The organism is Microbacterium sp. MYb72, assembly GCF_002979415.1.
In the GTDB taxonomy this organism is placed as follows: Bacteria; Actinomycetota; Actinomycetes; order Actinomycetales; family Microbacteriaceae; genus Microbacterium; species Microbacterium natoriense.
Window position 1 is genome coordinate 1 of sequence record NZ_PCOT01000024.1, and the last position, 56,498, is coordinate 56,498.

A 56,498-nucleotide genomic window follows, 5' to 3' on the forward strand; every position below is an offset into this window, starting at 1 on the left:
GGGGCGAGCGGGCCGGACGACCGTGATCTCGACGTCGGGGGCCCCGGCGGGGCCGGGGATGATGCGGTCTTCCCAGGAGACGGCGCGGCCGGCGGCCTGCACGCTCATGGGCGGGATGATCGTGGCGAAGTGGTCGCGGTTCGCGTGGATGGTGTCCGCGCGCAGCGGGATGATCTCGACGAGGTCGACGAACGCGTCGAGTCCGGCGACGAGCTCGGGGTCGTAGGGGACGGGGATGCTCATCGGGCGGCCCCCCACGTGCGGCGGAGCCACGACGACCGGGCCGACAGAGCCGCCCTGGTGATCTCGGCATCCGGCATGTACATGTCGAAGCCGTGCGCTCCGCCGCCCCACACGTGCAGCTCGGCCTGGCCGCCGGTCGCCCAGATGCGCAGCGCGTACTCGGTGTCCTCGTCGCGGAAGGCCTCGGCCTCGCCGACCTCGATGAACGCGGGAGGGAGGCCTGTGAGATCGGCGGCGCGGGACGGAGCGGCGTAGGCGGGGGCGTCCGCGCTGAAGGCGAGCTCGTCGCCCAGCACGCACGACCACGCGAGCAGGTTCATCTCGCGCTGCCACGTGCCGATGCCGTCGTACTGCCGGCTCGCCACCGTGGTGTTCGTGTTGTCGATCATGGGGCACAGCAGCAGCTGCCCCGCCATGACGGGGCCACCGCGGTCGCGGGCCATGAGCGCCACGGCGGCCGTGAGTCCGCCGCCGGCGCTGCCGCCGCCGACGATGATGCGCGCGGGGTCGATGCCGAGCTCCTCGGCTCTGGCGTGCGTCCACACGAACGCGGCGTAGCAGTCCTCGACGCCCGCGGGGAACGGATCCTCCGGAGCCAGGCGGTACTCGACGTTGACGGCGACGACCCTGTGCCCCTCGACGATGTCGACGACGCGCGCGGTCTCCCACGAGCGATGCCCCACGATCATGCCGCCGCCGTGGATGTTCACGAATCCGGGCAGCACCTCGCCCTCGCTGCCCCGTGGGCGGAAGACGGTGATCTCGATGTCGGGGGCGCCGGCGGGGCCGGGGATGATCCTGTCCTCCCAGACGATCGCACGTCCGGCGATCACCGCGTCGGGGCCGGGGAACATCCGATCGGTGTCCGTCCGGGGCAGGGTGTCGCGGGTCAGCGGAGGCTGAGGGTTCTTCGCGAGCTCGTCGAGCACGGCCTGCACCTCGGGGTCGAAGGGCACGGGGGCGACGGTCGGGCGTCCGGCGGCGGTGGCGGTCATTCTCTCTCCTGGGGTCGTTGGGGATGGGCGTTTCGTCTCGTCGCTAGCGCTCCTCGCTCAACGACCGAGAGCTCCTGCCCCGGTCGTCGAGCGAGCGCAGCGAGACGAAACGATGCGGCGCGCACGGCATCGGCTACGGGCCCTCGGGGTCGACGACGCCGCGATCGGCCCAGAACGGCTCGACCAGGCGACGCAGCTCGGCAGCGCCCACGCGCTCGACGAGATCGGCGGCGTCGAGGTTGGCGCGCAGCTGCTCGACGCTCGACGCGCCGAACAGGGTCGTGGTGAGCGCCGGGTGGGTGAGCGTGAACCCGATGCCCAGCTGCGCCGGCGTGACGCCGAGCGACGAGGCGACCTCGGTGAACGCGGGCACGTCGGCGATGATGCGCGCCCGGATGTCGCCGGGGTCGCGGCCGATCTGGCGACCGCCGTCGACCTTCCCGGCGAGCACGCCGCCCTCCAGGCAGTCCGACGCCTGCAGGGTCAGACCCTGCTCCCACAGGCGTGCGAACGGTTCGCCGTCGGGGATCGAGCGCCGTGACACGCTGTACTTCAGCTGCGCGATCCGGGGGCCGGCGACCCCCTCGGCGGCCGCGATGTCGATCAGGGTCTGGATGCTCGTCGCCGACCAGTTGTTCACACCCCAGGCCCGGATGAGCCCGGCATCCGTCAGCCGCGCCAGGTCGAGCACGAGGTCGCGCAGCTCCAGGTCGTCGCGGCGGAGGTCGCCGAGGATCACGAGGTCGGCGTGCTCCACCCCGACCCGCATGAGCGCGTTCTCGAGCTGCGGACGGAACCCGTCGGCGCCGAAGGCCTCGAGCCACAGCTTCGACGACAGCAGCCACTCGTCGCGGCGGAGGCCGGCCGCGCGCACCATGCCGGCGAAGATCACGTCGGTGAACACCGGGGGCGAGCCGGGTGCGGAGTACACGCCAACGTCGAACAGGTTCACGCCGCGATCCACCGCTTCGCGCAGCATGCCGACGGCATCCGCGAAGTCCATGCGGTCGTAGGTGTGCCAGGAGCCGAGCGAGAACAGGGAGGAGCGGATGCCGCTGCGTCCGATCTCGCGGAGGGGGAGCGTCGTGGTCATGGGGTCCTCACCGTCTCGGATCGATGACGGCCTTGACCTCATCGAGCTGGTGCATGTGCGCGATCTTGTCCGAGGCCTTGGCGAGGCCGACCGGTGGGCTGAACAGGTCGTCCCACGGGTAGCGGTCGGCGAAGGACTCGAAGAAGCCGATCGCACGGGAGTAGTCGGAGATGTCGCCGTTGAGCGAGCCGACCAGGGTGAGCTCCTTGCCCATGACGGTGCTGAGCGCGAAGCCGTCGCCGGCGGGGCCGGTGGATCCGACGATCACGACGGTGCCGCGCTGGGCGGCCATCCCGACGGCGTCCGGCCCGACGCTCGGCGCCCCGGCGACGTCGAAGACGACGTCGGCCCCGCGGCCATCGGTGAGCTCGAGGACCTGTTCGACCACGGGGCCGTCGCGGAAGTCGACCACCGCATCCGCTCCGAACCGTGCCGCGAGCTCGAGGCGCGACGCCGGGGCGCCCACCGTGATCACGCGACCCGCTCCGGCGATCTTCGCGACCGCCGTGGCGAAGATGCCCAGCGCACCAGAGCCCTGCACGACGACCGTCGAGCCGGGGCGGATCCGCCCTGCGCGCTCGAACGCCCGCAGCACGGTCTTCGCCGCGCAGCCGGCCATCGACGCCCAGGTGTCCTTCACGGATGCCGGGAGCAGCAGTTTCGCAGCCCCCGGGGTGACGTAGGCGTACTCGGAGAGGCCGGCCGTGGCGAACGGGTGCACGTCGGCGCGTTGGAGGAAGCCGTAGCCGCGGCGCGAGCAGGCGACGGGTTCGCGCAGCACGACGCAGCCGTAGCACTCGCCGCACGTCGACTCCGACCAGCCGATGCGGTCGCCGGGGGAGAGGGGGCGCCCGAGAGCGTCCTTCGTGTCTGGGCCGGTGGCGACGACCTCGCCCACCATCTCGTGCCCGAGCACCATCGGGAGCATGCCGGGGAACGTCATCCGGCCCTCCCAGATCTCGATGTCGGTGCCGCACAGGGTCGTGCAGGAGATGCGCACGAGGGCGGCCCCCGGCTCGACGTCCTGGGGGAGGGGCAGGTCCTGCAGCGTGAGCGGCTCGCCGTGTGCGGTGAGCACGGCGGCGCGGGTCGTGGTGGGGAGCGTCATGGAGTGTCCTCTCAGACCAGGAGCTGTCCGCCGTCGACGGCGACGGAGACCCCGGTGATGTGGCTGGCGGCGTCGCTCGCGAGGAACAGCACGAGCGGCGTGATCTGGTCGACCTCGGCGATCGTGCCGAGCGGGATGCGCGACTCCCAGGCCTCACGGGCCTGCGGGTCGGAGGCGAAGGCGGCCGTGAGCGGCGTGAGCACGGGGCCCGGGGCGACCGCGTTGACGCGCACCCCGGACGGGGCCAGCTCGATCGCGGCCGTGCGGGTGAGGGCGTCGACCGCGGCCTTGGTCGCCTCGTAGTGTCCGAGACCGGGGGTGGGCTGGCGTGCCCCGATCGACGAGATGTTCACGATCGTGCCGTGGCCGGCCTCGGCGAGCAGCGCTCCGAAGACCCGGAGCATGAGGAACGTCCCGCGGACGTTCACGCGCAGGGCGGCGTCGACCACGTCGACGGGAACCTCCTGCAGCGTGCCCCCTCCCGCCACGATCCCGGCGTTGTTCACGAGCACGTCGAGGCCCCCGGTCGTGCCGATCCTCTCGGCAGCGGCGCGCACGGACGCCTCGTCGCCGATGTCGAGGGCGAGCGCGGTCGCTCCGATCTCCGCGGCGACGGCGGAGGCGGCCTCCGCGTTCACATCGCCGATGAAGACGTCGGCGCCCTCCGCGCGGAAGGCGGCGGCGATGCCGCGGCCGAGACCGGAGGCGCCTCCGGTGACCAGGACTCTGCGGGCGGTGGATTCGGTCATGCTCGTCCTCACTGACGCTTCTCTGACGGGGGTGTCTCCGTTATATTCTACAAACATAGAAAAACACAACCCCGAGTCGTGCACGCCGAAGGAGCCTTCATGCCCATTCCGACATATCCCCGCATGCCGCTGCAGCGCGGGGGGGCGCCGGTGCCCCCGCTCGCCCTCGGATCGTGGAACACCTGGGACAGGATGCCGCAGGCCGAGGCGGTCGAGCTGATCGGCCGAGCCGTCGAGCTCGACGCTGGCCTCTTCGACGTCGCGTACTACAACATGGGTCCGCACGCGGAGAACTCGACGACCGACGTCCTCTTCGGGCGGGCGCTGCGGGAGAGCGGCGTGGATCGCTCCGACATCGTGCTGTGCGGAAAGCTGTGGCTGTGGGACTGGCCGCACCAGGGCTTCCGCGCGCAGCTCGCCGAGTCGCTCGACAGGGCGGGTCTCGACCGCTTCGACACCCTCGTGGTGGGGGATTACCTGGACGCCCCCGACGTCCCGCGCCTCGTCGCCGACGTGAACGAGCTCATCGATCAGGGGCTCGTCGGCTCATGGGGCATCAACAACTGGCGCATCGAGCACACGCGCCAGGCCCTCGCCGACGCCGCGGCCCGGGGGCTCGCCGGGCCCGTGTTCGCACAGCTCAAGTACGGCATCGCGCGTCGGGCGATGGCCGAGGGCGGCGCCTACGGGCCGCTCTTCGCCGACGGCACGCTCACGCTGCAGGCGTCCGACGTGTTCGAGGGCGGGATCCTCGCCACCGGTCGCACTCCGCAGCGCAAGATCGGCGCCGACGTCGGCGGCATCCGTGAGCGGATCGCCGCCGTCTATCCCGAGGTCGCGCGGGTCGCGGCGGACTTCGGGGTCACCCCGGCCTCCCTCGGCATCGCGTTCTGCCTGTCGAACCCCGCGACCGCGAACGTGCTCTTCGGCGCCTCGCGCGTCGAGCAGCTCGAGCAGAACCACGCGGCTCTCGCCCTCGCGCGCGACCACGGACCCGAGGTGCGTGCGGCGCTCGCGGACTGCTGGGTCGATCGCGAGGTGCGCGCAGACGGGGCCTGGTGAGAGGGGGCTACGCCTCGCGCTTGTGGGCGAGGGCGAGTGCGCGCTCGAAGGTGGAGGTGAGGACGCGCAGCCTGTCGACCCGGTAGTCCTCGTCGGGATCCAGTTCGTCGATGTACTCGTCCCAGACGCGCAGGTAGCGGTCGCGCCAGGTCTCGATCGTTGTGCTGGCGGGGAACGTGGCCCCCACGCGTCCGGCGGAGCCCAGGTCCGTCAGGAGCTCGAGCCAGGCGGGCACCATGCTCCCTCCCCACTCGTCCGGCTCCAGTGCGGTGTCATCGTCCTCATCAGCGAACTGCTCCGAGATCTTCGCGATGAGGTCGTCGGTGATCTCGCCCAGTCCATCGGCGGCCGTGTCGTCTTCGAAGTTCCCTGGTCCCCACGTGCCCACGTCGTGGCTCCTCTCCTGCCGGTTGCGATCAGGTTCATTCAATCAGGAGACCGCAGGAATCGCCCTCCGAGACGTCAGTGTCCTCCGCCGAACTCGATCAGCCCCACGCCGATCGCGATCAGGGCGACGCCGATTCCCATCAGGAGCGAGAAGTGGTCCTTGAAGATCACGCGGCCGAGGACGGCGGTGACGGCGACCCCCGCAGCGGCCCATACGCCGTAGGCGACGCCGACGGGCATGCCCATCGCGAGGATCGCGCCGAGGAGGCTGAACGCGGCGAGGTATCCGACGACGATCACGGGGATCCAGCGCTTGCGCCGCAGGCCCTCCGAGGCGCGGAGGCTCAGGGTCGCGGTGACCTCGCTGGCGATCGCGAGCGCGAGCAGCACCCAGGTCACGACGAGACCTCCGCGGTGTGACCGGCGCGAGAGCCGAGCTCCACGAGCAGCACCCCGGCCACGATCACGCCGACGCCGACGATCTGCACGGGGCCGAGCAGTTCGCCGAACAGAACGGCGCCCAGGATGGCGGTCAGCACGACGCCGATCGCCGACCAGATGCCGTAGGCGACGCCGACCGGCATCCCTCGGTCGAGGACGACCGACAGCAGCCAGAGCGACCCGGAGTATCCGATGACGACCAGGATCAGCCACAGAGGGTGCGCGAACCCCTCGGCGGCGCGCAGCGAGAGCGTCGCCGTCACCTCGAGGGCGATCGCGAGGAGGAGCGGCGGCCAGGCCGACGGTCGGGGGCGGTCTGTCATCGAGTGCCTTTCGTGGAGGGTTCGTGGGGAGGAACGCGGGGGATGCTCGCACGATTCCCTGTCCGGCAGATGAACTCCTGCGCTCCTGGGCAAGCCTGGCGCGCCCGGCGACATGTCAGGGCGCCCGCGTCGCGAAATCGCCCCTTGCGCTCTTTTTCCACGCATGTAGACTAACCAGCACGACACATCGAAGTGGCGTCGGATCCGGCTCCCCGGCTAGAGGCCCTTCGTACCTTCTTCACCACTCCCTGCACCCGAGAGAAGGAACCATGAAACGACTGCCCCTCGCGCTCGCCGCGGCCGTGGCCGCGACCCTCGCGCTCACCAGCTGCAGCGGCGGAACCTCACCCGCACCGTCCGGCGACAGCGGCGCCGCCGGACCAGACGCGCTGAACATCGGGAACTTCCTCGATGTCACCTCGTGGGATCCGTCGCTGGCCGACATCGGCTTCGACGGCCCCTACCTGTCCGCCGTCTACGACGCCCTCATCGCCCTCGACGCCGACGGGAACCCGATCCCGTCGCTCGCCACCGACTGGACCGTCGCCGACGACGACATGAGCATCGACCTCGACATCCGCACGGACGCGACGTTCAGCGACGGCACCCCGGTGGACGTGGAAGCCGTCATCAAGAGCCTCGACTACCTCAAGGCGGGCGCGAGATCGGGGGAGGCCTACGTCAACGTCGCCTCCTTCGAGAAGGTCGACGACGACACCCTCACCATCAACCTCACCCAGCGCGACGACACGATCCTCTACTTCATGGGGCTCGGGCGGAGCTACGTGGCATCGCCGGCCGCGATCGACGCCGGCACGCTGGGCAAGGAGCCCGTCGGATCGGGACCGTACACGCTCGACAGCACGACGAGCGTCGCCGGGGCCGAGTACCACTTCACGAAGGTGGCCGACCACTGGGACGCCAAGACCTACCCGTTCTCCGAGCTCGCGATCTTCCCGATCATGGACGCCACCGCTCGTCACAACGCGATGCTGAGCGGTCAGATCAACGTGCAGTACGGCGACGTCGCGAACCAGGCGCAGGCCGACGAGCAGGGCTGGAACACGGCATCCCGCGTGTCCGGCTGGGCCGGCCTCGTGATCACCGATCACACCGGCGCCAAGAGCGAGCCCCTCGGCAAGCTCGAGGTCCGCCAGGCGCTCAACTACGCGTTCGACGGCGCTGCGATCCTCGGAGCCGTCGGCAGCGGTGCCGGGGTCGCGACGAACCAGGTGTTCCCCGACGGCGGAGACATCAACGACCCCGCGCTCAACGACACCTACGAGTACAACATGGACAAGGCGAAGGCCCTCCTCGCCGACGCGGGCTACCCCGACGGCTTCTCGATCTCGATGCCGATGTCGCCGATCTTCGAGCAGTGGAAGCCTGCGGCGGAGCAGGCTCTCACCGAGCTCGGCGTGAAGGTCACGTGGGACAACATGCAGATGCCGGATTACCAGCTGAACGCCCCGAACTACCCGATGTTCATCTCGTTCCTCGCGATGGACGGCAACCAGCTCGCCACCGTGGCCCGCCAGGTGACCAGCGTGCAGTGGTTCAACCCCGCACCGGACTACGCCGACAACGAGGTGCTCGCGCCCCTCGTGGAGAAGGTGCAGACGGAGCGCGGCGACGCCCAGACCGCCGCGGTCAAGGAGCTGAACAAGGGCCTGGTCGACCAGGCGTGGTGGTCGGTCTGGTACCAGGCGAACAACACGTACTACAGCGCCCCCGGCATCACGCTCCAGCCGGTCGTCGGGATGATGTTCCCGACGCTGCGGTACATCACCAAGGGCTGACGCCCTCATGCCCGGTCGTTGAGCGATCGAGGGCGAGCAGCGTTTCGTCTCCTCGCTGCGCTCGTCGCTCAACGACCGGATGCCGATCGATCCCCCTCCGACCCCCGAGAGGTCCCCATGCTCCTGTTCACGGCGAAGCGCGTGCTGTCAGGCATCCTGCTGCTGGTCGCGGTGTCGATCGGCACGTTCTTCCTCGCCCACCTGGCGATCAGCGATCCCACCGCCGCCCTGCTCGGCACCACGGCGAGCCCGGCGCAGCAGGAGGCGCTGGCGCAGAAGATCGGCCTGGACCGGCCCCTGCTCGTGCAGTTCTGGGACTGGCTGTCGCACGCGGTGCTGCTCGACTTCGGCACCTCCTGGCGCAACTTCCAGCCGGTCGGCGCGCAGCTGGCCATCAAGGTCCCGGTGACCCTGTCGGTCGTGACCTTCGCGACCCTGATCACCGCGGTCGTCGGCGTCGTGTTCGGCATGATCACGGGTCTCCGCCCTGGCACCTGGTTCGACCGGGTCATCAAGGGCGTCTCGGTCGTCCTCTTCGCCCTCCCCGGATTCTGGATCAGCCTCGTGCTGGTGATGTGGTTCGCCGTGCAGCTGAAGTGGTTCCCTGCCGTGGGCTACGTGACGCCGACCCAGTCGGTCGACGGGTGGCTGCGGTCCATCACGCTCCCCGCGATCTCGCTCGCCCTGGGCGGCATCGTCGCGGTGTCCGAGCAGCTGCGCAACGCGGTGATCGCCCAGACCCGCCAGGACTGGGTGCGCACGCTCCGCAGCCGCGGACTCTCGCCGGCGCGGGTGAACCTGCACATCCTGCGCAACGCCTCTCCGTCGGCGCTCACCGTCATCGCGCTCATGTTCGTCGGCCTGCTCTCGGGGGCGATCGTCGTCGAGCAGATCTTCAGCCTTCCCGGACTCGGTCAGCTCACCAACCAGTCCTCGCAGAACGGCGACATCCCGATGCTCCTCGGCATCACGGTCATCTCGATCGTCTTCGTCATCCTGATCAACCTCCTGCTCGACCTCGTGCTCGGCTGGATCAACCCGAAGGTGCGCGTCGCATGACAACGACCGACATCCGCGTAGCGTTCGACCGCGCCGCCCAGAAGCGCCGGTCGAGTCTGTTCCGCCGCTTCCTGAGGCATCCGGGCGGCTACATCCCGCTCGCGATCTTCCTCCTCATCGTGCTCGTCGGCGTGTTCGCGCCGCTGCTCGCGCCGATGGACCCGAACCTCGTCGACCTCGCCGCGGCCAAGGCGCCCCCCGGGCCGGAGCACCTGCTCGGCGGGGACTCCACCGGACGCGACATCCTGAGCCGGTTGATCTACGGAACCCGCACCACGATCTGGGGTGCGCTCATCACGATCGTCGTCGCCCTCGTGATCGGCGTGCCGTCGGGCGTCGCCGCCGGCTACTTCGGCGGCGTGCTCGACCGGGTGGCGACGTGGATCAGCGATGCTCTGCAGTCGATCCCGGGCATGATCATCCTCCTCGTCGTGGCCGCGGGCAGCCGCAACAACTTCGAGGTCCTGATGGCGACGGTCGGCGTCTTCATGGTGCCCGGCTACTTCCGCATCTCGCGGTCGCAGACCCTCGCCGTGCGCGGGGAGACCTACATCGACGCGGCCAGAGTCTCCGGCCTCTCCGACGGGCGCATCATCTTCCGCCACGTGATCAAGGCCGTGTACCCGCCCGTCATCATCCAGACCGCCCTGACCGCGGGCATCGCGATGGGCATGCAGGCCGGCCTGCAGTTCCTCGGCATCGGCGACTCGAACGTCCCCAGCTGGGGAGCCATGATGCTCGAGGGCTTCCGTCTCATGCTCACCTATCCGCTCATGCTGCTGTGGCCGTCGACGGCGCTCGGCGTGACGATCGCGGTGCTCGCGATCATGGGATCGACGCTCGCCGAGCTCGTGCAGGTCCGCACCCCCCGGGTGGCGAGGCGCAGAGCGGATGCCGCGGCGCGCCCCTCCACGCCGGCCACCGGAACCGCACGTCACCAGGCGGCCGAATCCGCGCTGCGCGTCGAGAACCTGCGCGTCGTGCACGCGACGCCGACCGGCGAGACCGAGGTCGTGCACGGCGTGACGCTCGACGTCGCCCCCGGCGAGGTCGTCGGGATCGTCGGCGAGTCCGGCTCGGGCAAGTCGCAGACGGTGTTCTCCGTGCTGGACCTGCTGCCGTCGACCGGTCGGGCGGAGGCCGATGCGATCTGGATCGGCGGCGAGGACGTCAGCCATGCGACGGCGACACAGCGTCAGGCGCTGCTCGGCCGCGAGATCGGCTACGTGCCGCAGGAGCCGATGAGCAACCTCGACCCCTCGTACACGATCGGCCACCAGCTCGTCGAGCCGCTGCGCCGCACCCACGGCCTGAGCAGGGCGGCGGCGAAGGAGCGGGCCACGGCCATGCTCATCAGGGTCGGCCTCACCGATCCCGACCGGGTCATGCGCAGCTATCCGCATCAGGTCTCCGGTGGCATGGCGCAGCGCGTGCTCATCGCCGGCGCGATCGCAGGCAAGCCCTCGCTCCTCGTGGCCGACGAGCCGACCACCGCGCTCGACGTGACGGTGCAGGCAGAGGTGCTCGAGCTGCTGCGCGAACTGCAGGCCGAGTACGGCATGGCGCTGCTGATCGTGACCCACAACTTCGGTGTCGTCGCCGACATCTGCGATCGGGTGATCGTGATGCGCGGGGGTGACATCGTCGAGTCCGGTCAGGTCGACGATCTGTTCGCGCATCCGGCCGAGGAGTACACGCGGGAGCTGATCGCCGCATCCCTCGACGACGCGGAGGGGCGCGCGGCGCTCGACGCCGCACGCATCACGGAGGTGTCCGCATGACTCCGCAGCATCCGTCCTCCGGAATTCGGACGCTCGCGCGTTTCTCGGAGAGTTCGGCCGGGATCGTCCGAGATTCCCGCATGCGTCCGAAATTCGGATCCCCGGAGGTGTCCGCATGAGCGCTCTGCTCGAAGTGAACGATCTCGTCGTCGAGTACGGCCGAGGGCGCAGCGCCTTCCGCGCCCTGCACGGCGTATCCCTCGACATCGCTCCGGGGGAGTGCCTGGGGCTCGTGGGGGAGTCCGGATCGGGCAAGTCCACGCTCGGCAAGGCGATCCTGGGGCTCGCCCCGGTGACCTCGGGGAGCATCCGCTTCGACGGCCGCGAGATCGGCGGACTCGGAGGGCGCGGTCGCCGCGCGCTGGCCGACGACATCCAGGTCGTCTTCCAGGACCCGTACGGCTCGCTCAACCCGGCGATGACGATCGGCGACATCCTCGCCGAGCCCCTGCTCACGACCGGGATCGGCGCGAGCGGGGCGGCGGCGAAGGTGCGCGAGATGCTCGACCGCGTGCGGCTGCCGAGCACGGCGATGGAACGCTACCCGAGCGAGTTCTCCGGCGGGCAGCGGCAGCGCGTCGCGATCGCCAGGGCGCTCGTGCGCGGCCCGCGGCTGATCGTGTGCGATGAGCCGGTGAGCGCGCTCGACCTCACCACCCAGGCGACGATCCTCGACCTGTTCATCGAACTGCAGCGCGACACGGGCGTCGCCTACCTCTTCGTGTCGCACGACCTCGGCGTGGTGCGTCGCGTCTGTCACCGCGTCGCCGTGATGTACCGCGGCGAGCTCGTGGAGATCGGCGAGGGCGAGCAGGTCACGCGTCACCCGCAGCATCCGTACTCCGAGCGTCTGCGGCTGGCGTCGCCGGTCGCCGACCCCGCCGCGCAGCGCGAACGGCGTGCCCGATGGCTGGCTCTCCGGGAGGTGCGCGATGCGGCTGTACGGTAGCACCAGGCTGAAAGGACGCCATGCCGAAGATCATCGATCACGACCAGCGTCGGCGGGACATCGTCGAGGTGGCGAAGAGCATCATTCTCAAGGGGGGCTTCGAGGCTGCCACCATGCGCAGCATCGCCGCGGAGGCGGGCTTCGCGAATGGGGCGCTGAAGCACTACTTCCCCGGCAAGGAGAGCATCGTCGCGGCGACGTTCGAGACGATCCTGCAGCAGATGGCCGAGGGAGTGGCCGCAGACACCGCGGAGTCGGCGTCGGCGGAGGACGCGCTGCGCGGGTGGCTGGAGGCGACGATCCCTCGGGATGCGGAGCAGATCGCGGCCGGTCGGGTGCTGCTCGCGCTGTGGGAGTACGCGATGTCGAACGAGTCGCTGGCGGAGCTGTACCGCAGCCACCTCGCGAACTGGCGCACCTCGTTGATCGCCCGCATGGAGGCGGCGCGCGACGAGGGGGCGATCCGGGAGCAGGACTACACGGCCGCGGCGAACGAGTACATCTCCGTCGCCGTCGGCGCGACCGTCATCAACCTCATGTACCCCGACGGCGACCGGGTCGCCGACTACCAGGCCTACATCGACCAGTTCCTGGCGCGGTTGCGCTAGTCGGAGCGCACGCCGTTCCGACGGCGGCGACGCGCCTGATCCGAGAGGACGGCGCGCCGTGACTCCTTCCCTTTCCGTTCACCGCCGCACCGGCTCTGGGCGCCCTGTGGTGTTCCTGCACGGACTCGCGTCGTCCGGAGCCCTGGACTGGCCGGATGCCGAGTGGCAGGGCGTGCTCGGCGACCGATCGGCCCTCGTCGTCGATCTGCCGGCGCACGGCTCCAGCCCGGCGTCGGGGACGGCATCGACGTCACGGGTGCTCGACGCCATCGCGTCCGCGGTGGGCGAGGAGGAGGTCGATCTCGTCGGTTACTCGCTCGGGGCACGGCTGGCGTGGGATCTCGCGCGGCATCCGTCCGTGCGGGTCCGACGGCTCGTGCTCGGCGGACTCGCCGCTGGCGAGCCCTTCGCGCTGGTGGATCTCGCGGCCGCGCGCTCGGCCCTCGACGGGGGAGCGTCTCCGGCGGATCCGCTGACCGGGATGATCCTGCACATGGTCTCCCTGCCCGGCAATCGCGCCGGCGAACTGCTCGATCTGATCGAGGGGCTGGCCGCCGAGCCGTTCACCCCCGCGAGCGGGGGCCCGACGCAGCCCGTCCTGCTGATCGGCGGCGCCGAGGACGGCATGGCCGCGGGCATCGACGACCTCGCCGCGCTGCTGCCGGATGCCGGTGCGGTCCGGGTGCCCGGCGACCATCTCGCCGCACTGCACGCGCCGGAGTTCCGCGCCGCCGTGCGCGATTTCCTCGCGGACTGACGCGTGCGGATCGCGTTCGGGGCTCTCCCCATCCTCAAATTCCTACAACTGTAGACACTCCTTGCACCTGAGCGCATCCTGCGCATCCTCACGAAAGGCACTCACCATGACGAACACCCCCGACGCCGCACGGATCCTGGACATCGCGACGGGCTACATGGCCTCGAAGCAGCTCTTCGAGGCGAGCCGCATCGGACTCTTCGCCGCCGTCGCTGACGGCGCCGACACGGTCTCCGCGATCGCAGAGCGCTGCGGCGTGAGCGAGCGCATCGCCCGCATCCTCGCGGACGCGATGGCTGCGAAGGGGCTGCTCACGCGCGCCGACGGGGTCTACGGCGTGGCGCCGGATGCCGCGGCCTACCTCACCGGGGCGGACTCGGCGATCGACCTGGCGCCCTTCCTCACGTTCCTCGGCGAGATCAGCTACCCGCACTGGCTGCAGTTCTCGCACACGGTCGACACGACCGAGCCGGGCGACCTGCAGATGGACGATGCGCGCTGGGCGACGTTCATGGCCGGCGTGATGACCTACAACGCCCTGCACGCGCAGGAGTTCGGCCGCCTGGTCGACCTCGCGGGAGCCGCGAAGGCCCTCGACTTCGGCGGCCTCTCCGCCGGCTTCGCGCTCGCGGTCATGGCGCAGAACCCTGAGCTCCACACGACGTTCGTCTACGCTCCCGGATTCGAGGGCGGCATCGCCGAGGCGATCGAAGAGGCAGGGGTCGCCGACCGGGCCGTGGTCGAGGTCGGCGACACGGCGACCTCGACGCCGCAGGGCGAGTACGACGCGGTGTTCGCGAACCACGTGATCCACCGCTTCAGCGCCGAGGAGAACGCGCAGATCTTCCGCAACCTGCGTGCCGCCGCGCGGACGGGGGCGACGTTGACGGTGCTGGACTTCTTCCTCGACGACGACGCCGAGCAGCGGGGCATCGACGCGCTGCACGCGGGCGAGTACCTCGTGATCGACGGCACGGTCGTCTACCCCGAGTCCGAGGTGCGCGGATGGCTGACGGATGCCGGATGGCAGGTGCGCGAGAAGATCGCGCTCCCCGCCAGCCCGCGCGTGCTCGTCGCCACCGCGGTGTGAGTCTTCCCCGAGAGGGGAGCTGAGCTGGTCCGAGGGGGATCAGAGAGGCGGGCGGCACGCGAGAGCGTGTCGCCCGCCGTTTTCCTGGGGCGGGTGTCGTCGTCGCTGGCGCGTCGTCTCGTCGCTGCGCTCCTCGCTCAACGGCCGGGTCTCCTTCCGGGGTCGTTGAGCGAGCGGAGCGAGTCGAAACGCGGTGAAGGGTGCGCGGCCTCAGTCGCGGACGAAGACCGTGCGTCCTTCGACGATGGTCCTGGCGACTCCGATCGATGCGAAGGCGCGGCCGGGCTCGAGGGGATCCTCGTCGAGGACGGTGAGGTCGGCGACCATTCCCGGTTCGAGTGAGCCCTTCCACTCGGCGGCGCCGTCCTGTCGCGCGGCATCCGTCGTCATCCGGCGCAGCAGCGCCGTGCGGGTCGCGATGTCGTCCGAGCCGAGCAGATCGAGTGCGGCGTCGAGGCCGAGGCGCCAGTCGGGGGAGGCGATGGGCGCGTCGCTGGTGATCGTCGTGAGCACGCCCGACGACAGCATCTCGGCGAGCGGCCACGCCGCGGCGAGGCGCTCGGGGCCCAGCTGCGCTCCCGCCCAGGAGCGCGTGTGCGCGGCGATCATCGGCTGCACGGCGAAGCCAGCGCCCACGGCGCGCAGCCGCGCGATCTGATCGTGCGTCGCGAGGTCGCCGTGCACGACGTAGTGCGGCGCCCTCGGCGGGGCGGGCAGCTCCTCGAGGACGCGCAGGAACTCCTCGATCGACCGGTCGCCCGTGGCGTGCACGGCGACCTGCAGGCCGTCGCCAGCCGCGAGCTCGATCATGCGTCGGAAGGCCGCGAGCGGATCGTCGCCGCGGGTGAGGAGGTGGCCCGTCGATCCGTCGGCGTAGGGTTCGCACACCCACGCGGTGGCCATCGGGGGGATGCCGTCGGCGAAGATCTTGACTCCGGGGATCGAGAGCCATCGCGCGTCGGTCTCCGGCGCGGGGGAGCGGATGCCGCGTTCGAAGTCCGCGAGCGTGCTCTCGCCGTCGATCGTGCCGAAGAGCCGCAGCAGGGTGACCCGTGAGGTCTGCGCGCCCTCGCGGTGCAGGGCGACGTAGGCGTCGAGCATGTCGGTGCCGAAGCATCCGGTCTCGCCGTCGTCCTCGCCGGGGCCGATGCCCGGTTCGGTGTAGCTGGTGATGCCGAGTTCGGCGAGGAGGCTCCACGCGTGCCGCAGCGCGGCGCGGCGCTCGGCGGCGGTCGACACGAGGGCGCCGGACGGCTGATGCTCCGGCGGCGTGTCGGAGAAGAAGAGGTGCGGCCAGCGGGCTCCGAGCCAGGCGGCGTGCAGGTGGGCGTCGTTGATGCCGGGGACGACGGTGCGGCCGTCGAGCTCGACGGTCGAGGGGGCTCGCAGGGCCTCGGCATCCGCGTCGAGCGCGACGATGCGTCCCCCGCGGACGGCCAGGGCGGATGCCGTCGTGCCCGCGGCGTCGAAGGTGCGGATGCGTCCACCGCGGATGATCAGATCGGCGTCGTCGCCGGCGACTGTCGTACTCATTATTCCACCAGCGTAGACGAAAAGATTCCGCAGCGCGAGAGGATTCGCGAGGGTGTGTCGGCGGCGCGTACCCTGGTATCACCCCCGAAGCTCACCCGGCAATTCCGCGCGCCGGCGACCCCTCGGCGCGCCCACACAGATGCAAGGATGCAGATGACCGACGCACAGCGCGACGACTGGACCGCCCGAGAAGAACTCGCCGAGCGGATGATCCCCCTCATCGGCGCGCTCAAGCGCGAGCACGACGTGATCACGTCTCTGCACGGGCACCGCCTGCTCGGGCTCTCGGCCACGGGCATCGTCGAGGTGCACGACCGCGTCGAGCGGCTCGGCCACGCCCCGCTCGCCCTCGACGACACGCTCGCCGTGCTGGAGGCCGTGCACGCGCTGACCCCCGGCGCTTCCTCCCTCGACGTCGCCCGTCTCGCCGAGGGGCACGCGGACAGCGGCCAGGAGCTCAGCGCCTACCTCGAAGAGGTGCTCGCCCCCGCGGTCGGCGCCGTCGCCGCAGAGCCCACCGATGTCGTGCTGTACGGCTTCGGCCGCATCGGACGCCTGCTCGCGCGCATCCTCATCGCCCACACCGGCGGCGGCAGCGGGCTCCGCCTGCGCGCCATCGTCGTGCGCCGCGGTTCGGAGAACGACCTCGTCAAGCGCGCCTCGCTGCTCCTGCACGACTCGGTGCACGGACGGTTCGCGGGCTCCGTCACGGTGGACGAGGAGGCCGAGCAGATCATCGCCAACGGCACCCGCATCCAGGTGATCTACTCCGACGACCCCGGCGCCATCGACTACACGGCGTACGGCATCCACGACGCGATCGTCGTCGACAACACCGGACGCTGGCGCGACGAGGCCGGTCTCTCGCAGCACCTGAACTCCACGGGCGTGGCACGCGTGCTGCTCACCGCACCGGGGAAGAGCCCGCTCAAGAACATCGTGCACGGCATCAACGACGGCGTCATCGACGACGCGGACCGCATCCTGTCCGCCGCATCCTGCACCACCAACGCGATCACGCCGGTGCTCGCCGCGATCGACGAGGCCTACGGCGTGGTCAAGGGGCACGTCGAGACGGTCCACTCGTTCACGAACGATCAGAACCTCATCGACAACTTCCACAAGGGCGACCGTCGAGGTCGCTCCGCCGTGCTCAACATGGTCATCACGGAGACCGGGGCCGCGAAGGCCGTCGCCAAGGCGCTGCCGCAGCTGGAGGGCAAGCTCACGGGCAGCTCCATCCGCGTTCCCACCCCCGACGTGTCGCTCGCGGTGCTCCACCTCACGATCGCGCGCCCCGCCACGAAGGACCAGGTCAACGACTACCTCCGACGCGTCTCCCTGCACTCGCGCCTGCGCCAGCAGATCGACTACGTGGAGTCGCCAGAGGTGGTCTCGACCGACTTCGTGGGCTCGCACCGCGCCGGGATCGTCGACGGCCTCGCCACGATCGCCGACGAGGACACGCTGATCCTCTACGTCTGGTACGACAACGAGTTCGGATACTCCTGCCAGGTGATCCGCGTGCTGGAGACGATGGCGGGGTCGCACCCCGTCGTGCTGCCGGCGCGCCGCACGGTGACGCTCGAGGGCTGAGCGGGCGGATGTCGGCGCCGCACGGCAGTATGGGGGCATGACGCCCAGCGCCCTGCTGTCCGAACGGCTCCGCTCCCACAGGCTCACTGCGCCCGCGCGCACCGTGACGGATGCCGCCTCGCACATGCTCGCGGTGCAGGGTCAGGAGTTCCTCGCCGGTCGGTGGGCCCTCGGCATCCGCACGAGCGGGGCGCCCGCGCTCTCCGCGGTCGACAGGGCCTTCGCGCGCGGCGAGCTCGTGCGGTCGTGGACGATGCGGGGGACGCTGCACATCATCCCCGCCGCCGACCTGCGCTGGGTGCTCTCGGTCACCGGCGAGCGGCAGCGCAAGCAGGTCGCGGGCAGGCACCGGGAGCTCGGCATCGACGGGGAGATGCTCACCCGCGTCGGAGGGGCGCTTCGAGAGCGCCTCGCCGACGGCGGCAGAACGCGGGCGCAGCTGCTCGACGACATCGCGGCGCTGGGCATCGACCCGTCGGCGCAGCGCGGAGTGCACCTCATCGGCGCGCTGTGCGTCGACGGCGTCCTCGTGCAGGGGCCGGTCGTCGCGCGCGACGGAGCGGTCGGACGTGAGCAGCTGTTCGTGCTGGCCGACGAGCACCTGCCAGATGCCGCCGCGCCGGACGACCCGCTGGCGGAGTTCTTCGTGCGGTACATCGACGGCCACGGCCCCGCGGGCGCCGCGGACTTCGCGTGGTGGTCGGGGCTGACCCTCGGCGCGGCTCGCGAGGCGGTCGAGCGCGCCCGGCATCGTGTCACCGAGGTCGAGGAGGGGCTCTTCGTCTCCGCCGTGCGGCCGCGCCGTGGTCGCGGGGTCGATGACGCCGAGCTGCGTGCACTGCCGATGTTCGACGAGTACTACATCTCCTACGCAGACCGCACCCCTGTCGCCGATGCCGACGCCATGGCCCGCATCGGCCCAGGCAAGAACGGGATGGTGAGGGCGAGCCTGCTCGCGGGCGGGCGCATCGCCGGAGCATGGACCCACTCCGCCGCCGTGGGGCGGCACCGCGATGCGCCGATCGCCGAGCCCTTCGACGCCGCGCTCGATCCGGATGCCGTCGCCGCGGCGCTCACCCGGTACGGCGACTTCGTCGCCCGCTGACCTCTTCGCGTCGACGCGTCGTCAGGGCTCACTCGTCGGCGTGCCGCCCGAGGAAGTTGTAGACCTCGTTGTCGTCGACACCGGGGAAGGCGCCGCGGGGGAGCGGCGAGAACATGTGCGTGTGCACGCGGGCGCTCGGCCACGCCTTGCCGCTCCAGCGCTCAGCGAGGTCGGACGGGGGCCGGCGGCAGCACGCCTCGTCGGGGCAGGTCGAGACGGCGCGGTCTGCGGTCTCCCGCCCGCGCCACCAGCGCGCGTCGTCGAAAGGCACGCCGACCGTCACCGAGAACTCGCCGTCGGTCGCTGAGCCGGTCTGCGTGGAGCACCAGAACGTCCCGGAGGGGGTGTCGGTGTACTGGTGGTGCTCCGTGGTGCGGTTCTGCTGCGTGAACGCACCGCGCGCCTGGAACTTGCGGCACACGCGCTGCCCCTCGACGGCGCCGGTGACGTCCATGGGCAGCGGCAGGTCGTCGTTCTCGTAGACGCGGGTGATCGCGCCGTTCGCCGCGACGCGCAGGAAGTGCAGCGGCATCCCCAGGTGCTGCGTGAGCAGGTTCGTCATCCGCATGCCCGCCGCCTCGTGCGTGACGCCGAACGCGTCGCGGAAGTCCTCGACCGCGAGGTTGCGGTCCTTCTTCGCCTGCTGCAGGAAGGCGACGGATGCCGTCTCCGGCATGAGGCAGCATGCCGCGAAGTAGTTGATCTCCAGGCGCTGCTGCAGGAAGTCCGCGTAGTCCGTGGGGGGCGTGTGGCCGAGCAGTCGGTGGGCCATCGCCTGCAGGGCCATCGACCGCAGGCCGTGACCGCCGGGGATGGACGCAGGGGGCAGGTAGATCCGTCCGTTCTCGAGGTCGGTGACCGACCTCGTCGAGTGGGGGAGATCGGTCACGTAGATGAGCTCGAACCCGAGCTTCTCGGCCATGATGCTCACCGTGCGGTGGGTGAGCGCGCCCTGCACGTGCCCTGCGGCCCGCAGATGCTTCTCGGCGAGCTTCTCGATGTCGGCGAGGTAGTTGTGCTGGGCGCGCATGCGCAGGCGCAGCTCGGTGTTCGCCCTGCGCGCCTCCTCGGGGGTCGCGATGGCCTCGCGCTCGCGGCGCTGCAGCTCGCGGTGCAGCCCCAGCAGTGACTCGATCGTCTCGTCGCTCATGCCCTTCGTGACGCGGACGGGTGCGATGCCCAGCTGGCGGAACACCGGGCTCTCCTGCGCGCGCTCGAGCTCGATCTCCAGGGCGGCGCGGCGGTTCGGCGGCTCTCCCGAGATGAGGTCGGTGACCTCGGTGCGGGTGGCCTGCGCGATCGCCTGCAGCAGGGAGAGCTTCGGCTCGCGCTTGCCGTTCTCGATGAGGCTCAGCTGGGAGCCGGCGACGCCGACCAGGGCGCCGAGCTCATCGAGGGTGTAGCCGTTCTCCAGCCGGTGGTGACGGATGCGGTGGCCGAGGGTCGTGAGGTGGATGCCGGAGGTCGCCATTCCTTGATCCTATCGAAAGAATTGAGATTCTTATCGCCCGATTCGTCAGAAAATCGCCCTCAACCCAGAAGAAGATGGATGCAACGCCCCCCACTCAAAGGAGCAGCAGTCATGGCCATCGCCGAAGTCTTCACCCCTCGAGCAGCATCCGTCGCCCCCGCGCGCACGTTCGGGACGGCGCCGACCTACGACACCCCCGCGATGGCGGAGCTGACCGCCTGGGTCGACGAGATCGCCGCTCTCACGCAGCCCGACAGCATCCACTGGGTCGACGGCTCGCGCGCCGAGAACGACCGGCTGCTGCGCGGACTGGTCGACGAGGGCAAGATCATCAAGCTCAACCCCGAGTGGCGCCCCGGCTCCTACCTCGCCCGCTCGCACCCCAGCGACGTCGCCCGCACCGAGGGCCGCACGTTCATCTCCTCCGAGCGCGAAGAGGATGCCGGCCCCACGAACAACTGGGCCGCCCCCGCCGAGATGCGCGAGAAGATGACCGAGATCTTCGAGGGATCGATGCGCGGTCGCACCATGTACGTCGTGCCGTTCTCGATGGGCCCGGTCGGCGGCCCGCTGTCGCACATCGGCGTCCAGGTCACCGACAGCGCCTACGCCGTCGCCTCGATCGGCATCATGACGCGCGTCGGCGACGCCGTCACCCGCCAGATCGCCGAGGGCGCGCCGTGGGTCAAGACGGTCCACTCCGTCGGAGCCCCGCTCGAGCCTGGACAGGCCGACGTCGAGTGGCCGTGCAACGAGGAGAAGTACATCGTGCACTTCCCCGACACACTCGAGGTCTACTCGTTCGGCTCGGGCTACGGCGGCAACGCGATCCTCGCGAAGAAGTGCTTCGCCCTGCGCATCGCCTCGGTGATCGCCCGCGACGAGGGCTGGCTCGCCGAGCACATGCTGCTCATCCGCGTGATCGACCCCGCGGGCACGGCGTACCACGTGGCCGCGGCGTTCCCCTCCGCCTGCGGCAAGACGAACCTCGCGATGCTCCGCCCGACGATCCCCGGCTGGAAGGTGGAGACCCTCGGCGACGACATCGCGTGGATCCGCCCGGGTGAGGACGGCCGCATGTGGGCCATCAACCCCGAGGCCGGCTTCTTCGGCGTCGCACCCGGAACCGGCGAGTCGACCAACGTCACCGCGGTCGAGACCCTCTGGGGCAACACGATCTTCACGAACGTGGCGCTCCGCCCCGACGGCGACGTCTGGTGGGAGGGTCTGACCGACGAGGCGCCGGCGAACCTCATCGACTGGGAGGGCAACGAGTGGACGCCCGACTCCGGACGCCCCGCCGCGCACCCGAACTCGCGCTTCACGGTGTCGGCCGCGCAGTGCCCGCAGATCTCGGAGGACTGGGAGGCGGCGGTGCCGCTCGACGTCATCCTCTTCGGCGGACGCCGCGCGAGCAACGTCCCGCTCGTCGTCGAGGCGACCGACTGGACGCACGGCGTGTTCCTCGGATCGAACATCTCGTCCGAGCGCACGGCCGCCGCCGAGGGCACGGTGGGCGAGCTGCGCCGCGACCCGTTCGCGATGCTCCCGTTCTGCGGATACAACATGGCCGACTACTTCGGGCACTGGCTGAAGGTCGGACGCACGCTCCGCTTCGACCGCGCGCCGCGGATCTTCCAGGTCAACTGGTTCCGCCGCGGCTCCGACGGCCGGTTCCTGTGGCCCGGATTCGGCGACAACTCGCGCGTCATCGACTGGATCATCCGCCGCATCTCCGGTGAGGTCACCGCGGTGGACAGCCCCATCGGCCGCCTGCCCCGCACGGAGGACCTCAACCTCGACGGACTCGACGTCCCCGAGGCCGACCTCGAGGAGCTGTTCTCGGTCGACGCCGAGGCGTGGAAGACCGAGGCCGACCTCACGGAGGCGTTCTACGACACCTTCGGCGACAAGCTGCCCGCTGCGCTGCGCGCCGAGCTGGCATCGCTGCGCTACAGGCTGTCGAACGCCTGACACAGACGGGGCGCCGCCATCGGGGGATACGGCGCCCTCCTTTGCGCCAAGGCGGGATGCTCGAGACGAACCCATGGCTGAGTGGTCTCCGGCATCCCGCCTTCGCGCATGCGGAATCCCCGGACCGGGGAGTTCACGGCGATAGGGTCGTGATATCCGCGGTCCGCGCGGTGCTGCCGGGGGAAGTGCGATGCGTCGAGGTCTGATCGGGGGCGGCGTCCTCGCCGTCCTGTGGTTCTTCTGCGGCTGGCTGCCGTACGTCTTGTCCGGGGCGGGCGGGAGCCTGGCGACGCTCGGGCAGCTGCTCCCGTCGCCGATGCGATGGGGCATGTTCGGGAGCCCCGTGGGCTGGGCGATCGTCGAGCACGTGCTCACGCTCGTCGTGCTCGTCGGCGGGTTCGCGCTGCTCGCGTCCTGGTTCTCGACGAGCAGGGAGTCGACGGCGACGGGACGCACCGCTTTCGCGGCCGCCTGGCTCGCCGCGGTGCTGACGGCCTTCGCGATCGGCGCCGCCCTGGATCTGGGCAGCGTCGCGTCGGCGATCAGCTGGTCGGGTATCAGGGGCGCCGCGGGGAGCACGGGGTTCACGATGTCGACCACCTGGTGGGCGGCGCTGGTCGGCTGGCTCCCCGCTCTGATCTTCCTCAAGGCAGGGCGGGGGCGGGAGGCGGATGCCACCCCTGCCGAACGTCTCCGGTCGCGGAGCGTGGTGCTGGCGGCCGTCGTCGCGGTCGCGCTGGTCGCGCTGCCCGTCGCGGCCGAGGCCGGGAGCAACGCGGCGCAGGAGCAGCTGAGACAGGACCAGGCCGCGGCCGAGGTCGAGGCTCAGGAGCTGGCCGATCCCGACGGCGCCGCTCCGCGAGACCCCGATGCGCCGGGCGAGCCGGTGCCGGCAGCAGCCCCGGCCGAGGGGGCGGCCCCCGACGGCGCGTGCACAGCGGAGGACACGTTCTTGACCGCCCCGGGGACCGACGCCGCGACCGGGCATCGCGGTCAGTGGATCCAGCTCGTGAACGTCTCCGAGGAGCCGTGCGTCGTCGAGGGCTATCCCGATGTCGCGTACGGCGACCAGAACGGGCATCTGCTCGACGTGATCGTCGAGCACGGGGGCGCGTTCATGGCGCAGGACCCTGGACCCGCACCCGTCACCCTCCAGCCCGGCGAGGCGGCCTCCGCCGTCATCGGCTGGGACGCGAACTCGGTGAACGGTCAGCTCGCCGCCCGCAGCGTGTGGATCGCCGTGCGTCCGGGGGAGCTGCGGTCCGCCACGGACATCTCACTCGACATCATCCCCGGTGCGACCGTGCACGTGACGGCCTGGCAGATCGCCGCTCCTTCCGGGAGCTGAGCCGACCGGCCGAGCTGTCCGGCTGGGCACCGACCGACGCGGCAGTCCGCGTTCGGCGGCGTGCGCCGGCCGGACTCAGGCCAGCAGCTGGTGACGGGCGAGGTCGCGGTACAGGGGAGTCGACTCGACCAGCTCGGCGTGCGTGCCGGTGCCGGCGACCACGCCGTCCTGCAGCACGATGATCTGGTCGCTGTCGACGACGGTCGACAGTCGGTGCGCGATCACGACCAGGGTGCGGTCCGTCGAGACCGCGTCGATGGCCTCGCGCATGCGCTGCTCGTTCACGCCATCGAGCGACGAGGTCGACTCGTCGAGGAGCAGGATCGGCGCGTCGGTGAGCAGCGCCCGCGCGATGGCGAGACGCTGGCGCTCGCCGCCGGAGAGCATCACGCCGTCCTCGCCGACGGGGGCGTCGAGACCGAGGGGATCGCGCTCCAGCACTTCGCCGAGGTTGACCGCGCGCAGCACACGCTCGCAGTCGGCGTCGGATGCCGTCGGGGCCGCGAGGCGCAGGTTGTCAGCCAGCGTTCCGGCGAGGGTCGGGGCGTCCTGCTCGACGTAGCCGAACTGCGCGCGCAGCTCGTCGCGCGGATAGGTGCGGGCGTCGTGTCCGTGGAGTCGGATCGACCCTCCGGTGGGGTCGTAGAAGCGCTCCAGCAGCGAGAGGATTGTGCTCTTGCCGGCGCCGCTCGGGCCCACGAGAGCCACGCGGGCGCCGCGGGGCACCGTGAAGGACACGCCGCGGAGGACCTCGCGGGAAGGTGAGGGCGCCGGGTCGTCCGCCGACTCCAGGTGCGCGTCGGCGAGCAGGGTCCGCGCCTCGCGCGCGGCCTTCTCCCGAGCGGCGACGACGTTCTCCGGGTAGCGAAAGCGCACGTCGCGGAACTCGACGGCGGGCGCGGCGGCATCCGTCTCTTCGCGGGGGACGGATGCCGCGATGGCCTCGTCGTCCTGCGTCTCGGTCGGCAGGTCGAGGACCTCCTGGATGCGTCCGAGCGCGCCCAGCGCCTGGTTCACCGACGTGATCGCGCCGAACGTGGTGGCGAGAGGCATGACCAGCATGAAGAGGAACATGATGAAGGTGATCAGCGAGGCGATCGTGATCGTGCCCGCCGCGACACGGAAGCCGCCGACTCCCAGGACCACGAGCAGCGAAAGCTGCAGGGCGATGCCGGCGATCGGCACGACGAGCGAGGAGATCTTCGCGATCCGCACGCCGATGCCGTACGCGTCGGCGGCGAGTGCGGACACGTTCTCGGTCTCGCGCTCGGTGGCGCCGGAGGCGCGCACGGTGCGGATCGACCCCACCGCACGCTCGACGCCGGAGGCGAGCTCGCCCACCTTGACCTGCTGCGCGGTGGACGCGGTGCGGATCCGTCCGCTCAGGGCCACGACGACGATGACGGACACGCCGATCACGATCACGATGAGCAGCAGGAGCAGGGGGTCGATCAGCAGCATCGCGATCAGGGCGCCGACGAACAGGATCGCGCTCCCGACGGCATCCGCGAGTCCCTGCGTCAGCACGGCGTAGAGGAGCGTGGTGTCGGTGCCGACGCGCGAGACGAGATCGCCGGTGCGGCGGGCGTCGAACTCGCTGATCGGCAGGTGCAGGATGCGGGCGATGAGCTTGCGGCGGCTCGAGTGGACGACCGCGGTGCCCGTGCGCTGGAGGAGGTAGTGCTGGTAGCCCGAGATGATCGAGGAGACGACGACGAATCCGATGAGCAGCCAGATCAGGATGCCGAGGCCCCTGTTCGACTGCACGGCCTCGATGACCTGGCCGACGAGGAGCGGCTGGACGAGCGAGGTCGCGGCGCCGAAGACGCTGAGCACGGCGACGACGATCAGCGTGCGCTTGTGCTCGAAGAGGAAGGGGAGGAGCTGGCGGAACGTGGCGCGGGGACCGTCGTGCGGCGCGCCGCGTCCGCGTCGGCGTGTCGTCGCCGTGCTGGACATGCGGAACCTCGATCTGAGAGGGGTGGGTACTTCGACCGTACTTCGTGTCGATGCGGTTTCTGTGGATGGGCTGTGTGGCCGGTTCAGCTGCGGCCGAAGCGGCGGTGCGCGGCCTGCTTCGTGACGCCCAGCGCGCTCGCGATCGCCTGCCAGGAGTAGCCGAGATTGCGGGCCTTGCGCACCTGCGCCTCCTCGGTGCGCGCGATGTCGAGGCGGAGCCCCGCCAGGCGGTGCAGCTCGGCCAGAGGTTCTGCCCCGTCTTCGGAGACGGTGGATGCCTTCACCATGATCCACGACCTTTCCGTCAACGATCATTGACGTTCATCCTGATCGAAGAGACGAAGAATGTCAACATGAATTGACGACAGGTCCGTCCCCTCCGACAGAGCGGCCGGGCACCGGGCGCCGAGCCTTCGCCTCGATAGGATGAGGCATCCGGAAGCCGCGTGAACCCGCACGGAACGGCGACCGGCCACCACCCGCCGATGGAGTCCCCGTGGCCACGATCGACCCCCGACGTCTGCTCGTCCTGCGCGCCTTCGTGCTCTCGGACTCCGTCACCGCCACGGCGGCCGCACTGCACCTCACGGCATCCGCCGTCTCCCAGCAGCTCGCCGCGCTCGAACGGGAGGTCGGTCAGCAGCTCATGGTGCGCACGGGACGCAAGCTCGCGCTGACGCCCGCCGGACGCATCCTCGCCGAGCACGCGGAGGAGATCAACTCCCGCCTCAAGATCGCCGAGGCGGAGCTCGCCGCGCACTCCGGCGGCCTCCTCGGGCAGCTGCGCATCGGCGCGTTCCCGACCGCGATCAGCTGGGTCGTCGCCCCCGCGATCGTGGAGCTGCGCCGCAACGCCCCTGGCATCGACGTCAAGGTCGTCGACGCCGAGGCGCACATGAGCCACCGCATGCTCATGCGCGGAGACATCGACGCCACCGTCAGCCTGGAGTACGAGTCCGACCCCGAGCGCGATTCCCCCGACATCGTGAAGTTCCCGCTCTACATCGAGCGGTTCAAGGCGGCGGTCCCGCACAGCCACCCGCTCGCCTCATCCGACGGCGTGGAGCTGACGCAGCTCATCGAGGACGGCTGGATCATGCCCTCTCCCGGAAACCCCTCGCGCACCATGGTGCTGCAGGCGTGCGCGGAGCTGGGGTTCCACCCCACGATCACGCACGTGTCTGACGACTACCGCGCCGCGGTCTCGCTCGTCGCCGCCGAGGCGGGGGTGTGCCTGGTGCCGGAGTCCGCACTGTCCGCGCGGGACGCAGAGTGGGTGACGATCCTTCCCACGCAGGGGATCGCCCCGCTGCGCAAGGTCATCATGACCACACGTCGCGACAACCAGGGGCACCCGGTGGTGCGCGCGGGCCTCGACGCGATGCGGACCGTGCTCGCCGAGCCCGACTCGGAGATCCACGGTCCGCTCGCGCGTTCCGACACGTTCAGCGTGGAGTGACCGACCCCGTCGACGGAGCGTTCTCGCGGAGGAACGCGTCGACGTGCCGGTGGTACTCGACCGGCTTGTCGCGGCGCACGCAGTGGTGCGCCCCGTCGATCACGACGATGTCGAATCCGGGAGCGACCGCGGTGAGGCGCTCACGGGAGTGCTTGTCGACGATCACGTCGCCGGTCCCGGTGACCAGCAGCGCGGGCACCCCGGTCGGTCCGACGGTGATCTGGCGGGCCGTGGGGGTCCAGATCCGGCGCTTCTCGTGCACGCGCTGCTCCATGTAGGCGATGTCGACCGCCTTCATGGCCTCGGCGAGGGGCCGCAGCTCCTCCTCGGGCCAGTGCGGCTTCTGGGCGCGCTGCATCTCGACGAGCTCGTCGACGGTCGCGGTGTCGGCGAAGTCGAACGGGTCCTTCTCGGTCTGCTCCACGCTGAGCCACGGGTTGGGGCCGGCCTCCGGCACCCACCACGGCGGATCCTCCAGCACCACCCCGGCCACCAGATGAGGCGCGTCGGCCGCGACGAAGGCGGCGATGCGCGCGCCCATCGAGTGCCCGACGATCAGCGTCCGCCGTCCCGTCTCCTCGAGGATGTCCTCCAGGATGTCGATCGCGTCCTGCACCATCACGTCGGTCGACGGCACGCCCTCGTGCTCGGGGAGGCGTCCGGGCGAGCGGCCGTGACCCCGCGCATCGGGGGCGACGATGTGGAAGTCGTCCCCCCAACGGTGCACCGCATCCCCGTAGCAGGCGCCGGACTCGACGGCGCCGTGCAGGATCAGGATGACGGGAGCCTCTTCGGCATCCCGTCCGAACTCTCGGACGAACAGGTCAGTACCCACGTGTCCTCTTTCTGTCTCGTGCCGGGCCGGCTTCTGGCCGAACCACGGCGTCGTGGTCATTCGGTGAGTCATGGTCACGATCGTCGCACGTGCGCCCGATCGTGCGCACGGGGGCGTCGTCATGAGTCGGGAGCTCCGCCTCCGGCGTCGCGTCGACGAGGGACTGCGTGTACGGATGCTGCGGCGAGCGGAAGATCTCGTCCGACGGCCCCGTCTCGACGATCCGCCCGCGGTTCATGACCGCGACGCGATCGCTGTAGAGGCGGATCACGGCGAGGTCGTGGCTGACGTGCAGGAACGAGATCCCCTGATCGCGCTGCAGGTCGGCGAGCAGGTTGAGGATCTGCGCGCGCACCGAGACGTCGAGCGCCGAGGTCGGCTCGTCCGCGATGATCAGGGCGGGCTTGAGCGCGAGCGCCCTGGCGACCGCGACGCGCTGCAGCTGTCCGCCCGAGGCCTCGTGCGGGTAGCGCTCGAGGTAGTCGGAGCCCAGCCCCACCGAGGCGAGCAGGTCGATCAGCTCCGCCGTCGAGGTCGTCTCGCCGTGCGCGCGGAACACGTTCTCGAGCGTCTGCCGCACGGTCTGCCGCGGATTCAACGAGGCCAGCGGATCCTGGAACACCATCGCGACGTTGCGCCGCAGGCCGCGGAGGCCCTTCGCGCTGAGCTGCGCGATGTCCTGCCCGTCGGTGACGACGGAGCCGGAAGTCGGAGCGATCAGTCCGTTCGCCATCCGCGCCAGGGTCGACTTGCCCGACCCCGACTCGCCCACCAGCCCCAGCGCCTCGCCGCGGCCGACGTGCAGGGTGACGCCGTCGACCGCGAGCACGGTCTTGCGGTTCCTGGCGAACACGCCGCCCGTGCGGTAGCGCTTGGTGACGTCCGTCATCACGAGGATCGGTTCGCTCATCGGGCGGCCTCCTGCAGGTCGGGGAGACGATCGAGGTGGCACGCGGCGCGGTGCAGGCCGTCGGTGCGCGCGCCCCGCACGGTCGGCGCCGGCAGTTCGGTCTCGCAGCGTCCGTCGAGCCGCGCGGCGAAGGCGCAACGGGGAGCGAAGGCGCACCCGGCCCCTGCGTCCCGCAGCGACGTGGGGACCCCGGGGATCGCGCGGAGCCGCGCCCGCTCGCCCTCGGCGTCGAGACGCGGGGTCGCGGCCCTGAGCCCCGCGGTGTACGGATGGGCCGGCCGTTCGAAGATGTCGCGCAGGGTCCCGTACTCGGCCTCGCGCCCTGCGTAGAGCACGAGCACATCGTCGGCGGCGCTCGCGACGACCCCGAAGTCGTGGCTGATCAGCAGCATCGCCATGCCGTACTCGTCCTGCAGGCCGCGCAGCAGCGCGAGGATCTGCGCCTGCACGGTGACGTCGAGGGCCGTGGTCGGCTCGTCGGCGATCAGCAGGGCGGGGCGGTTCACCAGCGCCATCGCGATCACCGCGCGCTGGCGCATGCCGCCGGAGAACTCGTGCGGATAGCGTCGGGCGCTGTCGGCGGGGTTCGGGATGCCGACGCGGTCCAGCATCTCCACGGCGCGAGCGAGCGCGGCGCGGCGGGAGACGGAGGAGTCGTGGAGCCGCACCGCCTGCACGATCTGCGCCCCGATACTGAGGTAGGGGCTCAGCGCCGAGAGCGAGTCCTGGAAGACCATCGCGACGTCGGCTCCGCGGATCCGGCGCAGCGCCCTCTCATCGGCGGTGAGCATCTCGCGACCCGCGACGCGGATGCTGCCGCGCGCGCTCGCCGCCGGAGGCAGGAGCCGCATGATCGAGCGGCCCGTGATGGTCTTGCCCGAGCCGGACTCGCCCACCACGGCGAGCGTGCGGCCCTTCTCGACCGAGACAGAGAGGCCGCGGACGACGTCGACGTCGGCGCCGCCCAGGGCGAAGGAGATGGAGAGGTCGTCGATCTGGAGCACGGGTTCAGGCACGGCGGATCCTCGGGTCGAGAAGCGGCATGAGCATGTCGGCGAGGAGGTTGCCGATGATGATGAGGAAGGCGGAGAACAGGGTGACCCCGACCACCAGGCTGAGATCCGACTCGTTCACCCCCGCGAGCAGGAGGTCGCCGAGGCCGTGCAGGCTGAACACCTTCTCGGCGATCACCGAGCCGCCCAGCAGCGCGGCGACGTCGAGGGCGAACATCGCCACGATCGGGATCATCACGCCGCGGACGGCGTGCGCGTTCACACGGCGGGGCGATGCGCCCCGCGCGGTCATCGCGACCAGGTGGTCGGAGGACAGCTCGCCGAGCAGCTGGGTGCGCGTCACCCTGATGTAGCCGGCCGCCAGGATGATCGACAGCACCATCCACGGGCCGATCAGATGCCAGGCCCACTCCCACGGCGACTCCGAGATCGGGACGAACCCCGAGTAGGGGAGCGCGTTCAGCATGAACCCGAACACCTGCACCACGAGCAGGCCCACGAGGAACGTCGGCACGGCGAGGCCGAACATCGCGAAGCCGGCGGAGAACCTGTCGATGAGGCCGCCCTTGCGGATGGCGGATGCCGCGCCGAGGCCGACGCCGACGAGGAGGCAGAGCACCGCGGCGCCGAACGTCAGCGACAGCGTCACGGGAAGGCGCTCGACGATGAGCGTCGTCACGTCGCTCTGGTTGGGGAACGAGTACCCGAAGCAGGGGGCGGCGCAGTGCACCTGCTGCGAACCGGAGCCGTAGGTGCGGCCGACGAACAGCCCCTTCACGAACTCGACGTACTGCCAGAGGACTCCCTTGTCGGTCTGCATGTAGGCGCTGACCTTGGCGAGGGTGTCGGCGGGGCAGGGCTTGCCGCACATGGCGCGAGCGGGGTCGCGCGAGGCGCCGAAGAAGAGGGCGATCGTCACGAAGGCGATCGCGAGGAGCATGAACACCGCGGTGAACAGGCGGCGGGAGATGTAGCCGATCATGATGCGTCCTCCGTGCGCACATCGAGGACGTCGCGGAGCGCGTCTCCGGCGAGAGTGGCCCCGAACACGATGCAGAACACCACAGCGCCGGGGAAGACCATGTACCAGACGTCGGCGCCGCTGTAGATCCAGGGGAGGGAGTCGGACAGCAGCTTGCCGAGGTCGGGGACGTCGCCGCGCAGGCCGACGCCGAGGAAGGAGAGACCGGCGACCATGCTGACGTTCGCCGGGAGGGACATCGCGAACAGCACGACGACGAGTCCGAGGAGGTGGGGGAGCATCTCCCGGCGGATGATCTGCCAGGGCGGCGCACCGGTGGAGCGTGCGGCCTCGACGAACGCGCGCGCGTTCACGGCTCCGGCCTGGGCCCCGATGATCCGGGCCGGCACCGTCCAGCCGAAGAACGCGAGCACGAACACGAGCACCAGCTCCCGGGGGAACTCCGGGGGGACGATCACCATCACGGCGATCACGAACATCAGCCCGGGGAAGCCGAACATGAAGTCGATCACCCGTCCGGCGACCGCGTTGAGCCAGCCGCCGAAGTAGCCCATCGCGGTGCCGAGTGCGGCCGCGAAGACGATCGAGATGATGCTGGCCGCGAAGGCGATGAACAGCGAGGAGCGGATGCCGTAGACGATCTGCGCGAACAGGTCGATGCCGGTCACCGGGGCGACGCCGAGCCAGTGCTCGGCGCTCACGCCGCCGAGGGGGCCGAGCGGCCGACCGCCGTTCGGGTCGAGGAGATCCGTGTGGAACGAGTACGGGTCCTGCCCCTCGAGCGCGACGAGAACCGGCGCGAGCAGCCCGGCGAGGAGCGGGATCGCGAGCATCACGAGTCCGATCACCGCCGAGCGCTTCCGGGTGAAGCGGCGGAGGACCGACGGGCGTCGGCCCTCCGCGCGCTTCGTGTCGACCAGGGTCATGGTGCTCACTCGGAGATGCCGACGACCAGCTCGTTCGCGAACGGCGGGTAGGCGGGGATGAAGTAGTTCACGATGTTCGATCCGGCGAGAGCCTGGGTGCGCTGCACCAGGATCGGGACGATCGGAGCGTCCTCCATGATCTGCCTGTCGATCGCGGCCCACATCTCTCCGGCCTTGTCGAGGTCGGGCTCGGAGATCGCGGCGTCGATCGCGGCGTCGACATCGGGGTTCGAGTAGTTCGAGGCGTTCCCGCCGCCGTTCCCGATCTCGCTGGATGCGAACAGCGGCTGGATCGTGCTCATGCCGCTCGGGAAGTCGGCTCCCCATCCGCTCGTCGTCATGTCGTAGTCGCCGCCCCCGGAGGAGACGAGCTCGTACCAGGTGTCGGAGTCGAGGCCGTTCAGCTCGACCGTGATCCCGGCCTTCTCGAGGGAGTTCTTGATGCTGAGGGCCTCCTTCTCCTCGATCGCGCTCACATCGGTCGGGTAGGTGAGGCTCAGCGTGAGATCGGTGACGCCGGCATCCGCCAGGAGCTTCTTGGCCTTGTCGACGTCGCCCTTGTCGCCGCCGTCGTAGAGGTCGAACTCCTCGTAACCCGGCATGCCGGGCGTCATGATCGTGGAGCTGATCTGCCCGCCGAACTTCGGTCCTCCGTAGACGCTCTGCACCTCGGCCTTGTTGAGGGCGAAGTTGATCGCCTGGCGGACGCGCACATCCGCCAGCTCGGGGCTCTTCATGTTCAGTGCGAGGTAGCGGAAGTACCCGGAGGGGCCGTTGGCGAGGCGGTCAGAGATCGAGGGGTCGGACTCGATGCGCTGGAACTGGGACGGCGAGATCAGGGCGTTGCTGATCGCGTCCTTGTCATCGCCCTTGTCGTCGATGAGGCGCTGCACGATCGTGTCGTTGTTCAGACCCATGTCGACGACGATCTTGTCGGGGCCCGCGAAGCGCACGTCGTCGGTCTTCTCGTCCCAGTGCGGGTTGCGCTCCAGCACGGCCTGCGAGCCCTTCGAGTACTCGGTGATCATGTACGGGCCGCTGGCGACGGGGTGCTCGCCGTAGGTCTCCGGCTCCGTGTCGGCGGCGGCCGGCACCGGCGCGAACGCGGGCATGCTCACGATCCACGGCCAGTTGCCGAACGGGCGGTTGAGGTGGAACACGATCGTCTGGTCGTCGACGACCTCGATCGAGTCCAGCTCCTCGCCGTCGTAGGGGCCCTCGTAGTCCTCGGCGCCGACGAGCAGGGTCTTGTGGTAGCCGAGGCCGCCCTGGAACATCGGGGCGAACGACCGCTCGACGCCGTACTTGACGTCCGCGGCGGTGATCGGGGTGCCGTCGGAGAAGAGGAGATCGTCCTTGAGCGTGAAGGTCCAGGTCTTCCCGCCGTCGTCGGTGGTGCCGGTGTCCGTCGCCAGGTCGGGGGTGAGGATCGTCTCCTTGTCGGGGAACGTCTGCCACGAGGTGAGTCCGCGGTGGACCCAGCGCAGGCGGCTCGTGGGCACCATCTGCGCGTTCGCGGTCTCCCACGACTCGTTCGCACGACGGGAGAGGTAGTGCAGGGTGCCGCCGGTGGGGACGGACTCCATCGCCGTCGCCGTGCCGTCGGACGTGGACTCCGTGGGTCCGGAGTTCGCATTGCACCCGGTCACCACGAGGGCGACGACGAGCGCGAGCCCTCCGAACAGCACTTTCCGAGATCGATTCACCATTGATCGCGCTTCCTGTGAGGCGGTCCCCCATCGGGTCGGGGGCGAGAGTGGTCTCTCAGGAATGCAGTCTGTCGGCGCGTCTGCGACGGCGTCCATCGAGCAGTTCTGCACGTGATCTGTAAGAAGAACTTAACGATCGCAGGCGTTCGCCGAGATGACTCGAGGCGGGCACGGACAGTGCGACGTGGCTCGGGTCCAAGAATAGTCGATCAGGCCGTTCTTGGCCAGAAGAAGCCCGCCGGAGTGCGGAGGCGGCCGTGCTGAGACAGACTGGGCGGATGCTGTCCGCTCCGAAGCTCACGTCCGGCGACAGGGTCGCCGTGCTGTCCCCGGCCTTCGCCGCGCCCGCGGTCGCGCCCGCCCTGCACGAGCAGGCGATGAGCCGTCTCGCGACCCTCACCGGGCTCGTCCCGGTGGAGTATCCGACGACGAGGCTCCTCGACGCGACGCCCGAGGCGAGGGCCGCCGACGTCAACGCGGCGTTCGCCGACCCGAGCATCCGCGCGATCCTCGCGACGATCGGCGGAGACGATCAGATTCTGGTGGTGCCGCACCTCGACGCCGCGCTCGCGACGGCGGATCCGAAGCCGTTCGTCGGATACAGCGACAACACGAACATCCTGAACTGGCTGTGGACCCACGGCGTCCGCGGATTCTACGGCGGCTCGACCGCGGTGCACCTCGGCCCCGGTCCCGCCGTCGACGACGTGCACCTGCGTGCGCTGCGCGCCCTGCTCCTCGACGGCGGGACGCTCGAGATCACCGAGCCGGGGGAGTCGGAGGACGTGGGGCGGCGCTGGGCCGATCCGCGCGCGCTCACCGAGTACGGAGATCGCGTGCCCACCGAACCGTGGACCTGGGCGGGCCCCGCCGCGCGGGTGGTGGGGCGGACCTGGGGCGGCTGCCTGGAGTCGATCGACGGTCTGGCGTTCCTCGGGCGTCTGCCGCAGCCGCACGAGCTCGAGGGCGCGATCCTGCTGCTGGAGACGAGCGAGGAGCGCCCGCCGGCCGGCTGGGTGGCGCGCTGGCTGCGCTACCTCGGCGAGCTCGGCATCCTCGGCACCGCCGCGGGCGTGGTCATGGCGCGCCCTCCCGTGAGCGACTTCGAGTTCCGGCCGACGCCCGGTGAGGCGAAGGCGCTGCGCGACGCTCAGCGCGACGTCGTGATCGACGTTGTCGGACGATACAACCCCGATGCCGTCGTCTGCGTCGGCGTCCCGTTCGGCCACACCCGTCCGCAGTGGATCCTGCCCTACGGCGGGACGATGGTGCTCGACGGCGCCGCGCGGACGATCACTGCGGACTACTGAGACGGACGACGGAGGGCGGCGCACCCGTGCGGTGCGCCGCCCTCTCTTCGCCCCCCTGCTCAGGGCTGGGCGACGACGCCCAGATCGGCGTCGTAGTCGTGATCCTTGGTCTCGGGGGAGAGGATCAGGGCGATGAACGTCAGCACGCCCATTGCGGAGAGGTACAGGCCGACGAGCCACGGCGCGCCGCCCGCCCACTCCCAGAGTTTGAGCGCGATCAGCGGCGCCACCGCGGCGCCCAGGATCGACGACACGTTGTACGAGATCGCGGAACCCGTGTAGCGGACGTTCGTGGGGAACAGCTCGGGAAGGAGAGCGCCCATCGGGCCGAAGGTCGCCCCCATGAGCATGAAGCCGAACACGAGGAAGGCCTGGGTCAGCGCGCCGGTGAACTTCGGATCGAGAGCGGGCAGCAGGAAGGCGTTGAACGTGAGGCCGAAGACGATGATGACACCGGTGACCCAGAGCAGCAGCTTGCGGCGCCCGACGGCATCGGCGATCGGCCCCGACAGCAGCGTGAAGATGCCGAAGAACACGACGCCGATGATCTGCATCAGCACGAAGTCCGTGTATCCGAAGCCCAGGCCGGGGTAGAACTGCGCGGCGAACGCGGTGGCGTCGAACGGCTTGCCCGTCGCCTCCGCTGCGGCCTGCGCGGCCGCGGATGCCGTCTCCAGATCAGCCGCCTTGGTGCCGTAGGCGAGGGTGAAGTTCGTCATCAGGTAGAACAGCACGTACGTCGCCAGCATGATGAACGTGCCGAGGATGAGCTGCTTCCAGTGGTGGCGGAATACGGTCGCGAGCGGGAGCTTGCGGATCGCGCCCTTCTTCTCGGCCTTCTTGAAGGTGTCCGACTCGACGAGCTTCAGGCGCACCCACAGGCCGATGATGACCATGACGGCCGAGAACAGGAACGGGATGCGCCAGCCCCAGGAGAGGAACGCCTCGGATTTCAGCGCCGGGTTCTCGGAGTGCGGCAGCATCCAGTTGATGCCGAGGAACAGGAAGTTGGCGATGATGAAGCCCAGCGGGGCGCCCAGCTGCGGGAACGTGCCGTACCAGGCGCGCTTGCCCGCCGGGGCGTTCTCGGTCGCGACCAGTGCGGCTCCCGACCACTCGCCGCCGAGTGCGAAGCCCTGCGCGAGACGCAGGAGGAGCAGCAGGAGCGCCGCCCACCAGCCGATCTGCTGGAACGTGGGGAGCAGCCCGATCACGAACGTCGCGATGCCCATCGTGAGGAGCGAGGCCACGAGCGTCGCCTTGCGGCCGAACTTGTCGCCGAAATGACCGAACACGACCGCGCCGATGGGGCGGGCGACCATGGCCGCGCCGAATACCGCGAAGGAGGACAGCAGGGAGGTCGTGTCGTTCCCGGTCGGGAAGAACAGCACGGGGAACACGAGCACGGCGGCCGTCGCATAGGCGTAGAAGTCGTAGAACTCGATGGTCGTTCCGACGAGGCTCGCGGTGATGACCCGTGAGCGCGGGTTCGCCGGCGCGGTGGATGTGCTCAAGATGTTCCTCCGATCATCGCCCCATGCGGAGCACGTCGGAGTATACGCTTTCCTGAGCGTCGGCTGGGTGACCGGCCGCTCACTCCTCGGTGACGCCGAGCGAGAGGCCGGGCAGGAAGTCGGCGGTGGGGGAGAGCAGCTGCTCCAGCTCGAGCACGACGAGTCGGTTCTCCCCGGAGCGTGTCGCGGGCGACGGCGCATAGAGCGTCCGCTGCGGGCCGTTGCGCCAGTACCGCCCGAGGAAGAATCCGTTGAGGAACGCGTATCCCTTGCTCCACGCCGCAGTGTCGACGAAGAGGTCGGCCGGCTCATCGAGGTCGAACGCCGCGGTCCACGCCGAAGGTCCGGCCGTGCTCGTGCTCGTGGTCAGGGGCAGGTGCGCGGCGATCTGCGCCACGTCCAGCGGCGTGGACGCCCAGCCGACGAGGGGCGACCCCTCCAGCGTCACGGCGCCGATGAGGCCCTTCCGCTCGCCGAGGCGGTGGTCGTAGTTCACCCGACCCTGATCCTCGACGAGGATGCTGAGCACGCGTCCGTCGGGGATCGCGATGGTCTGGTCGTGACGGGTGCGGGCGAGCGTTCCGACGGGCACGCCGTCGACGTTCACCCAGGCGAGGTCGCGCACGTCGTCGAGGCGGAGCACGCCGCCGCGCCCCTCGGGGAGGTCGACGTCGTACCGGACGAGCGCGCTGAGGTGCGAGAGCTCCTCGAAGGACGCGGGGGCGTCGGTGCGGACGGCGGATGCCGGAGCATCCGTCCAGGAGCCGGCGGGGTCGAGGGCGACGGAGAACGTCGGAGCGTCGCGGCGCGCCGCGGGCAGCTCGTCGGGCACCGGCGCGTGCTTCGCGATGACGTCACGGAAGGCGAAGAACTTCGCGGTGGGCTGTCCGGCCTCGTCGAGCGGCGCGTCGTAGTCGTAGGAGGTGACGAGGGGAAGGTAGCGCCCCTTGTCGTTGGCCCCGTTCGTGAGGCCGAAGTTCGTGCCGCCGTGGAACATGTAGATGTTCACGGACGCCCCGGCCGCGAGGAGCGCATCGAGGTCGGATGCGGCGGCCTCCGTGCTCGTCACGTGGTGCACGCCGCCCCACCAGTCGAACCAGCCGTCCCAGAACTCGGAGCACATGAGCGGTCCGGTCGGCTGATGCCGACGGAGGGTGGCGAGCCGCTCGACGCTGCGCGAGCCGAACGACGCGGTCTTGTGCAGCCCGGGCAGGCTGCCGTCCTCCAGCATCTGGGCCGTGGGCTGATCGACGGTCGTCAGCGGGACGGTGATCCCGGCATCCCTCGTGACCTCGACGAGAGCGCGGAGGTACTCCTTGTCCGAGCCGTAGGCGCCGTACTCGTTCTCGATCTGGACGAGCACGACGGGTCCGCCGCGGTCGATCTGCCGGGGAGAGACGATCTCGTACACGCGGCGCAGGTACGCGCTCACATCGGCGAGGTAGGCCGGGTCGGACGACCGCAGCGCGGTGCCGTCGGCGGTGAGCCAGACGGGGAGTCCGCCGTTGTGCCACTCGGCGCAGATGTAGGGGCCGGGGCGGACGATGGCGTCCAGGCCCTCAGCGTGCACGAGGTCGAGGAATCCGCCGAGATCGTTCCAGCCCGTCGCGTCCCAGTCGCCGCGCCGCGGCTCGTGGGCGTTCCAGGCGACGTAGGTCTCGATCGTGTTCAGCCCCATCAGCCGCGCCTTGCGGATGCGGTCCTGCCACTGGTCCGGGTGCACGCGGAAGTAGTGGATGGCGCCGGAGATCACCTGGTGCGGGCGGCCGTCGCGGAGGAAGTGGTCGTCGCCGATGGAGAAGCTGGTCACGATGAAGTGCTTTCGATGAGAGGGCGGGCGCGCCGTGCGGCGCGCCCGCCCCGGGTGTTACTTGTTGACGGAGAAGCCCTGGGCGTTGCCGTACTCGACCAGCGCGTCCTGCCAGGCGGTGAGGCCCTCGTTCAGGTCGGTGCCGTTCTGGTACGACTGGCCGACGGTGTCGCCGAAGATGCTGTTCGCGTAGACCTGGTAGGGCAGGTAGTGCCATCCCTTGACGACGCTCTTCGCGGCATCCGCGAGCACCTCGTTGATCTTCTGGCCGCCGAAGTACTCCGGCGCCTCGCTGAGGAACTCGTCGCTGGAGAGCTCGGCGTTGGTCGACGGGAACCCGCCGGACTCGAGGAAGATCTTGATGCTGTCCTCGGAGTTGTTCAGCCACCACAGGAAGCCCGCGGCGAGGGCCGGGTTCTTGCTCTGGGTGGTGACGGCCTGACCGCCGCCGCCGTTCTCCGCGCTGGCGGCGGAGCCGTCGTAGGTCGGCATCGGGGCGACGCGCCAGTCTCCCGAGCCGTCAGGGGCGCCGGAGATGAGGTTGCCCGGCATCCAGGCGCCGATGATGAGGGTCGCGATGCTGCCGTCGCCCAGGCCGCGGAACCACTCGTCGCTCCAGCTGGAGGTGGGGGCGACGAGGCCCTCGGAGACGAGGCGGTTCCAGTTCTCGGTCCACTTCTTCGACCCGGCGTCCTGGAGGTCGATCGTGACATCGGTGCCCTCTGTCTGGAACGGCGTGCCGCCGGCCTGCCAGATCATCGAGGTCGCGAAGCCGGCGTCGCCGGTGTCGTTGGTGATGTACGCGTTCGGGTTCGCCGCGTGGATCGCCTTGGCGGCCTCGTAGTACTCGTCCCACGTGGTGGGGACGGCGATGCCGGCGGCGTCGAAGACGGACTTGTTGTAGAACAGGGCCATGGGGCCGGAGTCCTGCGGGAGGCCGTAGATCGCCTTGTCGCTGGTCACGGAGCCCCAGGTGGATGCCGTGTAGTCGTCCTCGAAGTCGGCGAAGCCGTACTGCGCGAGGTCGACGAACGAGTCCGTCAGCGAGAACTGCGGGAACGCCTGGTACTCGATCTGCACGACGTCGGGGGCGCCGGATCCGGCCTTGATGGCGTTCTGCAGCTTGGTGTACTCGTCGTTGTTCGTTCCGGCGTTGACCAGGTTGACCTTGACGTTGGGGTAGGCCTTCTCGAACGCCTCGACCTGGGCCTCGGCGGAGGGCGTCCACGACCAGTAGGTGATCTCGCCGCCCTTCTCGAGTGCGGCCTTGACGGAGTCGAACGTGCCGTCGCCTGCGGCGCTGCCGCCGCCGTCGGAGGCGCCGCCGGCGGAGCAGCCGGCGAGGGCGATGGCGGCGACGGTGCCGGCCGCGAGCACGGCGAGGGCGCGCCGCACCGCGGGTGAGGGAAGGTGCTTCATTGCTGTGTCCTTTCGGGAGGTGGTCCAGCTCTGGACCGGGTGTTGCAGGGAGGGGGACGGGAGGCTACTGCTTGACGCTTCCCGCGGTGAGACCTGACTGCCAGAAACGCTGCAGCAGCAGGAAGGCGATGACGATCGGGACGATCGTGAGCAGGGAGCCCATGATCACGAGGTTGTAGATGGGCTGGGAGCCCGCGCCGATCGCCTGGGAGCTCCACTGGTTGAGGCCGACGGTGAGCGGATACCAGGCGGGGTCGGAGAGCATGATCAGGGGCAGGAAGTAGTTGTTCCAGGTCGCGACGACCGTGAACAGCGCGACCGTCACGATGCCCGGCGCCAGCAGGCGCAGCGAGATCGTGAAGAAGGTGCGGAACTCCCCGGCGCCGTCGATGCGCGCCGCCTCCAGCAGTTCGGTCGGCACCGACTCCGAGGCGAAGACCCAGATGAGGTAGAGGCCGAACGGGCTGATCAGGGAGGGGATGATCACGGCCCACGGCGTGTTCGTGAGCCCGAGCTCGCTGAACAGCAGGAAGGTCGGCACCGCGAGGGCCGTGCCGGGAACGGCGACCGCGCCGAGCACGACGGCGAACACGGCACGGCGGCCGGGGAAGCGGTACTTGGCGAGACCGTATCCCGCCATCGTCGCGAGCAGCGTCGCGCCGCCCGCCCCCACCACGACGTACAGCAGCGTGTTGCCGAGCCAGCGCAGGAAGATGCCGTCGCGGTACGTGAAGGTCGCCGCCAGGTTGTCGAAGAAGGCGAAGTCGTCGGCGAACCACAGCCCGAAGGAGCTGAAGAGGCCCGACTGGGTCTTGGTGGAGCTGAAGAGCAGCCAGACCAGGGGGATGATCGTGTACAGGCCGTACACGATCATCACGATGAGGAGCGTGTTGGACTTGCGCGGGTTCAGGGGGTCGTTCCGACGAGTCCGCGGGCGGGCGAGGGGGAGAGCCATGTCAGCGCACCTCCGACTTCGAGCCGCGCAGTTGCACGACGTAGGCGATGACGGCGGTGATGACGCCCATGATGATGGCGATCGTCGCCGCGTAGTTGAACTGCTGCCCGGCGAAGGACAGGTTGTACGCGTACATGTTGGGCGTGTAGTACGTGGTGATCACGTTCGGCGCGAGCGGCCGCAGGATGTTGGGCTCATTGAAGAGCTGGAAGCTGCCGATGATCGAGAAGATCGTCGCGATGACGACCGCCCCGCGCACGGAGGGGATCTTGATGGAGAAGATCGTGCGCCAGGCGCCGGCCCCGTCGAGGGAGGCGGCCTCGTACATGTCGGTGGGGATGGTCTTCAGCGAGGAGTAGAAGATCAGCATGTTGTAGCCCACGAACTCCCAGGTCACGATGTTGCCGATCGAGGCCAGCATCCACTCCTTCGCGAACGGCGTGAGCGCATCGAATCCGAGGAGGTCGTTGACGTTGCCGGCGAGGCCGAACTGGTCGCCGTAGATGTAGCCCCACATGAGGACGGCGACGACGGCGGGCACGGCGTAAGGCAGGAAGATCAGGATGCGGAAGAAGGATGCTCCCCGCAGTCGCGCGCTGTCGAGGGCGAGCGCCGCGCCGAGCGCCAGCGCGAGCATGATCGGCACCTGCACAACGAGGAACAGCAGGACACGGCCGAACGCCTCCCAGAACTGCGGGTCAGTGAGCGCTCGCACGTAGTTGTCCAGGCCGACGAAGGCCGTGCCGCCGATGAGCTTCTCCTGGAAGAAGCTCAGGTAGAGCGCGTAGGCGAGCGGCGTGAGGAACACCAGGGCGAAGACGACCATGAAGGGGCCGACGAACGCCCAGCCGTTCCAATTGCGCTTCTCGCGGCGGGGGATGCTCAGCGCACCTCGTGCCGCGGTGATTTCTGTCGTCATCGACGAGACCTTCTCTGATTCGGGCGTCGGGTGCGCCATGTGTCAACGTCAACATATGCGATGGACTGTTAGTGTGTCAACGTCAACACATGAATGGATGTGATCGTGTCCTCAGCAGAAACGGCAGAGTCGCCGCATCGGCGCCGTGAACCTTCCATGGAGGACGTCGCCCGCGAGGCCGGAGTGTCCGGTCAGACCGTCTCGCGCGTCGTCAACGCGCGCGGCTACGTCGGCGCGGCGACCAGAGAGCGCGTGGAGGCGGCAATGCAGCGCCTCGGATACCGGCCGAACAGCGCAGCGCGCGCACTGCGGTCGGGCAGATTCCGCACCATCGGCGTCGTGATGTTCTCGTTCAGCTCGTACGGCAACCAGCGCACGCTCGACGCGATCGCGGTGCGCGCCGCCCAGCTCGGATACGCGCTCACCCTCATCCCGGTCGAGTCCAGCGCGCGCGACACCGTCGCCGGCGCCTTCCGTCGCCTGGAGGAGCACGCCGTCGACGGCATCATCATCGTCATCGAGGCCCACCAGCTCGACGAGGCCGACGTGGAGATCCCCGATGCGCTGCCCGTCGTGTTCGTCGACTCGAACCGCACGGTCGAGCATCCCTTCGTCGACACCGATCAGGCTCAGGGCGCACGCCTGGCCACCGAGCATCTCCTCGACCTCGGGCACGACACGGTCTGGCATGTCGCGGGTCCGGAGAGGTCCTACTCCGCAGAGCGCCGACGGGAGGCCTGGCAGGCGACCCTCGAATCGCGCGGACTCCACGTCCCCGGCGCCCTGGTCGGCGACTGGAGCGCGCAGTCCGGCTACGCGGCGGGTCTCCGCCTCCGAGAGGTCGACGGAGTCACCGCGGTCTTCGCGGCGAACGACCAGATGGCGATCGGCGTGCTGCGGGCTTTCCGCGAGATCGGCCGCGACGTGCCGGGCGACGTCAGCATCGTCGGGTTCGACGGGCTGCCGGACGCCGCGCAGCTGTGGCCTCCGCTGACGACCGTGCAGCAGCATCCGGAGCGCGTCGGGGCGCTCGCCGTCGACGCCCTCCTCGCGGAGCTCGACAGCGGAGAGCGACGGCACACTCCGCTCGTCGGCACCGAGCTCGTGGTTCGGGGCAGCACGGCGCCCCCGCGGAGGCACTAGGCCCCTGCGTCGAGCCGCGCGGACTTGCCGTGCAGAACTCCGGAAAAGTCTCGGCTATCCGGAGCACAGCGCCCGTTCACGCCTGGAGCTCGGGCCCGATCTCCGGAGTTCTGGCGGGCGGGGCGGAGCGCCCGCTCCGGATGCCGCGGGTTACGCCGTCGGGGGTCAGCGCCAGATGGCCGCGATGCCGGCGTTGACGGCGGTCAGGATGCCGACGAGCCAGAACGCGGCGGGGGCGATGGCGTCGCCGCGCTTCTGGCGGGCCGTGCCGATGCCGAGCAGGGCTCCGATGATCAGCAGGATGACCAGCTTGGTGCCGATCTTCACGTAGTTCATCTCGGCGCCCTCCGGCAGACCCCACGGCGCCGCGAGTGCGAGACCGGCGATCGCGGCGATCGTCATTCCGACGCTCATCAGCCGTGTGAACTCGCGCGTGCCGCCGAACGCCTGCACAGCCCAGGAGCCGAAGAGCACGGCGAATCCGATGAGGTGGACGAACAGGACGATGTGGCGCAGGATCTCCATGCGCTCACCGTACGCCGGAACCGGTATTCCGCGCCAGATAGGCGACCCTCAGTGCTCACGCCTTCGAGCGCGACTGCGGGGTCGTCCGTTGTGCGACGAGGTCGCGCGCTCGGTCCGATCGCGCGACCCGTCGCCCGTCAGCCCCGCAGCTCCCTGATGAGGAGCGCGGTGCGCAGCGCGGCATCCGCGGCCTCTGCGCCCTTGTCCTCCTTGGAGCCCTCGAGGCCGGCACGGTCGAGACCCTGCTGCTCGTCGTCGAGGGTCAGCACGCCGAAGCCGACCGGCTTGCCCGCGTCGAGCGACACCCGGGTGAGGCCGTCGGTCGTGGCCGCCGAGACGTACTCGAAGTGCGGGGTGCCGCCGCGGATGATCACGCCGAGCGCGACCACCGCATCCGCCCCGCCGGCGAACGCCGCCTGCGCGGCCACCGCGAGCTCGAACGAACCGGGCACGCGCACCAGGCGATGCGTCGCCTGCGCCTCGTTCAGGACGCGCTCCGCTCCGGCGATCAGGCCGTTCGTGATGGTGTCGTGCCAGGTGCCGGCGATGATGACGACGTCGAGTCCCCGCCCGTCGATGCTCCCGGCCTGGGGTGCGCCTGCGCCGCTCATTCGTCGTCCTTTCCGTCGGCGAGAGCCTCTGCGAGCTCCGCCTCTCCGATGATGTGACCCATCCGGTCACGCTTGGTCTCGAGGTACTGGTGGTTGTTCGGCCCGACGCCGACGATCAGCGGCACCTGCTCCACGACGTCGAGCCCGAGCTCGCGCAGCTGGTTGACCTTGTCGGTGTTGTTCGTGAGCAGGCGCACCTTCGACACTCCGAGATCGGCGAGGATGCCGGCCGCCGCCGCGTATTCGCGGGCGTCTGCGGGGAGGCCGAGGGCGAGGTTCGCGTCGACCGTGTCGAGCCCCTCCTCCTGCAGGCTGTACGCCCGGAGCTTGTTGATGAGCCCGATGCCCCGTCCCTCGTGACCGCGCATGTAGATGACGATGCCGCCCTCCTGCTCGATCGCGTCGAGCGCCGCGTCCAGCTGAGGCCCGCACTCGCACTTCAGCGAGCCGAACGCCTCGCCCGTGAGGCACTCGGAATGCACGCGCACCAGCGCGGTCTCGGTCGGCTCTCCCGAGACGACCGCGATGTGGTCGGTGCCGCTGACCCTGTCCTTGTACGCGAGGAAGCGGAACGTGCCGTGCGAGGTCGGAACCGTCGCATCGGCCCTCAGGCTCACCCTCCTGCCGGGGGAGGCGACGGCGCCGTCGGGGTCGATCTCGTTGAGGTGCGCGATCAGCTGCTCGATCGTGATGACGGGGACGCCGTCGCGCTCGCCGAGCTCGAGGAGGCCGGGCATCCGCATCATGCTGCCGTCTTCGGCGACGACCTCGGCGATCGCGCCGACCGGACGCAGCCCCGCCAGCTTCATGAGCTCGACGGCCGCCTCGGTGTGGCCGCTGCGTTCGCGCACGCCGCCGTCGACCGCGCGGAGCGGCAGCACGTGACCGGGGCGGATCAGATCGCCCGCGGTCGACGAGGGGTTCGCCAGCACGTTCAGGGTGTGCGCGCGGTCGTGCGCGCTGATGCCGGTGGTGACGCCGGACGCGGCATCCACGCTGACCGTGTACGCGGTCGAGCGCGCGTCCTCGCTGGTGGCGACCATGGGCTGCAGGTTCAGGCTGTCGGCGAGATCGGTGGGCATGGGCGCGCAGATGAACCCCGACGACCAGCGCACGGTCCAGGCGACCCACTCGGGTGTCGCGAGCTCGGCGGAGAGGATGACGTCGCCCTCGTTCTCGCGGTTCTCGTCGTCGGCGACCAGCACCGGCCGGCCGGCGCGGAGCGCGTCGAGCGCTTCGGGGATGGTGGACAGGCTCATCGCGAGCCTCCTTCCTGTGCGACGCCGAGCTCGCGGAAGGCGAGCAGACGTTCGACGTGTCGGGCGAGGACGTCGGTCTCGAGGTTGACGCGGTCGCCGACCGCGCGCGCGCCCAGCGTGGTGGCGGCGAGGGTCTCCGGGATGAGGGAGACCTCGAACCACGCGTCGGTCTCGGACGGGGCGCTCACGGCGCTCACCGTCAGCGACGTGCCGTCGACCGAGATGGAGCCCTTGTCCACGACCAGCGGGGCGAGGTCGGCGGGGAGGCTGATCCGCAGCACGCTCCACTGCGCGCCGGGGCGCACCTGCAGCACGGCTCCCGTGCCGTCGACGTGGCCCTGCACGATGTGGCCGCCGAGGCGGGCACCCACGGGCATCGCCTTCTCGATGTTGACGCGGGTGCCCACGGTCGCGCCGCCGATGGCCGCCACATCGAGGGTCTGCTTCATCACGTCGGTGTCGAAGGTGTCGGCGGTCGAGCCCACCACGGTCAGGCAGACGCCGGACACCGCGATCGACTCGCCGTGCACCGCATCCGCTGCGGCCTTCGGAGCGCGCACCGTGAGCCGCCAGCCGTCGCCCGCTGGCGCGATGGCGGTGATCTCGCCGATCTCCTCGATGATTCCGGTGAACATCAGGCAGCTCCTTCGTCGTGAGCGTCGGTCGCGGTCGCCGGGTGAGCGATCGCGAGCAGGTCGGTTCCGAGCGGCAGCCACTCGTCGATGTCGAGGCGCACGGCCGCGTCGATCGACGGCACGCCGATGTCGGTGAGGGCGAGGCGCCGGCCGCCGAGCAGCACCGGGGCCACGTACGCGAGCACCCGGTCGGCGAGACCCGCGGCGATGAAAGCGCTCGCGAGAGTCGGGCCGCCCTCGACGAACACGCTCTGGACTCCGCGTGCGTGCAGATCGGCGACGACGGCCCGCAGGTCTCGGGTGTCGTAGAAGACGGGGGAGTGCGGATGCCGGCGCACCGCGGCGTCGTCAGGGGTCGGCCTCGAGCCGATCACGACGGGGACAGGCTGGTGCGGATGCAGTGCATCGCCGTCACGGGCGGTGAGCGCGGGGTCGTCAGCGAGCACGGTGCCGGTGCCGACGACGATGGCGTCGGCCGCCGCGCGCCGTCGATGCACGTCGGCGCGCGCCGCGGGCCCCGTGATCCACTGGCTGGAGCCGTCGTCCGCTGCGGCGCGTCCGTCGAGGCTCTGCGCCCACTTCACGGTGATGTGCGGTCGCCCGAGGCGCTGCGCGGTGAGCCAGCCGTCGATCAGGGCGTGCGCGGCATCCGCCTGCTCGCCGGACTCGACGTGGACGCCGGCGTTCCGCAGTCGTTCTGCGCCTCCGCCCGAGACCGCGCCGGGGTCGTCGAGGGCGTACACCACGCGGGCGACGCCGGCGTCGATCAGGGCGAGGGCACACGGGCCGGTGCGGCCGGTGTGATTGCACGGCTCGAGGGTGACCACGGCCGTCGCTCCACGGGCGGCGCCCGGCGCGAGCTTCGAGAGCGCATCGACCTCCGCGTGCGGGGTGCCGGCGCCATGGTGCCAGCCCTCGGCGAGGACGTCGCCGTCGGGGGAGAGGATGACGGCGCCCACCTGCGGGTTCACGCCCCGCGGCCCCTGCGCTGCGAGTTCGAGCGCGCGACCCATCGCGCGGCGCTCAGCCTCGGTCACTGCCATCCGTCGTCCTCCTCTGAGGCTCCGGGGGATGCAGAACGCGCGCGCGAGCGCGCCGTGCTGCCTCCCTTCCGGACTAGCGAGATGACTCTCGCATCACCGTCGGTTCCGGATTTCCACCGGATCGGCATCCCGGTGGAACCGAGACGCTCGCGGACTGTCACCGCCGGTTCGGATTCACACCGACCCCGGAGCACGTTGATGCTCTGAGTGTACTCAACGCGTCTGACAGAGATTCATTCCGCGACATGAAAGGGAACGCGGTGCTACTTGAGCAGCCTCGACAGGCGGCGATCGGCGAGCGGCTTGCCGCCCGTCTGACACCTCGGGCAGTACTCCATCGAGCGATCGGCGAAGAACACGCTCCGCACGATGTCGCCGCACACGGGGCAGGCCTCCCCGCGGCGGGCGTGCACCTGCATGCCGCGGCGCTTGGCATCCTTCAGATCGGCGGGGGGCTTGCCGGAGGCCGCGGTCACCGCATCCGTCAGCGTCGCGTGCGTCGCGGCAAACAGCCGGTCGATCTCGTCGTCGTCGAGCTTCGCGGAGATCGCGTACGGAGACATGCGCGCGGCGTGCAGGATCTCGTCGGAGTAGGCGTTGCCGATGCCGGCGATCACGGCCTGATCGCGCAGGAGGCCCTTGATCTGCATCCGCTTCCCCGCGAGCAGGCCGGCGAAGACCTCGCGGGTGAACGACGGGTCCAGTGGATCTGGGCCGAGCCGGGCGATGCCGGGGACGTCCTGCGGATCCCGCACGACGTAGACCGCGAGCGACTTCTTGGTGCCGGCCTCGGTGAGATCGAACCCGCTGCCGTCGTCGAGGGCGATGCGCAGCGCGATGGGCGACTTGCCCGGCTTGATCAGCGTGGTGGGGAGGGTGTCGTACCAGCGCAGCCACCCGGCCTTGGCGAGGTGGAATGCGAGGTGCAGGTCGTCGCGGCACGTCAGCACGACGAACTTGCCGTGGCGGGACGCCGCCGTGATCTCCGCGCCCTGGAGTGCGTGGATGGGCGGATCGTAGGTCTTCAGCGCCGAGATCGCCGCCACCGTGGCGCGGGTGATGGTGCGCCCGACGGCGCGCTCGGCGAGGAACGTCGTCAGTCCCTGGACCTCGGGCATCTCCGGCATGGACTCATCCTGACACCGGCATCTGACATCCGGCTAGGGGCGACGCTCAGACGGCGCTCAGCAGCAGGCGGATGCTGGCGGCGCGGAGGTGCTCGACGGCATCCAGGTCTCCGCGCAGGTAGGCGATGAGCGCGTTGAGGAAGATCCCGTCGAACAGCGCGTAGGCCGACGACGGATCGACGACGGGCGCGCGTCCCTCGAGTTCGGAGAAGCGCTGGACGACGGCCCACACCATGTCGCTGAGCAGCGCGTCGATCGCGATGATGGTGTCGCGGAAGCCGGCGTCGAACAGGGCCTGATTGCGCAGGTCGTACCAGAGCCGGTGCATGTCGGCTTCGTCGCGCAGCGTGGAGGCCATCTCTGCGCCGAAACGCTCGGCGAGTTCGGCTCCGCTCCTCGACGACTCGACGATGGGGTCGTAGCGCCGTGCGCACTCCGACTTGTACTGCCAGATCGCCTGGCCGATCAGATCGTCCTTGTCCTCGAAGTAGTAGTGCAGCAGCCCGTGCGACAGCTCGCTCTGGGCGGCCACGTCGCGCAGGCCGGTGCGGGCGAATCCGCGCTCGGCGATGGCCGTCAGTGCGGCATCCGCCAGCTCGCGTCGACGCGCGGCGAACTTGTCGGTACCCGCCCGCTCCGCGCGCACAGCCGCATCGCCCATCACGCCTCCTCCGGTCTCGGTGAAGCGATCATACGCCCTGCGGAGGGCGCCGATCGGCAGTTTTGGGCAGATGTCCAGATTTTCCTTGTCAAGTGTCCAAATCTCTGATCTGCTGTCCCCATCGCTTTCAACGACGAAAGGAACGGATCGACATGACCACTGATCTCACGGGGACGCGTGCCCTGATCACCGGCGGCGCGAGAGGGCTGGGACTGCGCACGGCGCAGGTCCTCGCCGAGAGGGGAGCAGCCGTCGTCCTCGCCGACGTCGACGAGTCGGCCGGCACGGCAGCCGCCGCGGCGCTCACGGCAGACGGACGTCAGGCGACGTTCGTGGCCCTCGACGTGACCGATGACGCCTCCTGGAGCGCCGCCACGGCGCAGGCGCTGGACGCCCTCGGCGGACTCGATGCCCTCGTGAACAACGCGGGCATCGAGATCTCCGACCTCTTCGTCGATCTCGACCCCGCCAACATGCGCAGGATCCTCGACGTGAACGTCCTGGGCACGGCGCTCGGCATCAAGCACGCCTTCCGCAGCATGCGCCAGGACGACGGCTCGGGAGCGGGCGGCGCGATCGTGAACATCGCCTCGGTGGCGGCGACCATCGCCTTCCCCGGCATCGCGGCGTACTCGGCATCCAAGTCCGCCGTCGAGCGGCTCACCAAGGTCGCCGCCGCGGAGTCGGGCCGTCTCGGCTACGGCGTGCGCGTGAACACCGTCTGCCCAGGGCTCGTCCCCAACGCGATGGGCGCGCAGCTGGCCGGGGACATGGAACGGCTGGGGCTGTTCCCCTCGGCGCAGGACGCCGTGACCGCCGTGGTCGGCCTGACGCCATCGGGGCGCCTCGCGACGGAGGACGACATCGCCGCGGGGATCGCGTTCCTGCTCTCCTCGGACTCGGCATTCGTCAACGGGACGACGCTGTCGATCGACGGCGCGATGGGGATGTGAGGAGAACACCATGAGCACGGACAAGCCCGTCGTCGTCTACGGCGTCAGCGGATACACAGGCCGGTTGATCTGCGAGTACCTGCGCGAACTCGGGGTGCCCTTCGTGGCCGCGGGGCGTGACGCAGAACGCGTCCGCGAGGTCGTGGAGAAGATCCCGGGGATCGAGACGGCCGACTACGAGATCGTCGGCGTCGAGAACGACGCCGCAGCGCTGGCGGAGGCATTCGACGGCGCCACGGTGATCTGCAACACGGTGGGACCGTTCATCAAGTTCGGCCCGGAGGTCGTCGAGGCCGCCCTGCAGATCGGGGCGCACTACACCGACACCACCGGCGAACAGGACTGGGTGATGGCCGCGCGCGACAGATGGGGTGCGCAGTTCGCCGCGGAGGGGCTGCTGCTGTCTCCCGGCATCGCGCACATGTACACGACGAGCGAGATCGCGGCCAACATCGCCCTCGAGCCCGGGGGATACGACACCCTCGACATCCTCGTGTTCTGGAAGGGGCTGCCGACCTTCGCGTCGACGCAGACCATCTTCACGATCCTCAAGGCCGACTGGTACTACCTCGAGCAGAACCAGCTCGTCGCGTGGGACCACCTCTCGAAGTTCGACGTGACGGTGCCCGGCTACCACGAGCAGGCCGTCGCGGTGCCGTGGGGCGGGATGTCGCATCCGATCTGGTTCCAGCACGACCCGCGGGTGTCCAGCGTCCGCTCCTTCGGCGGCGTGCTCAACCGCGCCGTGATGGAGAACGTCGGACTGACGGTGCAGATGTTCGAGGAGCAGATCAAGCCGCTCGAGCCGGAGGCGCAGGAGAAGGCGCTGGCCGACATCGCCGCGGGCCTCCAGGCGAGCATGCCGCCGCGTGAGAACCCGCGTTACAACAGGTCGGTCGACTCGGTGCACGCGTCCGGTCCGCTCGGTCGGTCGCACGTGGTGATCCACGGCAACAGCAACTACAAGCAGACCGGACTGCTGCAGGCCTTCGCCGCGTTCTCGCTGATCCAGGAGGCGCCCCGCCGGGTGGGATTCGCCTCGGCGTGCCAGGCGTTCGGGCACCACGAGCTGCTGGGGCAGCTCCGCGCCTTCGGCCTCGTCGCCGAACCCGTGGTCACCCGGGTGTGACCACCCCACAGGGGCGCCGCGCCTCCCCGGCGCGGCGCCCCGCCGCAGGCACCTCGATCCCTCTGGAGCACTCATGCACTTCGCCGCACTGCCCGCCGTCCGCGCCGCCGAGGCCCCGGCGGCGCCCAGCCTGCGCGACGACGCCGTCGAGCTCAGCAACGCCGACCTCCTCGCCAGGGTCGAGGCCGCGGCCGGAGCGCTGCACGCGCGCGGTGTTCGCGCCGGCAGCGTCATCGCCCTGGCGCTGCCCAACCGGGTCGAGCTGATCGTCGCGCTGTTCGCCGCGTGGCGACTGGGAGCGGCGGTCACGCCGATCAATCCGGTCCTCGGGCAGACGGAGGCGGCGTATCAGGTCGCGGATGCCGGCGCGGTGCTGGTCGTCGCGGAAGAGGGCACGCGCGATCTCGGCGCACCCTCCGTCCTCCTCGACGAGCTCGCAGCGGGGGACCGCGTCCTCGGGGATCCTCTGACGACGATCGACGATCTCGCGCTCCTCATCTACACGAGCGGAACGACCGGGAGCCCGAAGGGCGTCATGCTCACCCACGCCAACCTCGACGCGATGACCGCGTCGTTCGTGGAGTGGTTCGAGCTCGGAGCCGCTGATCACAGCCTCCTCGTGCTCCCGCTGTTCCACGCGAACGGCATCGTGCTCGGCACGCTGACCCCGCTGCGCGCAGGGGGCCAGGTCAGCATCACCGGGCGCTTCTCACGCGACAGGTTCTTCGCCGATGTCGAGCGGCTGCGCCCCACCTACTTCTCCGCGGTGCCGGCGATCTACGCGCTGCTCTCCTCTCTGCCCGACGACGTGCGGCCGGACACCTCGTCGCTGCGCTTCGCCGTGTGCGGTGCGGCGCCGATGCCGGCCGAATCGATCGAGCGCTTCGAGAAGCGGTTCGACGTCACGATCGTGGAGGGCTACGGGCTCTCCGAGACGACCTGCGCCTCGACCATCAATCCGCTGCACGGAACCCGCAAGCCCGGAACCGTCGGTCTCCCGCTGCCCGGCCAGCGCGTCGCCGTGATCGGAGAGGACGGCCGGCACCTGGCGTCGGGCGAGGTCGGCGAGGTGGTGATCTCCGGCCCCGTCGTCATGGCCGGGTACCTGGGGCGTCCCGAGGAGACCGAGCGGACCGTGGTGGACGGATGGCTGCGCACCGGCGACCTCGGCCGGTTCGATGAGGACGGCTACCTGCAGATCGTCGACCGCATCAAGGACATGATCATCCGCGGGGGAGAGAACCTCTATCCCAAGGAGATCGAGAACGCGCTCTACACGCATCCGGACGTGCGGGAGGCCGCCGTCGTCGGCGCCCCGGATCCCGTGCTGGGCGAGATCCCCGTCGCCTTCGTGTCGCTCAGCGCGGACGCCGCGGCCGCACCCGACGAGCTCGACGCGCATGCGCGCAGCATCCTGGCGTCGTTCAAGTGCCCCGCTCGCATCATCGTCCTCGACGAGCTCCCCAAGAACCCGGTCGGCAAGATCGACAAGCCGGCGCTCCGCCGCGGACTGCGGGTCGCGTCGTGAGCATCGTCGTCGCCGGCGTCGGGATGATCCCGTTCGTCACGCCCTCGCGCACCGCGTCGTACGACGTGATGGGGGAGCGGGCGATCCGGGAGGCGCTGGCGGATGCCGGCATCGGCCTCGATGCTGTCGACGCGGTGTACGCGGGGTACGTCTACGCCGACACGGCGGCCGGACAGACGGCCGTCTACGGGGTGGGGACGACGGGGGTCCCCGTGTTCAACGTCAACAACTACTGCGCGAGCGGATCGAGCGCGCTGTGGCTGGGACGCCAGGCGATCCTCTCCGGCACGGCCGACTGCGTGCTCGTCGTGGGGTTCGAGCAGATGGCCCGGGGCGCGATCGGCAGCATGTACGACGACCGCCCGGACTCGCTGTGGCGGTTCACCGAGTCGCGGGTGGCGCATCGCGGCGCCTCCGATGCGCCACCTGCCGCGCAGTTCTTCGGCGACGCCGGGGCGGCGTACGCGGAGAGGTACGCGATGGATCCCGCCGTCTTCGCGCACGTCACGGTCAAGTCCCGTCGGCACGCCGCCGCGAACCCCTACGCCGTGTTCCGCGATCCGATCACGGTGGAGGAGGTGCTCGCCTCACCGCACGTGTACGGGCCTCTCACGCGGCTGCAGTGCTGCCCGCCGACCTGTGGTGCGGCCGCAGCGGTGCTCTGCACCGAGGAGTTCGCGCGGGCGCACGGACTCGACGCCTCGGTGCGCATCCGAGCCCAGGCGATGACGAGCGACAGAGCCGACACGTTCGGCGGAGACGCGATGGCGCTCGTCGGTGCATCGATCGCGCAGCGCGCCGCGGATGCCGTCTACGAGGAGGCCGGCGTCGATCCACGCGACCTGCGGGTCGTGGAGCTGCACGACTGCTTCACGACGAACGAAGTGCTCGCCTACGAGGCGCTGCGCCTCACGCCCGAGGGCACGAGCGAGCGCTTCATCCTCGACGGGCAGAACACGTACGGCGGACAGGTCGTGACAAACCCCTCGGGTGGGCTGCTCTCGAAGGGTCATCCTCTCGGGGCGACCGGGCTCGCGCAGTGCGCAGAGCTGGTGTGGCAGCTCCGGGGCATGGCCGGTGACCGTCAGGTCGACGACGTCACTCTCGCGCTCCAGCACAACCTCGGCCTCGGCAGCGCGTGCGTCGTCACGCTGTACGAGCGGGTCTGACCGCGTGAGGGGTCAGCATCTGCCGGATGCGGGGGCGGTGATGCGGCATTCAGCGACCCCTCACGGCGGGCAGGGTCAGAGGATCGGCCAGGGCACGGGCGTGCGGTCGTCGGAGGGGAGGAGGCCGGCGGTCCAGCCGTCATCTCGCCCGCGCGGGCTGGTCAGGGCCTGGCGACGCAGGCCCTCGTAGCGGAACCCGAGCGCCCTCGCCGCACGTGCGGAGGGGATGTTGCCGACGACCGCCTGCCACTGGATGCGGGCGAGTCCGAGCTCGGCGAAACCCCACTCGACCACGGCGCGACCCGCCTCGACCAGATATCCGCGACCGCGGGCCTCCGGCGCCATCCAATAGCCGAGCTCGGCGTGCGCGCCGCCGACCTGCGGCGTGAATCCGTCGAGGCTGATGACGCCGAGGAACGTGTCGTCCGCCCGGATGCCCCACACGGCGCCCGTCTCCTCCGCCCAGCCGTCGGCGATCATCCGGATGAACCCGTCCGCGTGCTCGCGCGTGTACGGGCTCGGCACGGTCGTCCACCGCGGGATCTCCGGGTCCTGGCAGGCGCGGTCGATCGCCTCGGCATCCGACGGTGAAGGGGCACGCAACATCAGGCGTTCGGTCGTGAGAGTCACGGGTTCCATCACGCAAGAGTAGTGACGATGCCACTCAGCTGGCGCTCACACACCGATGAGGAACGACAGGCCGACGAGCCAGGACCAGCCGAGTACGACGGGTGTGAGGGGGAGGAGCGCTGCCAGCACGGCGAGTACGACCCCCGCGGTGCCCGGTAGCTGGCCGCGATGCGTGGACATGGCGATGATCCCGGTGGCCAGCGCGGCGACGCCTGCCACCGCGCCGATCGCGAAGGCGGAACCGTAGGCGGTGCCGATTCCCGACACAGTGAAGTCGAGTACCACGCATGCGGCGCCGAGGAGGAGCGCGAGGACGCCGAGGCCCAACGAGACGAACCCCAGTGCCGTCGATCTGAGCGCAGGCGGAGTGGATCGCCTGACCTGGGGGCGATCTGTGTGCGGCGCGGTCATGGTCACACAGTACTCACGGCGTTCGCGGCGCATCGGGGTCGGCCCGATGTCGGAGGCCCCGGTCTAAGCTTGTCCGGTGACTGTTCCGGGGATTCTGCGCGCCTTGGAAGAGGCGTCTCTGTATCGTGACGCCCTCAGCTGGGCGCAGACCGACGCCGATCTCGGCCTCGTCGACGGACTCGACGCCCCGGTGCTCGCCGGGCTGCTCGAGAAGCGTCGTGCGGCGGGCCAGACGGCGGCGGCGCTCGCCGTGGTGCCCACGGGGCGTCGTGCGGAGAGCCTGGCCGCCGCTCTCGGCGCCTACCTGCCGGACGCCGAGGTGCTCACCTTCCCCGCGTGGGAGACCCTGCCGCATGAGCGGCTGAGCCCCAGCCCCGACACGGTGGGCCAGCGCCTCCAGGCCCTTCGCCGCATCGCCGAGTGGACGGGGGATCACCCGCTGATCGTCGTCGCCTCCGTGCGCGCGGCACTCCAGCCGATCGCCGGCAACCTCGGCGAGATCGCCCCCCTCGAGCTCAGGATCGGCAGCAGGGGCAACGAGCTCGACACGGTCGCCGAGCAGCTCGTCGAGCGCGCCTACTCGCGCGTCGACATGGTGTCGCGCCGAGGCGAGTTCGCCGTGCGCGGCGGCATCCTCGACGTGTTCCCGCCGATCTCCGAGCATCCGTACCGCGTCGAGTTCTTCGGCGACGAGATCGACCAGATCCGCGCGTTCTCCGTCGCCGACCAGCGCTCGCTGCCGGGAGACGTCGATCTCGTCGACCTGCAGCCGAGCCGAGAGCTCCTCCTCACGCAGGACGTGCGCGACAACGCGCGTGCGCTCAAGGATGCGTTCCCCGCCATCGCGGGCATGCTCGAGAAGATGGCCGAGGGCATCCCTGTCGAGGGCATGGAGTCGCTGCTGCCGGCTGTCGCGGGTCCGCTCAAGTCGCTGGTCGAGTACCTGCCGGAGGGCAGTGTGACGGCGATCATCGACCCGGAGCGCTCGACCGCACGCGCGATCACGCTCGGCGACACCAACCGCGAGTTCCTCGATGCCGCGTGGAGCGCGGCGACCTCGGGCGCCTCCGCCCCCATCGACCTGGGCGCGGGCGACTTCCTCACCATCGCCGAGCTCCGCGAGGTCGTGCGCGACCGCGGCGGCGTCCTGTGGCGGCTGAGCCCGTTCTCGATCGGCGACGCCGACGTCGACACCGCGGATGCCGTGGTGATCCCGTCCTTCCACGGCAACGTCGACGGCGCGATCTCCTTCGTCGACGCCCGGGTCTCGGAGGGGTGGCGCGTGGTCGTCATCGCGACCGGCGCCGGTCTCGTCGACCGCGCGCGCGACGTGCTCTCCGACCGCGGCATCGCCGCCCGCGTCGTCGACTCCCTCACCGGCCTGCCTGACGGAGGGGTCGCGACCCTCGTCACGGGGTCGGTGGAGGCCGGGTTCCAGGTGCCGGAGGCGAAACTCGCCGTCCTCACGGACAACGAGTTCTACGGCCGCACCATCGGCGGCGACCAGCGCGTCGTCAAGAAGCTCGCCTCGCGGCGCAAGAACGTCGTCGATCCGCTGCAGCTCAAGCCGGGCGACTTCGTCGTGCACTCGACCCACGGCATCGGCCGCTTCGTGGAGATGACGCAGCGGGAGGTCTCCACCGGAGGCCGCAACGCCACGAAGTCGGTGCGCGACTACCTCGTGCTGGAGTACTCGCCGTCCAAGCGCGGCTACCCTGGCGACAAGCTCTTCGTCCCGACCGACCAGCTCGACTCGCTCTCGAAGTACGTCGGCGGCGAGGCCCCGACGCTGTCGAAGATGGGCGGCAGCGACTGGGCTGCGGCGAAGGGCAAGGCGCGCAAGGCCGTGCGCGACATCGCGGTCGAGCTCGTCAAGCTGTACTCGGCGCGTATGGGAGCCAAGGGGCACGCGTTCGGCCCCGACACGCCCTGGCAGCGTGAGCTGGAGGAGGCGTTCCCGTTCGCGGAGACTCCTGACCAGCTGCAGACGATCGACGAGATCAAGGCCGACATGGAGCGGCCCATCCCGATGGACCGGCTGCTGTCGGGCGACGTCGGCTTCGGCAAGACCGAGGTCGCGGTGCGTGCGGCGTTCAAGGCGATCCAGGACGGCAAGCAGGTCGCCATGCTCGTGCCGACGACCCTGCTGGTCAAGCAGCACCTGGAGACGTTCACCGAGCGCTTCGCCGGATTCCCGGTCAAGGTGCGTCCGCTGTCGCGCTTCCAGACCGACAAGGAGGCCCGGCTCACGCTCGACGGCCTCCTCGACGGCACCGTCGACATGGTCATCGGCACGCACCGCATCCTCACCGACCAGGTGATGTTCAAGGACCTCGGCCTGATGATCATCGACGAGGAGCAGCGCTTCGGCGTCGAGCACAAGGACGCGCTGAAGAAGATGAAGACGAACGTCGACATCCTCGCGATGAGCGCCACGCCGATCCCGCGCACGCTCGAGATGGCCGTCACCGGCATCCGCGAGA

51 protein-coding genes, 1 pseudogene and 1 riboswitch (1 of these 53 running past the window's edge) are annotated in these 56,498 nt (G+C 70.2%); of the genes and pseudogenes, 20 read left to right on the plus strand and 32 right to left on the minus strand.

The window, feature by feature from the left end:
* The 5 genes and pseudogenes from CQ047_RS13425 to CQ047_RS13445 all read right to left on the minus strand — a co-directional run.
* Positions 1-243: pseudogene (locus CQ047_RS13425) on the minus strand (alpha/beta hydrolase); the annotation flags it as partial.
* The gene (locus tag CQ047_RS13430) at positions 240-1,238 is read right to left on the minus strand and encodes an alpha/beta hydrolase (protein WP_105676089.1); all 999 of its coding nucleotides are present in this window, start codon (positions 1,236-1,238) and stop codon (positions 240-242) included. The gene CQ047_RS13430 and the pseudogene CQ047_RS13425, both read right to left, overlap by 4 nt.
* A gap of 133 nt (positions 1,239-1,371) precedes the next feature.
* Positions 1,372-2,331 carry an aldo/keto reductase gene (locus CQ047_RS13435; protein ID WP_105676091.1) on the minus strand — a complete coding sequence of 320 codons (960 nt, stop codon included), beginning with the start codon at positions 2,329-2,331 and terminating at the stop codon, positions 1,372-1,374.
* Between the two features lie 7 nt (positions 2,332-2,338).
* The gene (locus CQ047_RS13440) at positions 2,339-3,439 is read right to left on the minus strand and encodes a zinc-binding dehydrogenase (RefSeq protein WP_105676093.1); all 1,101 of its coding nucleotides are present in this window, start codon (positions 3,437-3,439) and stop codon (positions 2,339-2,341) included.
* A gap of 11 nt (positions 3,440-3,450) precedes the next feature.
* The gene (locus CQ047_RS13445) at positions 3,451-4,188 is read right to left on the minus strand and encodes an SDR family NAD(P)-dependent oxidoreductase (RefSeq protein WP_105676095.1); all 738 of its coding nucleotides are present in this window, start codon (positions 4,186-4,188) and stop codon (positions 3,451-3,453) included.
* Between the two features lie 99 nt (positions 4,189-4,287).
* On the opposite strand from CQ047_RS13445, the gene CQ047_RS13450 reads away from it, so the two are divergent.
* Positions 4,288-5,250 (plus strand): aldo/keto reductase, encoded by a 963-nt coding sequence (locus CQ047_RS13450; protein WP_105676097.1) that lies wholly within the window; start codon positions 4,288-4,290, stop codon positions 5,248-5,250.
* Positions 5,251-5,257: 7 nt separating this feature from the next.
* On the opposite strand, the gene CQ047_RS13455 is transcribed toward CQ047_RS13450, so the two are convergent.
* From CQ047_RS13455 to CQ047_RS13465, 3 genes are all read right to left on the minus strand, one after another.
* Positions 5,258-5,638 (minus strand): DUF4259 domain-containing protein, encoded by a 381-nt coding sequence (locus tag CQ047_RS13455; RefSeq protein ID WP_105676099.1) that lies wholly within the window; start codon positions 5,636-5,638, stop codon positions 5,258-5,260.
* Positions 5,639-5,712: 74 nt separating this feature from the next.
* Positions 5,713-6,036 (minus strand): multidrug efflux SMR transporter, encoded by a 324-nt coding sequence (locus CQ047_RS13460; protein ID WP_105676101.1) that lies wholly within the window; start codon positions 6,034-6,036, stop codon positions 5,713-5,715.
* The gene (locus CQ047_RS13465; RefSeq protein WP_105676103.1) at positions 6,033-6,401 is read right to left on the minus strand and encodes a multidrug efflux SMR transporter; all 369 of its coding nucleotides are present in this window, start codon (positions 6,399-6,401) and stop codon (positions 6,033-6,035) included. Before CQ047_RS13465 ends, CQ047_RS13460 begins: the two co-directional genes overlap by 4 nt.
* Positions 6,402-6,670: 269 nt before the next feature.
* Here CQ047_RS13465 and CQ047_RS13470 point away from each other — a divergent pair, with 269 nt between their 5' ends.
* From CQ047_RS13470 to CQ047_RS13500, 7 genes are all read left to right on the plus strand, one after another.
* Positions 6,671-8,200, plus strand: a complete 1,530-nt coding sequence (locus CQ047_RS13470) for an ABC transporter substrate-binding protein (RefSeq protein WP_258132657.1) — start codon at positions 6,671-6,673, stop codon at positions 8,198-8,200.
* A 117-nt stretch (positions 8,201-8,317) separates the two neighbouring features.
* Entirely contained in the window at positions 8,318-9,259 is a 942-nt protein-coding gene (locus tag CQ047_RS13475) for an ABC transporter permease (protein WP_105676105.1), read from the plus strand.
* Positions 9,256-11,040, plus strand: coding sequence for a dipeptide/oligopeptide/nickel ABC transporter permease/ATP-binding protein (locus tag CQ047_RS13480; protein ID WP_105676107.1), 1,785 nt, complete (start codon positions 9,256-9,258; stop codon positions 11,038-11,040). The genes CQ047_RS13475 and CQ047_RS13480 overlap by 4 nt, the downstream gene beginning before the upstream one ends.
* A 115-nt stretch (positions 11,041-11,155) precedes the next feature.
* On the plus strand, positions 11,156-11,989 hold the full coding sequence (locus tag CQ047_RS13485; protein WP_105676109.1) for an ATP-binding cassette domain-containing protein: 834 nt from the start codon (positions 11,156-11,158) through the stop codon (positions 11,987-11,989).
* Positions 11,990-12,009: 20 nt separating this feature from the next.
* Positions 12,010-12,597 (plus strand): TetR/AcrR family transcriptional regulator, encoded by a 588-nt coding sequence (locus CQ047_RS13490; protein ID WP_105676111.1) that lies wholly within the window; start codon positions 12,010-12,012, stop codon positions 12,595-12,597.
* A 58-nt stretch (positions 12,598-12,655) separates the two neighbouring features.
* The gene (locus tag CQ047_RS13495; RefSeq protein ID WP_105676113.1) at positions 12,656-13,354 is read left to right on the plus strand and encodes an alpha/beta fold hydrolase; all 699 of its coding nucleotides are present in this window, start codon (positions 12,656-12,658) and stop codon (positions 13,352-13,354) included.
* 106 nt (positions 13,355-13,460) lie between these two features.
* Positions 13,461-14,444, plus strand: coding sequence for a methyltransferase dimerization domain-containing protein (locus tag CQ047_RS13500; protein ID WP_105676115.1), 984 nt, complete (start codon positions 13,461-13,463; stop codon positions 14,442-14,444).
* Between the two features lie 210 nt (positions 14,445-14,654).
* On the opposite strand, the gene CQ047_RS13505 is transcribed toward CQ047_RS13500, so the two are convergent.
* Positions 14,655-15,977, minus strand: a complete 1,323-nt coding sequence (locus CQ047_RS13505) for an amidohydrolase (protein WP_105676117.1) — start codon at positions 15,975-15,977, stop codon at positions 14,655-14,657.
* Between the two features lie 147 nt (positions 15,978-16,124).
* Here CQ047_RS13505 and CQ047_RS13510 point away from each other — a divergent pair, with 147 nt between their 5' ends.
* A complete protein-coding gene (locus tag CQ047_RS13510; protein WP_105676119.1) occupies positions 16,125-17,573 on the plus strand; it encodes a glyceraldehyde-3-phosphate dehydrogenase in 1,449 nt (482 codons plus the stop codon).
* Positions 17,574-17,610: 37 nt separating this feature from the next.
* Positions 17,611-18,678, plus strand: a complete 1,068-nt coding sequence (locus tag CQ047_RS13515; protein WP_105676121.1) for a winged helix DNA-binding domain-containing protein — start codon at positions 17,611-17,613, stop codon at positions 18,676-18,678.
* A gap of 28 nt (positions 18,679-18,706) precedes the next feature.
* Here CQ047_RS13515 and CQ047_RS13520 read toward each other — a convergent pair whose 3' ends face one another.
* Complete coding sequence (locus CQ047_RS13520; RefSeq protein WP_105676123.1) at positions 18,707-20,149, minus strand: XRE family transcriptional regulator; 1,443 nt, start codon at positions 20,147-20,149, stop codon at positions 18,707-18,709.
* Between the two features lie 111 nt (positions 20,150-20,260).
* Between CQ047_RS13520 and CQ047_RS13525 the strand changes: the two genes are divergently transcribed.
* Together CQ047_RS13525 and CQ047_RS13530 are read left to right on the plus strand one after the other, a co-directional pair.
* On the plus strand, positions 20,261-22,123 hold the full coding sequence (locus CQ047_RS13525) for a phosphoenolpyruvate carboxykinase (GTP) (protein ID WP_181155939.1): 1,863 nt from the start codon (positions 20,261-20,263) through the stop codon (positions 22,121-22,123).
* Between the two features lie 190 nt (positions 22,124-22,313).
* Positions 22,314-23,471 (plus strand): DUF4232 domain-containing protein, encoded by a 1,158-nt coding sequence (locus CQ047_RS13530; protein ID WP_105676125.1) that lies wholly within the window; start codon positions 22,314-22,316, stop codon positions 23,469-23,471.
* A gap of 75 nt (positions 23,472-23,546) precedes the next feature.
* Here CQ047_RS13530 and CQ047_RS13535 read toward each other — a convergent pair whose 3' ends face one another.
* Positions 23,547-25,430: an ABC transporter ATP-binding protein gene (locus CQ047_RS13535; RefSeq protein WP_105676127.1), complete on the minus strand. Its 1,884-nt coding sequence runs from the start codon at positions 25,428-25,430 to the stop codon at positions 23,547-23,549.
* A gap of 83 nt (positions 25,431-25,513) precedes the next feature.
* Positions 25,514-25,717, minus strand: a complete 204-nt coding sequence (locus CQ047_RS13540; RefSeq protein ID WP_105676129.1) for a transcriptional regulator — start codon at positions 25,715-25,717, stop codon at positions 25,514-25,516.
* Between the two features lie 209 nt (positions 25,718-25,926).
* Here CQ047_RS13540 and CQ047_RS13545 point away from each other — a divergent pair, with 209 nt between their 5' ends.
* Positions 25,927-26,889, plus strand: a complete 963-nt coding sequence (locus tag CQ047_RS13545) for a LysR family transcriptional regulator (RefSeq protein ID WP_105676131.1) — start codon at positions 25,927-25,929, stop codon at positions 26,887-26,889.
* Here the strand turns inward: CQ047_RS13545 and CQ047_RS13550 are convergent.
* From CQ047_RS13550 to CQ047_RS13575, 6 genes are read right to left on the minus strand one after another with little or no spacing between them, the layout of a single operon-like run.
* Positions 26,876-27,724, minus strand: a complete 849-nt coding sequence (locus CQ047_RS13550) for an alpha/beta fold hydrolase (RefSeq protein WP_181155940.1) — start codon at positions 27,722-27,724, stop codon at positions 26,876-26,878. The two genes, CQ047_RS13545 and CQ047_RS13550, sit on opposite strands and share 14 nt — an antisense overlap.
* Positions 27,714-28,634 carry an ATP-binding cassette domain-containing protein gene (locus CQ047_RS13555; RefSeq protein WP_105676135.1) on the minus strand — a complete coding sequence of 307 codons (921 nt, stop codon included), beginning with the start codon at positions 28,632-28,634 and terminating at the stop codon, positions 27,714-27,716. The genes CQ047_RS13550 and CQ047_RS13555 overlap by 11 nt, the downstream gene beginning before the upstream one ends.
* Positions 28,631-29,650 carry an ABC transporter ATP-binding protein gene (locus CQ047_RS13560; RefSeq protein ID WP_105676137.1) on the minus strand — a complete coding sequence of 340 codons (1,020 nt, stop codon included), beginning with the start codon at positions 29,648-29,650 and terminating at the stop codon, positions 28,631-28,633. Before CQ047_RS13560 ends, CQ047_RS13555 begins: the two co-directional genes overlap by 4 nt.
* Positions 29,643-30,629 carry an ABC transporter permease gene (locus CQ047_RS13565; RefSeq protein ID WP_105676139.1) on the minus strand — a complete coding sequence of 329 codons (987 nt, stop codon included), beginning with the start codon at positions 30,627-30,629 and terminating at the stop codon, positions 29,643-29,645. Before CQ047_RS13565 ends, CQ047_RS13560 begins: the two co-directional genes overlap by 8 nt.
* The gene (locus CQ047_RS13570) at positions 30,626-31,555 is read right to left on the minus strand and encodes an ABC transporter permease (RefSeq protein ID WP_223587476.1); all 930 of its coding nucleotides are present in this window, start codon (positions 31,553-31,555) and stop codon (positions 30,626-30,628) included. Before CQ047_RS13570 ends, CQ047_RS13565 begins: the two co-directional genes overlap by 4 nt.
* Before the next feature lie 5 nt (positions 31,556-31,560).
* Positions 31,561-33,243, minus strand: coding sequence for an ABC transporter substrate-binding protein (locus tag CQ047_RS13575; protein WP_219844626.1), 1,683 nt, complete (start codon positions 33,241-33,243; stop codon positions 31,561-31,563).
* Between the two features lie 299 nt (positions 33,244-33,542).
* On the opposite strand from CQ047_RS13575, the gene CQ047_RS13580 reads away from it, so the two are divergent.
* The gene (locus CQ047_RS13580; protein WP_181155941.1) at positions 33,543-34,574 is read left to right on the plus strand and encodes a S66 peptidase family protein; all 1,032 of its coding nucleotides are present in this window, start codon (positions 33,543-33,545) and stop codon (positions 34,572-34,574) included.
* Between the two features lie 59 nt (positions 34,575-34,633).
* On the opposite strand, the gene CQ047_RS13585 is transcribed toward CQ047_RS13580, so the two are convergent.
* The 5 genes from CQ047_RS13585 to CQ047_RS13605 all read right to left on the minus strand — a co-directional run bounded on the left by CQ047_RS13585 (position 34,634) and on the right by CQ047_RS13605 (position 41,191).
* A complete protein-coding gene (locus tag CQ047_RS13585; protein WP_105676145.1) occupies positions 34,634-36,088 on the minus strand; it encodes an MFS transporter in 1,455 nt (484 codons plus the stop codon).
* Positions 36,089-36,167: 79 nt separating this feature from the next.
* Complete coding sequence (locus CQ047_RS13590) at positions 36,168-37,898, minus strand: beta-galactosidase family protein (protein WP_105676147.1); 1,731 nt, start codon at positions 37,896-37,898, stop codon at positions 36,168-36,170.
* Between the two features lie 57 nt (positions 37,899-37,955).
* Complete coding sequence (locus CQ047_RS13595; protein WP_105676149.1) at positions 37,956-39,317, minus strand: sugar ABC transporter substrate-binding protein; 1,362 nt, start codon at positions 39,315-39,317, stop codon at positions 37,956-37,958.
* Positions 39,318-39,381: 64 nt separating this feature from the next.
* A complete protein-coding gene (locus tag CQ047_RS13600) occupies positions 39,382-40,272 on the minus strand; it encodes a carbohydrate ABC transporter permease (RefSeq protein ID WP_181155942.1) in 891 nt (296 codons plus the stop codon).
* Position 40,273: 1 nt separating this feature from the next.
* Entirely contained in the window at positions 40,274-41,191 is a 918-nt protein-coding gene (locus CQ047_RS13605; protein WP_105676186.1) for a carbohydrate ABC transporter permease, read from the minus strand.
* Positions 41,192-41,347: 156 nt separating this feature from the next.
* On the opposite strand from CQ047_RS13605, the gene CQ047_RS13610 reads away from it, so the two are divergent.
* Positions 41,348-42,334, plus strand: coding sequence for a LacI family DNA-binding transcriptional regulator (locus CQ047_RS13610; RefSeq protein ID WP_105676150.1), 987 nt, complete (start codon positions 41,348-41,350; stop codon positions 42,332-42,334).
* A 165-nt stretch (positions 42,335-42,499) separates the two neighbouring features.
* Here CQ047_RS13610 and CQ047_RS13615 read toward each other — a convergent pair whose 3' ends face one another.
* The 7 genes from CQ047_RS13615 to CQ047_RS13645 form a co-directional block, all read right to left on the minus strand.
* Complete coding sequence (locus CQ047_RS13615) at positions 42,500-42,859, minus strand: Fe-S protein (protein ID WP_105676152.1); 360 nt, start codon at positions 42,857-42,859, stop codon at positions 42,500-42,502.
* A gap of 137 nt (positions 42,860-42,996) precedes the next feature.
* A complete protein-coding gene (gene ribH / locus CQ047_RS13620; RefSeq protein ID WP_105676154.1) occupies positions 42,997-43,470 on the minus strand; it encodes a 6,7-dimethyl-8-ribityllumazine synthase in 474 nt (157 codons plus the stop codon).
* Complete coding sequence (gene ribA / locus CQ047_RS13625) at positions 43,467-44,729, minus strand: GTP cyclohydrolase II (RefSeq protein WP_105676156.1); 1,263 nt, start codon at positions 44,727-44,729, stop codon at positions 43,467-43,469. The genes ribH and ribA overlap by 4 nt, the downstream gene beginning before the upstream one ends.
* Complete coding sequence (locus tag CQ047_RS13630) at positions 44,726-45,364, minus strand: riboflavin synthase (protein WP_105676158.1); 639 nt, start codon at positions 45,362-45,364, stop codon at positions 44,726-44,728. The genes ribA and CQ047_RS13630 overlap by 4 nt, the downstream gene beginning before the upstream one ends.
* Positions 45,364-46,407 carry a bifunctional diaminohydroxyphosphoribosylaminopyrimidine deaminase/5-amino-6-(5-phosphoribosylamino)uracil reductase RibD gene (ribD, locus tag CQ047_RS13635; RefSeq protein ID WP_105676159.1) on the minus strand — a complete coding sequence of 348 codons (1,044 nt, stop codon included), beginning with the start codon at positions 46,405-46,407 and terminating at the stop codon, positions 45,364-45,366. Before ribD ends, CQ047_RS13630 begins: the two co-directional genes overlap by 1 nt.
* A 52-nt stretch (positions 46,408-46,459) precedes the next feature.
* A riboswitch (FMN riboswitch) is annotated at positions 46,460-46,603 on the minus strand.
* Positions 46,604-46,670: 67 nt separating this feature from the next.
* Positions 46,671-47,534: an Fpg/Nei family DNA glycosylase gene (locus tag CQ047_RS13640; protein ID WP_105676161.1), complete on the minus strand. Its 864-nt coding sequence runs from the start codon at positions 47,532-47,534 to the stop codon at positions 46,671-46,673.
* A 46-nt stretch (positions 47,535-47,580) separates the two neighbouring features.
* A complete protein-coding gene (locus tag CQ047_RS13645) occupies positions 47,581-48,195 on the minus strand; it encodes a TetR/AcrR family transcriptional regulator (protein WP_105676163.1) in 615 nt (204 codons plus the stop codon).
* 152 nt (positions 48,196-48,347) lie between these two features.
* On the opposite strand from CQ047_RS13645, the gene CQ047_RS13650 reads away from it, so the two are divergent.
* From CQ047_RS13650 to CQ047_RS13665, 4 genes are all read left to right on the plus strand, one after another.
* The gene (locus CQ047_RS13650; RefSeq protein WP_105676165.1) at positions 48,348-49,148 is read left to right on the plus strand and encodes an SDR family NAD(P)-dependent oxidoreductase; all 801 of its coding nucleotides are present in this window, start codon (positions 48,348-48,350) and stop codon (positions 49,146-49,148) included.
* A 10-nt stretch (positions 49,149-49,158) separates the two neighbouring features.
* On the plus strand, positions 49,159-50,277 hold the full coding sequence (locus CQ047_RS13655) for a DUF5938 domain-containing protein (RefSeq protein WP_105676167.1): 1,119 nt from the start codon (positions 49,159-49,161) through the stop codon (positions 50,275-50,277).
* Positions 50,278-50,350: 73 nt separating this feature from the next.
* Positions 50,351-51,805: a class I adenylate-forming enzyme family protein gene (locus CQ047_RS13660; protein WP_105676169.1), complete on the plus strand. Its 1,455-nt coding sequence runs from the start codon at positions 50,351-50,353 to the stop codon at positions 51,803-51,805.
* Positions 51,802-52,974: a lipid-transfer protein gene (locus CQ047_RS13665; RefSeq protein WP_219844627.1), complete on the plus strand. Its 1,173-nt coding sequence runs from the start codon at positions 51,802-51,804 to the stop codon at positions 52,972-52,974. Before CQ047_RS13660 ends, CQ047_RS13665 begins: the two co-directional genes overlap by 4 nt.
* A gap of 75 nt (positions 52,975-53,049) precedes the next feature.
* Here the strand turns inward: CQ047_RS13665 and CQ047_RS13670 are convergent, their stop codons facing one another.
* Positions 53,050-53,613, minus strand: coding sequence for a GNAT family N-acetyltransferase (locus tag CQ047_RS13670; RefSeq protein WP_105676171.1), 564 nt, complete (start codon positions 53,611-53,613; stop codon positions 53,050-53,052).
* 36 nt (positions 53,614-53,649) lie between these two features.
* Positions 53,650-54,015, minus strand: coding sequence for a hypothetical protein (locus CQ047_RS13675; protein ID WP_146114353.1), 366 nt, complete (start codon positions 54,013-54,015; stop codon positions 53,650-53,652).
* A gap of 76 nt (positions 54,016-54,091) precedes the next feature.
* On the opposite strand from CQ047_RS13675, the gene mfd reads away from it, so the two are divergent.
* A protein-coding gene (gene mfd / locus CQ047_RS13680; protein WP_181155943.1) for a transcription-repair coupling factor crosses the window boundary here: on the plus strand, positions 54,092-56,498 show its 5' portion. 1,166 nt of this gene lie beyond the right edge of the window; the window shows 2,407 of its 3,573 coding nt (coding positions 1-2,407); it begins with the start codon at positions 54,092-54,094; the stop codon falls past the right edge of the window.

Coding starts and splice junctions, on each gene's coding strand:
- CQ047_RS13505 (WP_105676117.1), bottom strand. CDS start 15,977: ATGAGTACGACAGTCGCCGGCGACGACGCCGATCTGATCATCCGCGGT.
- CQ047_RS13630 (WP_105676158.1), bottom strand. CDS start 45,364: ATGTTCACCGGAATCATCGAGGAGATCGGCGAGATCACCGCCATCGCG.
- CQ047_RS13490 (WP_105676111.1), top strand. CDS start 12,010: ATGCCGAAGATCATCGATCACGACCAGCGTCGGCGGGACATCGTCGAG.
- CQ047_RS13485 (WP_105676109.1), top strand. CDS start 11,156: ATGAGCGCTCTGCTCGAAGTGAACGATCTCGTCGTCGAGTACGGCCGA.
- CQ047_RS13555 (WP_105676135.1), bottom strand. CDS start 28,634: ATGAGCGAACCGATCCTCGTGATGACGGACGTCACCAAGCGCTACCGC.
- CQ047_RS13670 (WP_105676171.1), bottom strand. CDS start 53,613: ATGGAACCCGTGACTCTCACGACCGAACGCCTGATGTTGCGTGCCCCT.
- CQ047_RS13435 (WP_105676091.1), bottom strand. CDS start 2,331: ATGACCACGACGCTCCCCCTCCGCGAGATCGGACGCAGCGGCATCCGC.
- CQ047_RS13500 (WP_105676115.1), top strand. CDS start 13,461: ATGACGAACACCCCCGACGCCGCACGGATCCTGGACATCGCGACGGGC.
- CQ047_RS13535 (WP_105676127.1), bottom strand. CDS start 25,430: ATGTCCAGCACGGCGACGACACGCCGACGCGGACGCGGCGCGCCGCAC.
- CQ047_RS13430 (WP_105676089.1), bottom strand. CDS start 1,238: ATGACCGCCACCGCCGCCGGACGCCCGACCGTCGCCCCCGTGCCCTTC.
- CQ047_RS13645 (WP_105676163.1), bottom strand. CDS start 48,195: ATGGGCGATGCGGCTGTGCGCGCGGAGCGGGCGGGTACCGACAAGTTC.
- CQ047_RS13580 (WP_181155941.1), top strand. CDS start 33,543: ATGCTGTCCGCTCCGAAGCTCACGTCCGGCGACAGGGTCGCCGTGCTG.
- CQ047_RS13475 (WP_105676105.1), top strand. CDS start 8,318: ATGCTCCTGTTCACGGCGAAGCGCGTGCTGTCAGGCATCCTGCTGCTG.
- CQ047_RS13515 (WP_105676121.1), top strand. CDS start 17,611: ATGACGCCCAGCGCCCTGCTGTCCGAACGGCTCCGCTCCCACAGGCTC.
- CQ047_RS13655 (WP_105676167.1), top strand. CDS start 49,159: ATGAGCACGGACAAGCCCGTCGTCGTCTACGGCGTCAGCGGATACACA.
- ribA (WP_105676156.1), bottom strand. CDS start 44,729: ATGAGCCTGTCCACCATCCCCGAAGCGCTCGACGCGCTCCGCGCCGGC.
- CQ047_RS13510 (WP_105676119.1), top strand. CDS start 16,125: ATGCAGATGACCGACGCACAGCGCGACGACTGGACCGCCCGAGAAGAA.
- CQ047_RS13525 (WP_181155939.1), top strand. CDS start 20,261: ATGGCCATCGCCGAAGTCTTCACCCCTCGAGCAGCATCCGTCGCCCCC.
- CQ047_RS13615 (WP_105676152.1), bottom strand. CDS start 42,859: ATGGAGATCCTGCGCCACATCGTCCTGTTCGTCCACCTCATCGGATTC.
- CQ047_RS13570 (WP_223587476.1), bottom strand. CDS start 31,555: ATGACCCTGGTCGACACGAAGCGCGCGGAGGGCCGACGCCCGTCGGTC.
- ribD (WP_105676159.1), bottom strand. CDS start 46,407: ATGGCAGTGACCGAGGCTGAGCGCCGCGCGATGGGTCGCGCGCTCGAA.
- CQ047_RS13465 (WP_105676103.1), bottom strand. CDS start 6,401: ATGACAGACCGCCCCCGACCGTCGGCCTGGCCGCCGCTCCTCCTCGCG.
- CQ047_RS13530 (WP_105676125.1), top strand. CDS start 22,314: ATGCGTCGAGGTCTGATCGGGGGCGGCGTCCTCGCCGTCCTGTGGTTC.
- CQ047_RS13640 (WP_105676161.1), bottom strand. CDS start 47,534: ATGCCGGAGATGCCCGAGGTCCAGGGACTGACGACGTTCCTCGCCGAG.
- CQ047_RS13660 (WP_105676169.1), top strand. CDS start 50,351: ATGCACTTCGCCGCACTGCCCGCCGTCCGCGCCGCCGAGGCCCCGGCG.
- CQ047_RS13445 (WP_105676095.1), bottom strand. CDS start 4,188: ATGACCGAATCCACCGCCCGCAGAGTCCTGGTCACCGGAGGCGCCTCC.
- CQ047_RS13450 (WP_105676097.1), top strand. CDS start 4,288: ATGCCCATTCCGACATATCCCCGCATGCCGCTGCAGCGCGGGGGGGCG.
- CQ047_RS13470 (WP_258132657.1), top strand. CDS start 6,671: ATGAAACGACTGCCCCTCGCGCTCGCCGCGGCCGTGGCCGCGACCCTC.
- CQ047_RS13650 (WP_105676165.1), top strand. CDS start 48,348: ATGACCACTGATCTCACGGGGACGCGTGCCCTGATCACCGGCGGCGCG.
- CQ047_RS13540 (WP_105676129.1), bottom strand. CDS start 25,717: ATGGTGAAGGCATCCACCGTCTCCGAAGACGGGGCAGAACCTCTGGCC.
- CQ047_RS13595 (WP_105676149.1), bottom strand. CDS start 39,317: ATGAAGCACCTTCCCTCACCCGCGGTGCGGCGCGCCCTCGCCGTGCTC.
- CQ047_RS13600 (WP_181155942.1), bottom strand. CDS start 40,272: ATGGCTCTCCCCCTCGCCCGCCCGCGGACTCGTCGGAACGACCCCCTG.
- CQ047_RS13610 (WP_105676150.1), top strand. CDS start 41,348: ATGGAGGACGTCGCCCGCGAGGCCGGAGTGTCCGGTCAGACCGTCTCG.
- CQ047_RS13565 (WP_105676139.1), bottom strand. CDS start 30,629: ATGATCGGCTACATCTCCCGCCGCCTGTTCACCGCGGTGTTCATGCTC.
- CQ047_RS13480 (WP_105676107.1), top strand. CDS start 9,256: ATGACAACGACCGACATCCGCGTAGCGTTCGACCGCGCCGCCCAGAAG.
- CQ047_RS13605 (WP_105676186.1), bottom strand. CDS start 41,191: ATGACGACAGAAATCACCGCGGCACGAGGTGCGCTGAGCATCCCCCGC.
- CQ047_RS13675 (WP_146114353.1), bottom strand. CDS start 54,015: ATGACCGCGCCGCACACAGATCGCCCCCAGGTCAGGCGATCCACTCCG.
- ribH (WP_105676154.1), bottom strand. CDS start 43,470: ATGAGCGGCGCAGGCGCACCCCAGGCCGGGAGCATCGACGGGCGGGGA.
- CQ047_RS13440 (WP_105676093.1), bottom strand. CDS start 3,439: ATGACGCTCCCCACCACGACCCGCGCCGCCGTGCTCACCGCACACGGC.
- CQ047_RS13520 (WP_105676123.1), bottom strand. CDS start 20,149: ATGGCGACCTCCGGCATCCACCTCACGACCCTCGGCCACCGCATCCGT.